The sequence below is a fragment of the Oceanobacillus sp. FSL W7-1304 genome (assembly GCF_037969805.1).
Lineage (GTDB): Bacteria > Bacillota > Bacilli > Bacillales > Amphibacillaceae > Oceanobacillus > Oceanobacillus profundus.
The window spans coordinates 1,208,655-1,266,325 of record NZ_CP150211.1; the positions used below are offsets into that span (position 1 = coordinate 1,208,655).

The window sequence follows — 57,671 nt, forward strand, 5'->3', positions numbered from 1 at the left end:
GTTTCAATTTCCATGGGAACCTTTTGTGTCAGCTCAAGCAATAGCTCTTCAACACCCTCCTGCAGCGTCTTTCCTTTTAGGGCAACAGGACGTAAGTGGAGTAATAATGCCCGCATTTCCAGCTGTGATTGATGAATCATTTTTTCTACCATTTCCAGTTGTTTTTTTAACCCTTGATCCTCTAGTGAACCTGTTTCATTAATCGCAGACATGAGCATGGACGCTGCAAAAAGCTGCTGACTGACGGAATCATGCAGCTCACGTGCAAGTCGGTTTCTTTCTTGGACAACAATTTCTTGGAGGCTTTGCTCACGCTCATTTGCTCGTTCCGTTGCAATTCGCTGTGCATTCTCTGCTTGATTTCGAATTTTTTCCTGCAATTGATACATCCGGTGTTCAATGCTATCCAACTCTTTATATGATTCTTCAATCGCCCCCAGCTTCCCACCCTTTATCATGACATCAAGCTTTCGATCGATTTGGGTTAGTCTTTGCTTCCAATACCAGCCTGTTGTAAAACCAATAATTGTACCAAACATGATCGCTATAATTACAATCGTAAGTATGAAAGATACATCACCGATTTTCTGCTGCCAAAGCAATCCCCAGCCTTCTGCCTTATCAAGTGAAAAGCCCAAAAAAGTAATGAGCACCAACGTAACTGCTAATAATATGCTGCAAGCAACGGCCATCAAAATATGCTTGAAAATTGTATTCATATCCGTTTCACCTCAATATCTCCAGAAAAAAGTGAGGTAATTATTTTCACACGCGGATATGCTGTATCATAATTCGCCGTTTGATAGTGGATCGACTTATTCATTAATTTTAGATGATGCTTTCCTAATATATGAGCTTTACCAAACACTGAGCTGTGATGAATGCTTACTTCAACTTCATAAGGTACATAAATTTCGATATTTCCAATGACGTGCCGGATTGATATAACAGCTGTATCATTTGGCAACACCGTATTACTTAAATCAATAATCCGATCGCCAAATGCGCCGTGGATATTTACATCTTTCCACTGGTACGCAACATCTTCTGTGATTTGGTCGTCAAATAACTTATGGTCGAATAACGGATTTACTTTCAAAATCGATTCATGATTCTTCTCGGCATCCGGAAGAATCGGATCAAACTGAGTTGCTTCGCTTTTAGACTTTGAATAGTTAATAATAAAAATAATAATAGCTGCGATAATCAAAAAGCGTACCGCAAGTAGATTTAGCACTGAAAACACCATGCTAACAAGCGCTATCCAGAATACAATTTTCCCCCATAATTTATGGAAATTTTTCCAGCCAATATACATAAACAATGCAGAAAATAACGCTGGAATGATCGAGCCACCGAAAAAAAAGGCAATCTCAAATATAAGGAGAATCACACCAATGATCAATATCCAGTTGAAATAATCTGTTGTTAGTCTTTTGAACATTTTGTAATCCTCCTTTGTTGTATGTAATATTATATATAAATGAAACAAACCGTTACGTTATTTTAGCAACTCTAAACAATACAGACGCAGGATTTTTTCTGCGCCTGTACTAGTATATCATGTTTTTTATTTTTTCTGCATGTATGTTCTACCGTTGTTAATTTGCTTTTTCGTTTAATTCTTTTTCAAGTGCTGCAATCTTACTATCAAACGTGCTACGATAGTACGAGCTATTCACTTTGTATTCAAGATTCTCGATGTACTGCTCCATCTCATCGAATTTAGAGAATGGCTTCTCCGATGTATCTTCAACAACTCGATTAATTTGATGGTTTGCTTTTGCAATATTTTCACGGCCCATTAACTCCATACGACGCAAGTGCATATCCTTTAAGCGATGTTTCATATCCTCGTATTTTTGCTCAAGTGTGTCAAGCTGTTCAATCGCTTCTTCCCTTGAAGCTTTCATACGTTCAGCGCGTGCTTGATACTCCTCATACTCTTTCAACGCAAATTCATGCATTGCTTGTTCCTCTGCTTTTTCAGCGATTGCCGACTGCTTTAGACGTTTGTCAGCTAATTCTTGAGCCTTCAAATATTCGCGTGAAAATTCTTCTTTTAATTTATACTGACGGTCAATAAGCTTTCGAACTTTTTCTTTCTCTTGCTCACTTTGACGCAAGTATTGATTTAATGCAGCAATCGGATTTTTTTGTTCCTTTTTATCCATCATTGTATGAAGATCAGCTGAAATCGAATCTTTAATGCGTGTAAAAATGTTAGTTGACATAAAAATCTCTCCTTTTTTACTTTTGATTATTAAAATAGTGGTGGTTTCTAATTTGTTATGACATTTGCTTTACTTATTTAATTCGGCCCATTGCCTCTCAAAATTTGTAAATGGATCATCATCCTCTACAACATGAACAACTGGGTCTTCTTCTTTATTCCAGTTTTTATAAATAAGGTAAAGTACGTACGCTGCAGCTACTCCCATTACAGCATACAGATTAGAGAACGTAATACTTAATACAAGCAATCCAACTAATGCCCAGCCGACTTTTGCTAGTGTTGAATCAGTTTTTACGAATTTCTTAAAACAGACGTATAGCAACCAAGCGCTAAGTGCTAAGAGCACCATTGGTCCAATGTTTGCCATTAATATGAACAGGGCAATTAACCCTCCAATAAACAACATAAATTTTTTCATTTCGTTTGCCTCCTTTCTTTATCTTGATTCCATCTTACCGGTTTAGGAGACTTTCGATAATGAGCCTGAGAAATATTTTGGACTAGGTCTCGGGGCTTATTGTGGAGTGCGCCTTTAGGTGTGAACGTTCGTAGTGTTGATAGCTGTTGCCGTTGCTGGGGGCATTGTGATTAGGGATGGTGCTTTTTTAGACGGGGTTGGTGTCTTAGAGACGAGGGATGGTGCTTATTATAGTCTGATTTGGTGTCTTAGCGATGAAAGGTGGTGCTATGGCAGACGGGGTGGTGTCTTAGCGATGAAAGATGGTACTTTTTAGAGGTTTTAAAACAACGTGGTGCGGAAACTGGCCGGAGTGATAATAGGAAGAGAAAAAGGAAATGGAATATTTCTCTACTTCCTTTTTCTCTTCCTATTAATAAGCCAGATAATAAATAAAATCGTCCCAATAATGATTAGAGTGAAAGCGAAATCAGAATAGATATTCATGAATCCAATTATTTTTTGCCAGTTTGCCCCAAGGACTGAGCCTAATGTGATAAGAATAACATTCCAGAGGATTGTGCCGATTGTTGTAAAAAGGAGGAATAGCCAAAAATTCATTCTGGCCATGCCAGCTGGAATCGAGATCAAGCTTCGAACAATTGGTGCCATTCTACAGAATAAGACGGTCCAATAACCATACTTGTCAAACCATGCGTCCGCCTTGCGAATATCTTCCTTTTTTAGTCGCAGAATATGTCCCCAGCGATTTATTATTTTTTCTAATCGTTCTGCATCGAGCAGCATACCAATACTATATAAGATCATTGCACCTATAACCGAACCTGCTGTTGCAGCAACGACGACACCAAATACTGTTAAATCAGTATATGTCGTCAGAAACCCACCGAATGGTAATACAATTTCTGATGGAATCGGAGGAAAAACGTTCTCTAAAACCATCATTAGATAAACTCCCAAATATCCAAGTTTTTCCATGATATCCGTAACCCAATTTTCCATTATAACCACCACCTTCAAGTACATATGCTTGTCCATTAATATGTATTGTTGGAGATCGCTTTTTATGCTTATTTCATTAAGAACAAAAAAAGAACCCTCTCTGAAAAAGGTTCTTTTACTATTTCATATAATTTTTAGCTTTGTGCTGATTTCGTATTACGTCGCATACTTCGCATGACAAAGCTCACAACTAAAATGAGCACAATTGCTCCAATCAAGGCCGGGACAATATAGAACCCTCCCATTACTGGACCCCATTGGCCGAGTATGAGTGTTCCGAGCCATGCACCAATAATACCAGCGATAATATTTCCAAAAACTCCTCCAGGAATGTCACGCCCGGTTATTAGACTGGCTATCCAACCTAAAATTCCTCCAATGATTAATGACCAAATAAATCCCATTTACTACTCCTCCTTCATATTTATTGCAGGAGTAGTTTAACCAACTTTTTCAGTATCATACAAAATCAAAACAGCTCTGCTAATAACTCATATGACCTCTTCCTTGCTTCATAGCTATGGGTAATAGTAACAATCATTAGTTCATCGACATCATAACGCTGTTGCAGATTCTTAAGCTCTTCTTTTACATGCTGTGGATTTCCAATAATTTGATTCTGTTTCAGTTTATCAATCATCTGAATTTCTTCATTCGTATACTGATATTGTTCTATTTCTTCTATGGAAGGTACACCGTTCTTACCCTCACCTTTTGCTTGCAACACTTTCCAATGCAAATTACTTTGAGCAATTTTTTCTGCCTCTTCTGTTGTTTCAGCACAAACGACGGTAACCGTTACAATAGCTTTGGCTTTATTTGTTGTACTATTATCGAAATAGCTTTTAACGATCGCAGGGCCATCCGCATCACTCATAAAGTGGCCAAACACATAAGGCAACCCTTTTTCAGCTGCTAGATATGCGCTTTTTTCACTCGTTCCTAACAACCATGGAATTGGTGCTGATTCCGGAATTGGTGTGGCAGCAATTTTTGCAAACATATTTTCTTCAGGAAAATCACAATTGATAAAATGAAGCAATTCATCCAAAAGCTTAGGCATGTTTTTCACTTTCTCCAAGAAGTTACCAGCTAAAGCAATTGAAACCTCAGCCGATCCGCCTGGCGCTCTGCCAATTCCTAAATCTATCCGACCAGGGAATAAAGTTGCTAACATATGATATCTTTCTGCCACATTATATGGTTTATAATTCGGCAATAAGACAGCACCAGAGCCTAAACGAATTCTTTCAGTTTGCGATCCAATTATTCCAAGCAAAATATCTGGAGCTGGACTCGCTAATCCATCAAGATCATGATGCTCTGCTACCCAATATCGCTTATATCCTAAGCGGTCTGCAAGCTGAGCGAGTTCAATAGAAGCGTCTAATGCTTCCTTCGCAGTATGCCCCTTTGCAATTGGTGCTTGATCCAAAATACTAAGCTTCATTCTTATCACCCTCTTCCTTTTGATTCATTTCATCCACAAGCTTTTCCGCTGCTTTTCTGTAAAAATTACTCATATTTGTAAGTGTAGCCACAAGTAGTACTTGTTCCAAATACGGCTCATCATTATCATTCACTTCAGCAACTTCTGTTTCAACCTCATTCATATGTTCGAGTAGGTCTTTTTCAAACATGGCATGGTTTACATTCATTAATTCCAAATAACTACTGTATAATCGTTGTAAATCAAAGGACTCGTCCGTTATTTTCGTATTCAGCCTTTCAAGTGTCAGCTTTACATCATTGATTGATAATGCACCCTTCATTTGATATATCATGCTTATCAACATTAAATGTTCCTTCGAATACCTCTTGTTTTTAATTGGAAAAAACAATTTCCCTTTTGCATAATTATTTATCATTGTTTTTGTAAGTACTTTTTCATCATCATTCCGCTTTTGACCTACAAACTTCTTCTCAAATAGTTGAATTACCTGATCCATATAAAGATCTAAATCTGGGATATCCTCAATAGATAACTGGTTATCTAAATGGAGTGTTTCCATCCATTCATGTTTATGTTTCATTGTAACAACCTCATTTATATATAGTATGTTCATTATAAAGCGAAATTTTCTCGAAGTAAACATTGACTACATCATATAATACGTTTATTATGTACATATAGTTTTTAAAACTACTTATCATTATAGGGGTGTTAATATGAATAATTACATTCGGGAACCGATCAATGGATTTACACATTTATTCGGGGCAATTTTATCAATCGCGGGACTTGTTGCATTGATAATGAAGGCTCTAGATACAACAGAATCAGCGCTTGCAATAACCGCTGTCATTATTTTTGGAATTAGCATGATCCTGCTATATGCTGCATCTGCTACATATCATATGGTTATAGCAAGGGATCGAATCATCGCATTTTTACGACGGGTCGATCATTCGATGATATTTGTACTCATAGCTGGAACGTATACGCCGTTTTGTTTAATCAGTTTAAATGGTGTAACTGGCTGGATTTTATTCGGTGTCATCAGCGGACTTGCGATTGCAGGGGTTATTTTTAAACTAGTTTGGTTTCATGCACCGAGGTGGTTATCAACTGCACTCTATGTCATCATGGGCTGGATTGTAGTGTTTTTCAGTGGATCACTTGCACCGATTATCGGAACGAACGGGATGTTCTTCCTTATTCTTGGTGGTCTACTATATACAATTGGAGCCGTTATTTATTGGCTGAAGCCCGCATTTTTAAGCTTTAAACATGTCGGTTTCCATGAAATTTTTCATATTTTCATCTTGCTCGGCACCCTATTTCATTTTATATGCATTTATGGGTACGTATTATAAAACATATATTTGAAGGACTATTTCATTTTTTTGAGATAGTCCTTTTTGAAATGTTAATTTATTCTAAAGTTTTCTAGACCCTTGTTTAAGAGGCAATTATAGCATCATTAAAACGTAAGATTAATAAATTGGAAGCAATCAGGCCAGTTAAAGGAATAAAAGTATAACCTTTTAGCAATCGAGAAGAAATTAGTTGCTTTTATTGTGGTAAAATTAAAAAGATTAAGGGAATGACTATAAGGAGGGTTTTATCATGGCGAATAAATCAAGTAATAGGAGAATAGATTCTGCTTCAAAAGTAATTATGGCATCTCCACAAACTATTTATCAGGCGTTTTTGAACCCAGAATCATTGGTTTCGTGGCTTCCACCGAAAGGAATGTCGGGTCATATTGACATGTTTGATCCCCGTGAAGGCGGAACTTATAAACTGATTCTTAAATACGAAATGGATCACTCAAACCCTGGAAAGACTACGGAAAACACTGACGTAGCCCAAGGGAAGTTTTTGGAGTTGGTTCCAGACAAACGAATTGTGCAATCAATAAAATTCGATTCCGAGGATCCATCATTCTCGGGCGAGATGATACAGAAGTGGCTCTTGGAACCTGTTTCAGAAGGCACAAAGGTTACTATTGTATGCGAAAACGTACCTGAAGGAATACGGAAGGAGGATCATGACACAGGTTTAGGATCCACGCTGGAGAATCTTGCTATCTTTACTGAATAACAAATTGTAATAATCATTTCTGATATCAATCTTAAGCAAATGAGCGCTTTAACGAATAACCCAAGCAAAAAATGAACAATATTTTTTATAAAAATTCTATGGATCGAAATATGTTGAGAGCCTTTTTCATTAGAAATAACTGAAAATGATGTAAATAGAGAAATAATCGACAGGCTCTTTGAAAGAGTGAAAAAGGAAGTCAAATTAAGAATAGCACAACTATAGATTCATATTAAAATAATAACAAACCATCATATGGTGGTTTGTGTAGACCTAAAATAAAGTCGCGACGTTTGTAAAAAAGATGCGAATTTTTGCCCCTTTGGATTTTGCATTATCCAAAGGGATTTTTATGGATACAATAAAATTAAGTATTATTCCATTAATGGGCCCAAATTGTGGAAGAAGTTTAAAAAGAAAAACAACACTTTTTATTAGACCTTTTATTCCCTTAGTTAATTTACTTTTTAACTTCATAATGCAATTCAATAAATTGATTAAATTTCTTAGTTCCTTTCAGAGAAAGGTCTAATTGTCGATTTCCTTCTTTAAATAAAGGGATCCCGTTACCTATTATAGTTGGTGCAATGGTTACAATGAATTCATCAACTAAATCTTTCTGCATAAAAGAATTTAGCAGTTCACCTCCACCGACCACCCAAATGTTATTGCCGTCTTTGTTTTTTAGCTTGTTCATGAAATTATTTACATCACCCTTAACAAATTTCACATTCTCGGTATCCTCATAAGAAGATCTCGTAAACACATAGCATTCCTTATTTTTATATGGGAACTCTTTAAAATCTTGCTTCATTACCCAATCGTAAGTTCTTTTTCCCATTAAAATTGTATCAACTGTTTCATAGAACTCTGCAAAGCCGTTATCTCCTTCACCTTCAACCTTGAATAGCCATTCAAGAGATTCATCTTTCGTAGCAATGTATCCATCCAAACTTGACGCTATGAACAATACCGTATTTCGTCTTTGATTCATGAAAACTCTCCTTTCATTACCTGTAAACTATATAATATAAACATGACATCTTTTGTCATGTTTATCAAAATAACTCGCAAATATTTCTTACTCAAGGCTCATATGGAGTAGAGAGAATTGAGAAAAGACAGGGACTGAAAAGTCTGCGTATACGATTTCAAACAACACATTGGAATTAGATGAAACCTCCCTATTCCGAACCGTGCAGACGGTTGTGTGAGATGTCGAAGGTTAGTTACCGCTTCCTGCTCGCTTCGATTATATAGAGACGGTTTTATCTTATTTTAGAAAGGGTAAAAAATAATAGGAGGTTGTTCAACATGAGACATATAGTTTTTTATGATGGAGAATGCCCTTTATGTTCAACTGTGAAGATAGCTGTTCAAAAATTAGACTGGTTTCGACGAATTCATTGGATACCGGTTCAAGTAGCTGAGGGGAGCTATAAATTCCATTTTTTAAAAAATCGGGATATATACGATAAGATTCAAATGCTTTCATCCAAAGGTCGTTTGTATGAAGGGTTTTATACTGTAAGGAAAATATTAACTGCTTTGCCATTAACCTTTCCTTTCAGCTTGTTATTTTATCTGCCATATATCGATAGACTCTTATCTCCGCTGTACATGTGGATTTCCAAAAATCGTTACGATTGGTTCGGACGTAAACCATTATAATCATATGCTAAAAGAATAATTTTAATAAATATCACTGACTAGATACAATTAAAGTTGATTATTAAGACGATGTATCATGAGCAAATTAGGTCCAAATGGTGGTACATCATTTTGTATCATGATTAGGAGGAGTAGTATGCTCAAACGCAAAAAACTTGGCAGGAGTAGCTAAAACGAGCGGAATAATTGTTGCCATGGTACTCACTTTTTTCTTACCATAGCAGTATCACCTAAACAAGCTTCTACTACCTGTAAAAGTGGTGAAATAGTGTATATTAGCTCTTTGGTCAAGAAATTATTAAATTACGAAAATGGAACTCTTTTAGAAGTCACTTGGAAGGATAGAACGAGTTATTTCTATACGTTAGAAACGTTTTATGATTCCGACAACGGCTTGGAGATGGAGGTCCCTGAATATAGGGAGTATCACGCAGCACTACTAAGACTGCATGAATCGAAAGATAATAACGGTTTTCTTAAAACAACTCTCGGAATTTGAAAAGGTGGGTAATAAAAACAATCCTTTTATTATTAAAAGGGGCACTGACAGGAGAAACTATCTGGAAGTCTTCTATGAAGTAAGTGCAAATAAATCCCACCTACTTCATGCAGGTGGGATTTCTCAACTATATTGTAATTAGATTTATTTAGAAAGGCGGTTTATTTAAAGTTAATAACCAATCATTTCTGATTGTACATAATGATATAACAAATTTTCCGTTTGAATAAGTGAACTTTCATGTGTTCGCTCAAAAGCATGGGATGAGTCTATTCCTGGTCCAATTAATCCGTGAATAATATCATGGCCTGCACGAATTGCTGCCGAAGCATCTGAACCATAGAATGGATAAATATCCAATTGATAGCCAATGTTATTAGCTTCAGCCAGTTCAACAAGGTGTTTTCGCAAACCATAATGGTATGGTCCTGTCGTATCTTTGACACAAATGGAAACAGTATACTCATCTGTTGACTGCCCATCTCCCATTGCTCCCATATCCACTGCTAAATATTCCACAGTTTCAGGAGTAATGTTGGAATTTCCACCATAACCAATCTCTTCATTATTGGAAATAAGAAAATGCGTTGTATACGGAAGTCTAATCTCTTCCGCTTTGATTCGTTTGATTAGCTGTAATAAAATACCTACACTCGCTTTATCATCTAAATGACGTGATTTAATAAACCCATTGTCAGTCAGCTGTACACGTGGATCAAAGGAAACAAAATCCCCAACCTCAATTCCAAGTGCCCGTACCTCTTCTGCATTTTCAACCTTTGCATCAATCCGCACTTCCATATTCGTCTGGTCACGTTTGGCGTCACCGGCATCTTTATATACATGAACAGAGGTCTGATGCATTAAAATTGTTCCGGTAATAACTTCCCCATTCGCTGTATGAATCTCACAATACTCTCCTTCAATCGAGTTATAGCGAAAACCACCAATCAAATCAAGACGAAGTCGGCCATCACTCTTTACTTCTTTTACCATTGCTCCTAATGTATCTACATGAGCAGTCAGCATGCGATGCTCATCCTTATTTGCACCAGGCAAGGTTGCGATTAAAGCTCCTTTTCGATTATGTTTCGTTTCTACATTTAAATCCTGTAAAAATTGTTCTACAAATTGAATCACTTGAAACGTATACCCAGACGGACTTGGAATTGATACTAATTGTCTAATTAGCTCCTTTGTTTCGCTAACATTCGGATATGGCGTCATCTGATCACCCTTTCTTATCGATATCCTAATTTTACAGTTAACATCACTGCCTGAACAGTAAATATGCTTCATTATTGATGGAATTAGTTCTTATCCTAGCCTCCTTTAGAATATGTGTATAAAAGGGATTTAATCAAGGAGGAGAAACAATGGGATATTATGTACAGGTCGAACCATCTGTTAACATTTATGTGGAGGATATCAATCCAACAAGTGAAAAAGTTATTCTGTTTGTGCATGGATGGCCAGCAAATCGCCGGTTATTTGAATATCAATTTAATGTTTTTCCTGGTATGGGCTATCGCTGTATCGGAATTGATATAAGAGGTTTTGGTCAATCCGATAAACCATGGGAAGGTTATTCTTATGATCGTCTTGCAGATGATATTCGCGTTATTGTTGACACACTCGGTTTAAAACATTTTACACTTGCCGGTCATTCAGTTGGTGGTGCAATCGTTATTCGATATATGGGCAGACATCGTGGATATGGTGTAGATAAGCTTGCTCTATTCGCTGCAGCAGCACCTAGCTTCATCCAGCGACCAGGATTTCCATATGGCTTACAAGCTAATGAAGTAAATCAGCTTATCCAACAAACGTACGATAATCGTCCACAAATGCTAGCAGATTTAACGAACATGTTTTTCTACAGAGCGCTGACACCAGCTTTTAAGGAATGGTTTTTCCAATTAGGAATTGTGGCAAGTGGTTATTCCACAGCTAATATTTTAGTCACATTGAGAGATGAAGTACTCTTTGCTGATGTGGAAAGCATTCAAGCACCTACTCTTATTTTCCAGGGAATACATGATCAAATTTGCCTTCCCCAGCTTGCGTCCGTCCTGCATCAACAAATACAGTACTCCAAGCTTATCTGGTTTGAACATAGTGGACACGGATTATTTTGGGAGGAACAAGAAAAATTTAATCGAGAACTATTAACATTTTTAACGGCGTAAAAATAACCTAGCATGTGACCGTATCCTGAATCACATGCTAGGTATTTGTTTAACTTTTACGCAGAAGTTTAAAATTCTTACTTCAGATTCCTTAAAATAAACTCTCCAGCAACAGAAAGACACCTGTAAATAACAATAGAATGTATGTAAATAGCCTAAAAACCTTTTGATTTATCCATTTAAAAAGTAGCTGCCCTAGGAATAATCCTAAAATCACAAACGGAACCGCATATAAACTCGATTCCCAAATAACTTTATTTGTACCCGTAAAGATGATTTGCGTAATAAGACTGACAAGATAAATAAAAAGATAAAATCCTAAAGTCGTTGCCCGCAGCTTTGCTTTTTCCGTATCTGTTCCAGTAAAATATAACAACAATGGCGGTCCAGGCATTCCAACACTTGTTGTTAACCCTCCAGATATCCCGCCAACAATGAAATCTCTGGTTGGAGTTGGTTTTACTTTGAAGTTTAGCATTAACAATACAGTTAATAGCAGAATAAGGATACTGATTCCCAGCTTGAAAACGTTCATATCTTCAATCGTTATAATTAGGATAACACCAACGGGGATACCAGCTAAGCTTCCTAGCGTAAATCGCTTTACAATCTTAAAATCAATATCTTTTCTTATTTTATAGACTAATGCAATTGAAATAATTAAAGATAAAATAATATTTATCTGAATTGCTTCTTGAGGCAAAAATAACATGAGCAAGAATGGTGTAGCCATTATTGAAAAGCCGAACCCAGTGCTCGTTTGAAGAATAGAAGCAACTAAAATAATTGTGATAAATAAAAATATCGTTCCCAAAATAGACACCCTCTGCCTGTGTGATGTTGTGTATTATTCATCATAGCATTGTTCACCTATTTTTTGTTCTTCATCTGACAACTTTTAGCGGAAGAGCACAAAGGATATACGCTGATTAACATTCTACTTAGAGCAGACTTTTACGATGGATTTTAAAAAGGACCTAACCTTTGAAAAGCCACCTGACATGTATCAGATGGCCTAAAACAAATTATTATTCAACTAAAAGCGGATAATACCCTTCCTCATTATGTGTTTCTGTTCCGACTAATGGCGGGTTGAACACACAAACCAATCGCATTTGTGTACGTGCACGAAGACGATGCTTATCATTATCATTCAACAAATACATTGTTCCAGGCTTAATTTGGAAAACATCTCCAGTTACCACTTTTTCAATTTCCCCTTCACCTTCAATGCAATAAACTGCTTCAATATGATTTTTATACCAGAAAAAGTTATCCGTACCAGCTTTAATAATGGTATCGTTCATGCTAAAGCCAACGCCATCCTTTTTCAAAATAAATCGACGGCTCGACCAGTTTTCACTGAAAGTTTCATCCTCTGTTCCAATAATTTCCTCTAATGATTTAACGATCATAGCGCATTCCCCTTTCTTATCCCTCATTATTTGTTCAAGACATAGTTAATACTGTCATCTAATAGCTGAAATCCCTTTTCTAATCCCACTTTGTCAATAATAAGCGGTGGCAGGAATTTAACGACTTCATCTTCAGGACCGGAAGTTTCTACAATTAAGCCACGCTGAAATGCTTCTGCACAAATTTCAGTTGCTAGACCCTCTTCCTCTACTGCAATTCCCTGCATCAATCCTCTGCCCCTTGCTTCTCCATTCAGTTCAGGATATTTTTCAATTATAGTACTTACAGCAGTCTTTAGAATTTCTGCTTTTTCCTGAACTTCTTTTTCGAAGTCATTATTTTTCCAATAGCTTAATGCTTCCGTCGCTGCAATAAACGCTAAATTATTTCCACGGAAAGTACCATTGTGCTCACCCGGACCCCATTTGTCATGTTCCGGTTTGATTAATGTAATTGCCATTGGCAGACCAAAACCACCGATCGATTTGGAAAGACAAACAACATCCGGTTCAATACCAGCTGGTTCAAAGCTAAAGAAAGTACCCGTACGTCCATTTCCTGCCTGCACATCATCTACAATTAATAAAATGTCCCAGCGTTTACACAGTTCCTCTATCTTTTGTAACCATTCGATTCGCGCAGCATTAATGCCACCTTCTCCCTGTACCGTTTCCAATATAATAGCAGCTGGCAATGCCACACCACTTCCACTATCCTCTAAAAACCGTTCCAAATAGGCGGTGGAATCATGATTTTCCACATAATTATCAAACGGCATAGATACCGAATGATGGAGTGGCACACCTGCACCATGGCGTTTAAAGGAATTACCTGTCACAGAAAGAGAACCAATCGTCATTCCGTGAAAAGCATTTGTGAAGCTTATAACTGTCTCACGTCCTGTTACCTTTCTAGCAATTTTCAAAGCACTTTCTACTGTATTTGTTCCAGTTGGACCCGGAAACATAATTTTATAGTCAAGCTTACGTGGTGTAAGAATAATTTCTTTAAAGTTTTCAAGGAATTCTTTTCTTGGAGTTGTACCCATGTCGAGGCTATGTATAATGCCATCATTTTGGATATATTCAATCACTTTTTGCTGCATCGTATCATCATTATGGCCATAATTCATTGTTCCTGCACCGGCAAAAAAATCAATATACTCCTTGCCATCTGTATCCCAAAGTTTATAGCCCTTTGCTTTATTAAAAACTGTCGGCCAGCCTCTGCTATAGCTTCTTACAGCAGACTCTAATTCCTCAAATGTTTTCATTTTCGCATCATTTAATACAGCTGTAGTCACCAAATCATCCTTTATCTTTTATTTTTTATTTTTTATTGGACCTATCTTGAATAGCAATTCATCTTCATGTCCTTCAGCTGGAAAATCCTCTGAGAGAAAGTAATCACTGATGTTGCAATCTGTCTCAAGCTTTTTTGCAAGACCTTTAAATAATGATTGTGACGGTTTATTTGAAGGTGAAACTGTTGCTTCAATGTATTGAACGGTTCCACATGCTGTACGGTTCAGTAATTGGTACAACATCTTTGTTGCTAAACCTTTACCGCGCTCAGATTCATTAACAGCAACCTGCCAAATGAATAATTTATCCGTTGTATTCGGATGAAAAAACCCGGAAATAAACCCAACAATCTCCCCGTTTCTTTCTGCCACAATGGATGTATCAGAAAATATCTCACACCACATTAAATAACTATATGACGAATTTAAATCAAGTACCTTTGTATTTTTTATGAGTTGCCAAACCACTGATCCATCGTGTTTGGTTGGCTTACGAAAATGAAAATCTGTTTCAATTTCAGCTACTGCATTCATTCCTGCAATTCCATTTGTATTGATGCTCTCACCTCCTGCGCTATTTAATTGGTACTCTATAAGATTAATAATAAGCTTCCATTTCGTCAAAATTGATAAAGGCGGGAATTTACAGATTATTCATGATGAGGTATGCTGTGGGTAGTTTGATTGAAGATGCCTATTAAAAGCTAGCAAATGCTGAGGTATAATCCGGTTTATGCAAAATTCGAGTTTTTTAGAGTTTTAAATCAGAAGGTTGGTTGCTTATTGGTCGTATTTTTAGCAAGCCTCTAATAAAGCAAATTAATATTGACAGGACGGCATTTTACACGTATAGTAATAAGTACAAATCGTACATACGATTCCGTAGCTCAGCTGGGAGAGCGCTACCTTGACAGGGTAGAGGTCGTTGGTTCGAGCCCAATCGGAATCATCATAAAACAGAGGTCTGTATCCCTTGTATATCAAGGAGTACAGACTTTTTTATTTTTATAGTAAAGATTTGTTTTTCACCCCAATTTGGTTAGCAGTCACAAATCAGTCACAGAATTTTTTAGAGCCATTTCAAACACATCGGCAACATCATAATCGTTGTTAGGAACAAGGTGAGCGTATATTTCCAAGGTTGTTTTGGGGCTGGTATGTCCCATACGTGCAGCAACTTTGACTAAATCTACACCTCCTGATAACAGGATGGATGCGTGCGAATGTCTTAAATCGTGAAAGCGAATGATACGTACACCACCTGCTTAATGATTCTATTTGTAACCCGCAGCAAATTTCCCGGATCCTGGACCGCCCCATTTTCTGTACAAACAACTAAATCTTGATCTTGGTACATTTCTCCAGCCGCTTTCTTCTGACCCTCCTGATTTCTTCGGTGTTCTTTAAGTTCAGTGATGACTCGGCTAGTAGAAAACCGGATTTCTTTTTCTGTTTACGCACCCCATCTTGATTGAGATCAACGGTATATCGATATCTAATCCCTTGTTTTTTCTTATATTTTTGAATAGATCCTATCATTTTGCTTACCTCCTTATTAGTAAAGGTAAGCAAGTGGTCTACTTTTAATTTTGACCAAGGAATAGTAAATTATAATTAGTTACATTAATTTAGATTTATTATTTGAAATATTGCAATTAAATGGTAAGGTTAATATGCACTTAAACTAACAGGACATTATTGTTGTAGAATAATAGAAATGCATATATTCTCTAAGAAAATTAAAAAGAAACTCTTGACTCTCCCCTATAGGGTAGACATTAAACTCTATTTGTAAGTTAATCATTTAAAGGAGGAATTCAAAATGAACTTAGAAATTAGAGACATTAAAAAAGAGGACATAGAACCTATTAAAGTAATTACTGCTGAGGCCTTTGCTAAAGGGTTTATAGAAGAGGTAGAAAACGAAGATATACTAGATGCAGCAATTACGCTAATGTTTATAAATCCGATATTAAACAAAAGTACCTTCGGGAGAGTAGCTACACTAGACGGCGAGGTCATTGGTGTAATTTTTGGATCAAGAGTTGATGAGATAAGATCTTATAGATTATTACAAGAGGATTATACAAAGGAACTGTTAGAAATCTTAAATCTAAACGACATCGAAAGAAACTTATTTGTCGAATTTACTTCAAAGACTGATGATGCATATAGCAAGTTAATTAGAGGAAAAGAAAATGAGTTTCAAGGCTGTTTAGAATTCTTTGCCGTTTCTGAAAAGTCGAGAGGTAAAAAGGTAGGAAAAAAATAATTGAATGAGCTATTTTCTTACTTTAGAAACACAAAAGTTAATAAAATCTATGTATATACAGATACAATAAGTAACTATGGATTCTACGACTATAATGGTTTTAAACGCCTAGAGGAAGAATTAACTGTATTTAATTTACCTGAAGGAAGATTCGAGAATACAAACTTTATTTATGAATACAAATTTTAAGTTTAAAGCCCACCTTAGCTAGGGGGTGGGCTTTAAACTAATTTGAAATTGCGAAAAGTGATTATTTTGATTAAAGACATCTGTAACTAAATAAAATAAATAAATCTTATCACACGACAAACTCTTTTTCACCAAATATTCTTTTATTAATTGAAATGTTTCGATTTCAGTGTCTCTTGTACAATTTACAGTTAAGTAATCTCCCTTTGGTAACTTAGATACACTTGGATTATCTTTAAGCATAATAGAATCATCTGCTGTTATTATACGAAATGCATCACTAATAGCCCAAATATCATTATGACGTGAATAAATTAGTCCGTACTGGAATGTATTCATTATAAATCTTTCTAATTCTTCATCTAATTTATCGAATGAATGCATTTCATCAAGTACTCCACCCTGTGTGGGTGAACTAAAAAGGTATCTTTCTTCGAAGGTCTGCATATTAAAGCCTTTATTCATAAGATCATCCTCAGATGTATGAATAGCTTTCTTTAATATTTCTATTTGTTTACTAACCTGTATTAGTTTTTTTATTTCCATCTGAATTTCTTCATTTTTCTGTTCCAAGTAAAACTTAAGATAATTGGTATCGGAATTAGTAAATAAATCTTTAATTTCACTAATACTTACATTACCCTGTCTACATATTTTTATAATATCAAGGTAAAAAAATTGGTTAATTGTATAATACCGATAACCATTTTCGGGGTTTATGTAGGCAGGCGTAAGCAAGCCAATATCGTGGTAATAACGCAAGGCTTTTATTGTAACATCCTTTAATTTAGAAACTTCTCCAATTGAAAAGTATCTTTTATTAACCATAAATTCCTCCAAGAAGTTTAATGCGTGAAGTCCTTTTTTCACCCCTATATTTTAGAATAGCACACGTTATTGATTAATTTTTGTTATTATTATTGGCATTAATAGAGTATCCTTAGTGTCTTCCTATTATTTAGGTAGATTTATATATCTCGAAACGCCAAAATGATTTTTAACCTTTATAGCTAATTTTTCCTGTCTCCAATAATTCTTTAAGACCCATAAACATATAATACCAGCCTTGTTCAGTGCTATCACGCCATTCATCATGAGCTTTTTCGATATCGGACTCTGTCCAATTTTCTTCATGAATAACATGGATCAATTGTGTGAAAGTCATCTCACAGCCTTGCTGGAGTTCTTTTAGCTCAACTGTAATCGTATCTGCTAATTCGCTGAATCCTTCTGGTGTCAATTCAGGCATCTTAAAAGTGAACACGATTTTTTTCGGAGGATCAATTTCGAGGTACTCCCCAATCGCACGGTAATCTTTTCCTTGTCGATGGTCAACAATTTCCCAAGTACCGCCTACTACAGGATTATTTTGTGCAACCTTATTCGTCCCTTCCAATGTAAAAAACCATTTTCTCATCATTTCTGGGTTTAACCATGCATCAAAAACTCTTTCCGATTTTACATCAAAATTTCTGACCATTGTTAAAGTGGTTGTTGAATAGTTGTTCATATTAAAAACTCCTTTATGTAATTTAATGTTCTTTCTTTTGTGCCTTTATTAACTCTTTCTCAAGAGGGTCAAAACGATTACTCCAAAACCTCTCATAAAAACGAAGCCATTCAGAAACTTGAGACAATGACACTGCGTTTAATCTACATATATGCGTTCTTCCTCTTACATTCCTCTCCACTAAATTTGCTCGTTCAAGAACCTTTATATGTTTAGAAATAGCTGCTAAAGACATGTCAAAAGGCTCTGCTAACTCTGAAACTGTCCTCTCCTTTTGAGCCATCATATAAACGATTTCTCTCCTTGTTGGATCGGATAAAGCATGAAAAATTTCATTTAAGTTATCTTGATATTGATTAACCATATGGTTAAATATAACAAACTTCTCAATTTATACTCAACTGTTTAGTTAAATTAAAAACATATCCGATCTTTCGTTTTGTGCTTTTGTGGGTAAATCAAGAATTATCAATCATTGAATTTCAACTTATCAATATATTCTTTACCCTCTATCAGTGAAAGACCCAAAGTTTCTCTTGCTTTTTTAATTGCTTTTACATCTTCGCCCTCTTTTATTAGTTTACGTAGTTCATCATTGATTGGATTTTCAGGCAGACCCGATTGTTTGGTTACTTGGTCTAAGGTATATTGCATTCTTTTTATGCGACCTTCTAATTTATTCACCTTAGCCGTTACATTTATTATTATAAGAAAAGCTATGATTATAAGAATGTATTCCATATATTTTTAAACCTCCATATATTATTTGTTCCCTAAACTTATGTACGGATTAAAAAACAAATAGTTTCACTATTAAACAATCTTTCCAAGTTAGTCGAATAAGAAAAAGGATTGCCGCAGCAACCCCATTGTTCAACATAGACACCCGTTACTTTAAGTTCATATTTTTATAATTCAGAAATTGTTGCTTAATTGAATACGCATTGTTTTATGTAAAATGTTGCACCTAGTCTAAAGTGCAACTCCCTATTTTATGTTTTTTCATAACAAAATGCCTTTTAAACTAATCCATCTAACTCAACATAGCGAAAGCTACTAAAGATCCCTTGTCGCAAGATTGGAAACCACTCTTTTCATAAAAATGTCTTACATCTACGTAAAATAACGTTAATCCTTCTTGAATTAACGTTGAAGATGGGCCGGGGTTTATTATCCTTGAAATGTATAAGGAGATGAGGCTTTAAATATCCTGTCAACTCCATTAAGATGATAAGGCATTAATTCATTAGCCCTTTGTATGGATACCCATTCTATTTCTGAAATTTCGTCTTTGTCTATAATGGAAATTTCTCCTTCGATTACTTTTGCATTAAATGTTATAAATATAGCGTGATGTCCCTTGTCTTTAAATATAGCTTCATTGAGAGCTATAATTTCTCCAGCTTCAATTGTTAAACTTGTTTCTTTCTTGACCTCTCGAATAACTGCTTGTTCTAGATTTTCTCCTTTTTCCATTGCACCACCAGGGAGAGACCAACCTCCACCCTTGTTATTAACCATAAGGATTTTTTTCTTATCCTCATTGTTAAATAAATGCATAAGTTACATCGACTCTTATCATTTCTTACTCTCTCCTATGTTTTTCAGGATTAAATTATTACGGAATGCTTTTCGGCTACCCTACCCCACCAGTAAAATATCTTCTATGTACTAGTTACTTGAATAAGTTGTTATTTTATTTTTTCTATACTTTTAACCAACCTAATTATCCAATACAACGTTATCCAAGGAAGAATGAACTTTGTAGCCCATTCTATTAAATTAGGTATTACATAGGATGTGTTTATTTTAAAAAACCAGAGTATTAAGCAAAGTGCAATTAAAATTATAATACCAATTATAATTTTAATCATCCTCTCAAAGCTATTTTTATTCTGTTGCGTTACTTGAATAAGGAGGAGCATTATCCTTCTATCAGTAATGCACCGGTTAGTAAAGTAGAATGATAAAAACAATATTTATTACTTCTATTATTCTATATGGTCGCGGGCTTATCTAATAAAAGTGTCGTATAAGAATGGTATGCCCACATCCAAGATAAACAAAGCGATGGCGACGAAAAGGACGGTTCCGGCTATTGGTAGAATCCATTTTCTTTTCTTGAATTGGAACCAGTAATTGATTGCCCACATTACAGTCAGGAAAATAATTGTACCGAATCCAAACATGTCAGAGACGGGGTCTCGGTGTGGGCTAATATTTACCACAGAGAAAAACGCAAGAAAACCGATAGCTCCCAATAGAATTAAATTGACAGTATGCACGACAATATCATAAATAGTATCTTTGTTTTTCATTAAATTTCCACCCCGATCATTTATAGTCCACAATCACATTTTATTATTCTCATTTCCGTCCCACTAATCTTCGACTGCCATCCCTTTAACAAGATAGTCACTTTTGAGTAATGCACCCGTTTGTTTAAGTACATTCTTTCACAAACATAACCCATAATCTTCATTTGTTACAGGAATGCTGCCCAGTTTGTTTTCACTATAACTAGCACTAAATCTAATCCACCAGAAACCAGTTTTCTCTGTTTTTAAGTTGTAGACAATTTAGAATTGGAAATCCCCATCCTTCATTAGCAGGACTTCAGTTCCACCTTCTTTAATGCCTACTACTTTCATATCTTCGGTACCAAAAGTTACATTAACTAACAAAAGTGAATTATTCAGACCCGCTTCCTTCAACTCTTCCTCAGATTGGTCAATGCCATTTTGAATATTGGAGGGAGATGCATTTCCGATTCCAATATGACAGGTCGTATTTTCATCAAATAAGGTATTGTAAAAAAGAGTATCTGCCTGAGCAAGAGGAGATTTATTAGAGACTAAGGCAATTTCACCTAGATAATGTGAACCTTCGTCTGTTTCAATGATATTTTGTAACACTTCCTGTCCCTTTGCGGCATAATAGTCGGTAATCCGTCCATCTTTAAAAATTAGATAAAATTCATCGATGACACTTCCACCATAGATAAGAGGTTTAGTACCTACCAATTTGCCATTTACCTTATTTTTATGGGGAGCAGTAAATATTTCTTCCGTAGGAATGTTCGGAAAGAAAGGTATTCCATTTTCATCTATGACACCCCCACCGATATAGTGATGATTTTTAGGTAGACCAACTAATAAATCAGTTCCACCGCTATTTGTAAAATGCAAGGCTTCAAATTGGCTCTCGTTTAGGATTTTTTTTCGAGACTCGAAGGCTCTATTGTGACTCTCCCAATCTTTTATAGGATTTTCCCCATCTGCCCGTGATCCTTTTAAAATTAATTTCCATAATGATTGTAAAGCTTCTTCTTTACTTAGGTTAGGAAATACTTTAGTTGCCCATACAACATACGGGACAGCTAGAAGACACCAGCGTACCTCGTGGGATCTAATTTTCGCATAATAATCCCTCAATTTCGTACGAGAAGCTTTTTGGAAACGACTTATCCTTTCTGTAGAAACCTCCTTATAGACATCTAAGTTTTCAGAAATAATATGGATGTAAGCAGCACCTGCATCGTCCCACTCCTTAAAACGGGCAGCCTGCCAATCAGGAAAGTGATCGATGATACTATCTGCTGCATTTAAGTAAAATTCTTTGGTTGACTGTTCATCTGTCCAATCTATAAATACATTTGAAGCTCCTGCCTCGTATGCTACCGTTTGGATTAGACGTGCAAACGTAGCATTTTGTATATCACTATGAATAATCAGTAATTGATTTTTTTGCAGATTTACACCTGTTCGTACAGCAAGTTCTGCATACATTTTTAACTGTTGTTCACTTATAAATTCATATATTCCTTTATTCATTTAATATCTCCCCTGTGATGCTCTTGTATAATTTTGCTACAGACCCCAGACGTACTTAAACTATCCTACCCCTCTACTTCGACAAAAAATGCGATAATCCTTCTTGAATTATCGCACCCTATAGTGCAGTAACCAACGAGCTTCTATTAGCTGGTTTACTTAATAAGCAATTACGTATTATACGCTTTTCGATTCCCTCTGTTACCAATAAAAATAAATAGTAGAAATCACTCCAACAACAAATGAAAGAATGATCATCGCTACTGAAGAATTTATATTCAACCAATAGAATTCGTTTAGAAGAGCAGGGTTACTTGCTCTTCTTTATATTTGGTTCCAAAAGTAAGAAATAGGTGCTATTCATTACATCTTCAACTTTTGTACCAGTTAGCTTAACAAGCAATAACTAATTTCCAACTATTTTGTTCTCTGTTCCATTTACAATTCTCTTTATATTTTGTCGATGTAGAACAATTATTGATACGCTTATTAGGAGAGAAAGTGCTATGATAACTTTATCTTCAAATATAAGACTGTAAATGAATAATGCTATACTAGCCAACATTGAACTTAGTGATACATACTTAGTAAATAGCAAAGTTAACACGAACACAACAAAACCAACACAAACACCTAAAGGAGTCAAAAACAAGAAGACTCCAGTTGCTGTCGCAACAGCCTTTCCACCTTTAAAACTAGCAAAAACAGAAAATATGTGCCCTAATATGGCTAATAAACCACATACAATAGGGTTAACTGTAGAACCAAGTATTTGGGGAAGTAAACAAGCAAATGTACCTTTTAATATATCAGCAATTGCAACAATAAATCCTGCTTTTATGCCTAAAACTCTATAAGCATTAGTTGCGCCAAGATTACCACTACCGTAATCACGAATATCTTTCTTATAAAATATTTTGCCGATTACTAAAGCAAATGAGATTGAGCCAATTAAATAACTTAGACTCAAAGTTAAAATGTTCAAATTATTATCTCCTTACATAGTTTGTTAAGTAAGTATGCCTATTTATTGCATATGATTTTCCTGCAATCCTTCTTACATAACCTGCCCCTTTAATGGCACTAGTTGCAATTTTTTTTCAAGAAAAGCAACAGTTTGCTTAATAAGACTTAATAACTTGTTAAAAATACTTTTCCCTTGGTTGTTTTAGAAGACTCTACAACCTCAACAGCCTTTTTTACGTTTGAAAAGTTTCTTGCCATTTATTTGCTGAAACATTTTTATTCCAATTCCGTAAATGAAATATATTAGCATTTACTTTTGCCTTGTTTACAATCTCTACCCAATTTACTTGTACCCCAGATAAAAGACCAATTGTTAAAAAATTGCCATTACAGAGGACACTAAAAGCTAATTCATTCCCATCAGCGCCTCCAACAGAATCGATAGCAGCATCTTCCCCCACTCCATTTGTTAATTACATAACTGTTTCATTAAGCGAAACTTTAACTATCCTGCCAGCTTATACTTCGATGATAGCATAATATTTTAAACATTTTATTGAATTTTTCCAGCAGAAAAAAGCGATCAAATATAATAATCACCTTGTTTAACTATCACACCCGTTAGCTCAATAAGAACTTGCTAATTAATTGTTTCTTTGCTTCTTGTACAATAATAGTTATTATGAAGTCTTCGGTAAATTTATTTATATTATCGCCATAACGAAAGTCATCTATCATTTCACTTATTTCAAACCATATCTCTAATTCCTCATTAGTAAAGTGTTCACGAACCACTTCATATATTTCATATGCCAAGTTTATTGCTTTATTATGATCATCTATTATTTGCATTAATAAATAACGTATATAACATTTTGCACATTCTTCATAAGAAGGCTCCTTTATACCTAATTCACCTAAAGCTCTATTAAAATAGTCTTCTACTTCAAAAATATTTAGTGGCTCTCTCAATGAAGCGAGGATATTTACGGATGGTGTTCGAGTTTCATTTTCCCACAGACTATAAGCCCAATTAACATAGTCAACAGGCTTTTCTTTCCCTTTAAATTTCTTAAAACACAATATTTTTATATTCAGATTATTCATTCCCTTTTTTACTACTCGACTTATTCAATAATCCTACCGTTAGCTTTAACTTCTACCTAAATACTAACATAATATTCCAATAATAAAATCAAGATTTTAACCATAAGAAAAAGGCGATCTCACTTTGATCTCCTTCTGTCACTATCGCACCAGTTAGTAAAAAATCCTTTGGAAATTTTTTTATTTGTCATTATTGTCCTTTTTCCATTTATAAGGGACTTTCGACCAATTATAAAATAAAATAAACAAGAACATCATAAAACATATCCCTATATTATCAACCCATTTAACCTCTCTATCAAAAATTAACTGCCAAATAATTGATACCACAAAAAATATTGATGGAAATCTGATGCTTTTCCTAAACATATTGGTACCACCTCCAGCATTTATAAAATATCTCCTACAAAATTTCTTGTTACATTAAAGCACCAGTTAACGCAATAAGAAGCGTGCTACTATTAGCTGGTTTTGTTGAATAGTGAAAAGCTAAATTATAATTCACCAGAAGGGTTCTTCTTCATTGGAAACTTTAATCATATACGGATAGACAATCAAAATAACTGCTATCATAGGTATCATAATAACGATAACCATCCACCAAGGAAAACTAAAAAAGACGTTAATAGGCAATGCGATTAGTGGTATTAGACCAATCATATTCGTTCTTTTCTTGGAAGAAGCTGACTCATATTGTTTATTTCCACAATGTGGACATTTCAATCTGAATAGTGTTTTCACAGTTTGTTTCCAAGTCCATTCTTCACCGCAATTTTGGCAAATAGGCATTTAAACAACACCCCCTTCTTATTACATACGAACTGCACAATAAAGAGCTTCAATGTTATTAGTCCTTTTTGATTTTTATTGATAAAAAGCGAATATCCTTATTGAACAATCCTGCCCCGTTAGCTGAATATCTCTAAATAATAACACAGTATTCGAAATATATTATTTGATTTTCTCAAAAGAAAAGGCGATCAAAAATAATCACCTTGTATAACTATCGTACCCGTTAGCAACAAAAGGTTTAACGTTTAAATCCCATAACTAAGAATAAGAAAACTACCTACCCATAATACAATATTTGAAGAGATTATAGCACTTTATTTCCTCATGATTAATTATCAAAAAGCATTAGATATGTAAAAAAATCAGGTGTTTCCTGATTAACATGATAAGTGTCGATTCCACGTTCGATAATCAGGTCAACCTTTAGTTCTTGGCAATTGGAGGTTATTTCATTTAACTGCGATTCGATAATGACAATTATTCTTTCATCATCTGATGTAGCCTCTCTCATAAGATTATAGTAATGATCACTCTTTTCATTTCTTACTATCTCATACGGAACGAAATTTAAGTTATCCAGGTTAGGCTTTATGAGGCCGTTATTGTGTGCATTAATATAGTTAAGAGCTGTCATTTTCAAAAAAATTGCTTCGGATTCTGCCAACCCTGTTTCAACAATATCTATTTTTTTTGAAACGCAGAGATAACGTCATTAACCGATTGTAATGATCGAATTTCATGGAAATATTGATGCTTCAAATATGTTTTGTACTCATTATGATCCACGTAATCACCTCAACAAAAAGATATGTCATAAGACATTGTAAAAATAATTGCTATTAAATTAAACTACCCCGTTAGTACAATAACTTCTACGTAAAATAGCGTTAATCCTTCTTGAATTAACGCACCAGTTAGTTGAACAATGGCAAATGTTTATTATCCTTGAAATGTATATGGAGATGAGGCTTTAAGCAAGCTATTAACTCCACTAGGATGATAAGGCATTAATTCATTAGCCCTTTGTATGTCTACCCATTCTATTTTCGAAATTTCGTCTTTGTCTATAATCAAGATTTCTCCTTCGATGACTTTAGCTTTAAATGTTATAAATAAAGCGTGATGTCCCTTTTCTTCAAATATTGCTTCATTGACAGCTATAATTTCTCCAGCTTCAATTGTTAAACTTGTTTCCTCCTTAACCTCTCGAATAACTGCTTGTTCTAGGGTTTCCCCTTGTTCCACTGCACCACCAGGCAGGGTCCAACCTCCACCCCTGTTATTAACCATAAGGATTTTTTTCTTATCCTCATCATAAATAAGTGCATACGCTACATCCACTCTTATCATTTTTACTCACTCCTAAGTTTTTAAGGGTTAACGGAATGTTCTTCGACTTTCCTGCTCATTAATAAAATATCTTCTACGTAAAGTAGATTGATACTTGTTGGATCAACTCACCCGTAGTTGAAGAAGCGATAGGAAATAATTACTTTTGTAGTTGATTTAAAATCAGTTTCAACACATCATTGTGTGTCATATTATTAGTAAATAAAGTTTCTCCATCTACTCCAAGATAATCACTTGGATTCCACCAGCGACATAAAGATTCTTCTCCAAACTCCATCTTTTTTGAACGAGAGTTGTGACGTTTGACTGTTTCCTCAAAGGATAAATCAAAATAATATGTATATACCTTTTGATTGTAAAACTGGATAAGATTATTCAACATTTCACCATAACGATTTTTATACAAGATTCCTTCTACAATAACGAATTCACACTTATCTTTACCATATTCCGCAATTTGGCGAATAAAATCAATTGAAGGATTTCCATCTCTATCCCGAACCTTCAACATATCTCGACGAACGACATCCTGAGAAACAAGGAGAGTTCCGTGACCTAAATGATTTTGAAGACTTTTCGCAGTCGTCGTTTTTCCACTTCCTGAATTGCCCCGTATGATAATTAGCTTGGATTCCATATACTTCCCTGCCTGTTGTCTAATTTTGTTTCTTACCTTTAATACTTCAATACAATAATCAATTTTTCGTTATTGAACATAACTTCCCCTTTAGTAAATTCTACAAAAAAGTATGTTTCTCCTTCTTTTACCTTATTCAACTCTTCTGCCCCTATACTTCAACAAAAAGAGTGCGAATTCCTTCTTTCAGAAACCCACCATTTACTTGATCAAGTTTATAATACAATAGCAACAAATACCATAAAGCAAAAGACATTAATTGCGGCAAGGAGCCATTTCTTACAGCCTTTACCAAGCCCTGCAACTAAGAAGCCAAATATAGGAAACAGAAAAACTCCTAACAGAAATATCAATCCAGTAATGTTGCTTATATACTGATTCAGGAATATACCACTCGCCCACCAAAGAAGAAATAAGACAATAAATATCAGGGATGCACGATGAAATTTTTTCTCGTAGCCTTTCACCCATTCTTTGGCTACCTGAATATAAAAATCATCTTCGTCTTTTTTATCTCGATTGACTACGAATGCTGATATCAACCTTTTACCGTTTTTTATTTTTGCGGTATTTGATCCTTCTGTTAAATCTTCACGTAAATATTTGTTCTTAATAAGATTTTCCAAGCCATCTCTCATTATAGAGTTGATGTCTTCATAGGACTTTGTTTTCTTCAACTTTGATTCTTTGCTTTTAAACAAGGAGTACAAAGTAAATCGAGTCAATAAATAAAATAATCGTGAATATAATTTTTGAAACATCTTTTACTACCTTTCTTTTTTTGTTGCATTTTTCTATTCACAAGTGCGAAGTAAGTTACTATTCCTTTTTAACAATGCACCATATAGTTCAATAAGAGGGGGAGCTTCTATTAGCTGGTTTAGTTGAACAATTTACTTTTTTAACTTAAAAACAATAAAGTCAGCACATCTGAAATCTTCTTCAAAGGAAGGATATTTTTTTAGCATCTCTCTTGACGGCTTGGGCTCTACAATACTTTCTAATACAAAACCTGTTTTGATTAAAGTGTTTATATAGCTTGTTAATGTTCTATGGAAGAATAGCATCTTCTCTTTATCACCTAACCCTTGTTCATAAGCACCTTCATAAAAATATTTATCGACGTTCCAATGCAATTTTTCACCACTCTCTGTTCCCTCCCATCCGCATTCGGGAGTAACAAAACAAGGATGCAATATTGAAAAAATAAAACTGCCTCCATCTACTAATAACCGGTACATTTCTGAAAATGCCTTTTCATAATTCTCAAGGTCTTGAATAACCATATTGGATACTACTAAATCGAAACTTTTACCTTCTAATATATTCAAATCCTCACAATTACCTTGTCTATAATCAATTAACAGATCTTTTGAAGTTCTTTCTTTAGCAATTTCTATCATTCTTGGAGAATAATCCACTGCTGTCACAGTAGCACCCGATTTGGATAAAATCCTGCTTAAATATCCTTCACCACACCCTGCATCTAAAACTTTTTTATTATTTACATTCTCCATTAGTGAAAATAATGTGGGATTTAGGAAGATTTCTTTATGAAGGTCTCCTTGATCAGAATGATTTTCTGAATATGTATCTGCAAAGGCATCCCATCTCTTAATTGCTTCTTCAGTACCTACATTTTGTTTCAAATTCTATCCCTCCATTGTCATTTGTTATAAGACCACTAATTTACTTATATAACCCTCTTAAAGTATCCTGCCCCCTTAATAAAATAACTTCAGATTTAATAATAGCATGATATTGAAGCAATATTTTAAAAAGAAACAAGACGATCGTTTCGATGATCGCCTTGTTTAACTCCCTCAGATAGATTCAAATTACTCGTAAATGCTCTTGCACCAGATAGTTAAATAAGATTTTGTTTAATGTGTATGTTTCCTATTAAAATTTTTATATAACCCATACGTGCTTTCAAGTGCAAACAAGATACCCAATATTAAATAAAGCAATGCTCTATCCATCTCATTAAAACCTAATATAGATGATATGATTAAACCGATTGCAAAAATTAAAATAATTAAATGGAAACTTATTTTAAATTTTCTATAATCTTTAGATTCACTCACCGTATCTCCTCCTAGACTTTTTATTATATTATATATTTAAGAAAATGGGTCATCAGCCCAACAAGAAGTACATAAGAGAGAGGATCAACTTAATAATCTCCTGTGTAACTCTTGCACCCGATAGTTAAGTTTGTTTTTTCACAAATAGCATAATCTAACAGGTTGTCAGATCACCTATTTCACCAACCCTTTTACTTATCTATATGCCGCTATGTATACTCCCACATTCTACTAACTTCCACCAACTCTTCTCCATTAAATTCCATTCTGTATACATCTGGTTTTGATGTGTGGAGTAAAAATTCTATATCAAATTTACTATCATAATAACCCATCATTAAAGTCATTACAGCTCCATGAGTACCTACAACTACTTTCTGTCCTTGATAAGTATGTAATATTTCTTTTAAGGTTTTTATAGCTCTTGTCTGGCAGTCCTGATTAGACTCCCCTCCAGGTAAAGCATAGGTTGATTCATAGAATGACTTGTTTAATAACGGGATTAATTCCTTATCAGATATTCGTCTATCCTCTAAGGTAAATATTCTTTCTTTAAGGTCCTCGAATATTAGAACTTTTTGCCCTAATTGATCTGCTAATTCCTGAAGTGTTAGGATTGAACGCTTGTATGGACTGGAGATAACAGTGTTAATACCTTCTTCTTTTAATAAATTAGTTATTCGATGAGCATCTATTTTTCCTTTAATAGTTAACCCTCTTGTTCTTTCACTTCCGACTTTTGGTGAATCACCATGTCTCACCATATATATATAAGTTTTCATTATTATCCTCCAGTATTTAAAGCCATTTTCTCTAATAATATACTATTACCTATGCTACCAAATATAACTCATTTGTGATCTATGTATCTAACTACGATTCTTAATGTGGCCTTGCTAGATAAACAGCAAAAAGAATGAGAATGATTCCTAGAACTATGAAAGACTTGTATAAAAAATTCCTTTTCCTACGAGCAACACCAACAATAGTGAAGAATATGCCAAGTATGAATGACACGATCATTATATAGAATCCCATTTTATTCATTCCTTTCGAGAGTAATTATTCGTTCATGACGATTGGCTACATCTAAATCATGAGTCACTGTAATAATAGTAGTATTAAGTTCTTTATTCATATCAAAAAGTAGATTGATAATTTTTTCTTTATTTTTCGAATCTAAAGACGCAGTTGGTTCATCTGCTAAAATTATTTGGGGTTTCATAATTACAGCCCTAGCAAAAACAGCTCTAGATCGTTGGCCACCAGAACACTCAAGTGGTTTTTTTTTCAAAATGGGCTCAATCCCAATTTTAGTAACAATTCGTTTAAAGCGATCTTGCACAGTTAGGTCTTTTTCAATGTTAGCATACATAAGCGGCAATTTAATATTATCCTCTATGGTCAAAGAATTAATTAGTGCGGATTCCTGAAGAACAAAACCAATTTTTTGATTACGCCACTCAGCTAGTTTATTTCGTGATAAATCCTTAACAGATGAATCAAAAAGTTTATAGCTCCCTTGATATTGAGTATCAAGTAGACCAATAATATTAAGCAAAGAAGTTTTTCCAACTCCAGACTCCCCTATAATAGAAAGTCTTTCCCCAGATTTAACTTCCAATTCAAAGTCATTTAAGATAGAAAAACCTTTCTTTTTGAATGTTTTTTTCCGGATTTTTAGTTTAATTATACTATTCATTGTAATACCCCCACGGAGATCGGAATCCTTTTAATTTTTCTTATCGTAAGTTCAACAATCGCAAACCCAATAATCAAATCTATAAACAGGACAATTAGTAAAGCAATCCAATCCATGCTTATTAAACCAAATATTCCGTAAGTAGCAAAAGTTGATTCTTTCCTTAACCAAAAGCCGTATCTATTGAAAGCGGTTATCACAAATAGTATGGCTAGAGTAATAGAAAACAATATTCCAAAATAACTATAAAAAATTGCTCTTAGTTTTGAATGACTCAATCCGACTAATAAATTGATTGTAAAATCTTTTATCATTAAACGAATGCTTATCAAAGTATTCCAGGTAGCTAGACAAACAATGATTAGTAGCAAAATAAAGGTGATAATACAGATGATTTTTAATGAATTAACATAATAATCTTCAAAGTAATTGAAGTTTTCTTGTTGATTAAAAAAGTTAAATTCTAAACCTAGATTTTCCTGGATAAGTTCATTTAAATCCGCTGCTTTCTCTTTTGTCGAATCAAGAAGCGCAATGTCCATCAGACCATTAACGTGCAGGTCAAGACCCGAACTTTGAATAAATTCTTCATTAACAGGTAGAAAGATTGAAAAATTGAAATAATTTTTTGAATTAGGAGCATAAAAATTAGAACGATGAGTATTCTTCTCCAAGACCCCTTGAACTTTTAAATTGACTAATTGTTTGGTGACAGGATCTGTAATCTCAATAGTTGACCCTACAGGATATGTTGTGGCCAGACCTGCACCTACTAAAACAGGTATTTCTTCTTTATTAAATTTATAGTTGAAGTCTAAGTGGTTTCCTTGAGATAATCTAAATTGATTTATCTTATAAGCCTCTTCATTGATATAATTGAAAGAAACTTCCATCTTATATTTATTATATAATGAAGTGACAAAACCATCGGCTTGTAGAGCATAAGTATAATTGTTGTCTAAATATTCATACACTTTTTGTGTATCATCTATTTCAATTCTATCAAAATCAGCTTCACTATTTGGGTCTAGATTAGCAATAAAAGTTCCTTCTTGATTCAAAGTTTCTATTTCTTGATAACCTTGATAAGTTGAAATAATTGAACGAGCAGTAGTAAAAGAAAGATAATTAGCTAAAAAAAGTAATATTATCATACCCAAAACAAGTATCCATCTTTTCAAAAATATTCTAGTTATAAAAAAATGTAAAATTCTCATTCTTTTTTCACCTGACCTGCACTAATTAATATATATATAATAAAAATAAAAACTAAGTATAGATTGCTGGTTATATTCAGCCCTAAATAGAAGTTCAATGAAAGTGAGAGTAAAAAACTAAACACTAAAATAGCTAGACTATTCAAGATATACCGGATGATAATATTCACCATTGTATCTCCTACAAGTATTCGGCAGGATATTTCTGTTTTCCTGCGATTTAAAAATTGATAGTGAAATACTATGATAATAAATGTAAGAAAAATATTTATTATAAGTTGATAATCTACAATACTTTCTAAAAAAGACTTTAAAATAGAAGAACCTTCTAAATTCAAAGTTTGTACATAAATAAATAGTAAGTTTGAAGCAAAACAGAATAGGTAGATAGCAACCGCCTCAAAAACGTCGAAAAATCTAAATAAAGAATATTTCATAAACTACTCCTTAAAGTTGACATGAAGTAAGCTAAATTACCTATTAGTAAGATACGTTTTAAAATATCCATATCTCTCCCCCCTAAAAAATTAAATCTGTTCTTTGGTGTTGGAAGTCGATTCACTCTGGTATTCAAGAATATCACCAGGCTGGCATTCCAAAGCCTCGCAAATAGCTTCTAATGTTGAGAACCTAATAGCCTTCGCTTTTCCATTTTTTAGAATGGAGATATTAGCCATCGTTATCCCAACCCTATTTGAGAGCTCAGTTACACTCATTTTCCTTTTTGCTAACATCACATCAATATTGATTATAATTGCCATTGTTTTCACCTCAAACTGTTAGATCATTCTCTGACTTTATATCTAGTGCATTTCTTAATAATTTTTGAAGAACTGCAGCAAATACTGCTATAACAACCGAGGCAAAAATTATTATAAAGCCGATAATTGCTATTCCTGGATGCAAAGCACTTTGTGACATAAGTAAGATGGACCCTATTACATACAAGATACTTATAGTAATTGCACAATACTTAATTAGGTTTAAAGAGTTTACAGATGACTCCGAAAAGGCATCTTCATTATCAATTAATTTCAGAAGTCTTATAGCCTGATACAGAGCAACAAAAAATGGGATAGTAGTTACATACAAACCTAATAAAACAGGATACTGTAAAAAAGCAAACTCTGGAAACATTTCTGCCGTATCATTTGCCAACCACGGCAGGAAAAAAATACACAAAGAAAGTACGATAACTCCAATAAGAAAAACAGCTATCTTTAAGAAAATTGTTGAACCTCGTTTCATTAAAAAGCACCTCACTTATTAACTGATAATTACACCTTAATACATTTTTTATCGAATGGCAATAAACATTTATCATATTTTGTTATTTATTTATTGTTATATTTAATACCTTCAATTTCTAGCAAAATTAAAAGCATTCCTTCTTCACAAAGGAATGCCTTTATACTTCGAGTTACTCATAATTAATAATCCTTTTTCAACTAAACTGCCCCGTTAGCTCAAGAACTTTTTTATTTAATATTAACATAATATTCCAAACGATTTCAGAAAAGAAAAGGCGATCAATTTGATGATCGCCTATAAAACTCTTGCACCCGTTAGTTGATTTTATCTTTTACTGTTTCAACTTCCTTTATCGCACTTGTTAAAACTAAGTCGTTTTCACTTATCGTATGTCCTTCTACAAGGGAGATGTCGTATTCGCCATTAGAGAACTTTATGTAATACGCATCTTCTTTATTCTTTTCAAAAAATATTGTGTACTTATTTTTATTTACTGTATTTAATTCCCAACTCGCACCTATCCCTACTCCAACACTGTCTGATATTCTCTTTGCGTAATATCCTTCCTTGTCTTCGATTAATTCTCCAACAAAAATAACATCCTCTCTCGACTGTACTACTAATAACTTTTCCCCTCTTGTCGTTATAATTAAATCAATATTCCCTTCAATATCTTCTTTCTCACTAAAATGTTCCAAAGTTTCTTCTTTAGAAGAGAAGTGGTCTATCTTATCCTTTTCACTACAAGCAGATATGAAAAAAATAGCTATAACCATTAAAATGACCATAAATCGTCTAATAATAACCTCCACCTTCACCAGTTTATTTTTCAAAACTATTTACCATTATTTAAACAACCCTGCACCTTTGCTTCGACGTAACCATCTAAAAGAAACAACAGATTCCCCTATTACCAACCCAATTGTTGCAACAATAAATCCAGTTAGGTAATCTGGCGTTTCAAATAACAATTGGGCAATTAAAAAGCCTATTAACAAACCCACAATTATAGCCACATAATACTTCATCCTATATTTTAAGTATTGCATTTTTCTCCCCATCTTTCTTTATGAAACTCTCCTGACGCTTTATCACAATAACTGCCGTTCAATTTCATTCTTTAACTATGGCACCCGCTAGCACAATAAGAGATTATTTTATGTAATAATATGATTTAACCAATGGAGCTTAAACTCTTTCCCATCCCATTAAAAACTCTTCCTCAACAGTCTGTTCATCTAATAATTCTTTTTTTATTACAAAACCATTCATCACGTAAAAATTAACGGCGTTCCTATTTTTCTTGTACACTTTCAGTTGTATATTTTCCCTTCGTTCTTTTATAAAGTTTAATAATCTTTTTCCGTATCCTTGGCCTTGATGCTTAACATCAATAAACAGTGCAGCCAAATAATCATCTACCAATGATACAAAACCCACAATTTCTATTTCATTACTTATAACATAGGTTTCAGACATTGGAAGATATTTTCCTTCCATATCCTTTTGCTGTGATTTCCAATAATCCTTATCAATAAAGTCATGTGCTATTAAGGAACCTTCATACCATATTTTTATTAATTTATTAACTTCTATTTTTTTGTTTCTTCTAATGTTCACGTTATCACCCTTTCAAATTACAGCACTTATGAATCATTATTAAGATAAGGTTAGTTCAATACCGTTTATTCTACTAACCTGCCCCTTTAGCTTAATAACATATTTTTATTTTAACATTAAATTCCACTTTTTTATTTAGAACACCCTAAATTATTCAGAAAATTATTTTATTCCGATGATTGGATATGCTTTGTTATAAATCTAATTAGGGAGTGATTTGATTTGCTGTTGTTAGAAGCTACGAAATCTTATGAAGCAGATAAGAGAATTGAGGGCTTTTCTCCACAAACTTTAAATGCTTATAGACTTCAAGCGAAGCTATTAGTTAACTTTTTAGGTAATACCAAAATGAATGACATTACAACCCAGCATCTAAAGCAATATTTAGCTGAATCAAGCAATGAATTGAAGCCATCAAGTTTGTCTCATCGAATAAGATTTATCCGATCCTTATTTCGTTGGTCACACGAGGAAGGGATCATTGATAGTAACCCTGCTAGTAAAATAAAAGAACCAAAAATCGGGAAACGTATCCCAAAATTCTTAACAGAAAGAGAGATTGAGCACTTACGAGATGCTTGTTTTACTCCAATGGAGAAAGCCTTATTCGAATTTATGTTTTCAACTGGGTGTCGTATTGGAGAAATCGTGACACTTGACAGAAACAGCATTAATTGGGGAAGTCAATCGGCAATTGTTCGAGGTAAAGGTGATAAAGAAAGAGAGGTATATTTCAATATACGTTTTGATATATGGCTGAATAAATACTTAAATAGTAGGAACGACAATGATTCTGCTATATTTGTTACAGAACGATCTCCACATAGGATGAGTATTGCTCAAATGAGATACATAATTAAACGTATTTCTAATCGTGCTGGAATTAATAAAACCATTCATCCTCATCAATTAAGGCACAGTTACGCTACTCATCTCTTGAATAATGGTGCTCCACTTGAAGTTATCCAAAGTCTTCTAGGGCACGAGAAAAGCGAAACAACACGAATTTATGCTCAATTAAGTGGGAGACTTAGGCAAGAGTTTTATAGAAAGCATTTTTAGATTGTTGAAGAGCAACGCAATAAATATCTCGTTGCTCTTTTCAATTTTTGCACCAGTTAGCTAAAGAACTTAAAACTTTTCTAGGAGAAGAATATTTCGATTATATATTTCTGAATGATTAAAAAGAACCCCCAGCCAATAACTCCAAATAAAATCGCTACTGATAAATGAATAGAATGTTTAAATGCCATATAAATTATCAAGAGCATTACAATAGTTGCTGGAAGACCTGCTATCACACCACCTGTAAACTCATTAATAGTCTTTGTGGATTCTCCTTGTACAGTAAGCCAAATTATACTTAGAATACTGATTAAAGGTAAAGCTGCTATAATTCCTCCGTACACTGGAAATCTTCTTGCTAATTCGGTAACTATGCCAATAATGGCTGCGGAGCTTACAATTTTTATGAATAAATACATTTATTTTGATACCTCACTGAGTAATTGAAAGGCTTTAACAATTTGTATCCTTTCTTTATCTGATAACTTATCAAGTGCTGCTTGTAATTTTTCTTCATCTAATTCTGTGTTTTTCCTTACTATCTTTACACCAAGTTCCGTAAGATGTAAGTAAACCTTACGTTGATCTTTTTCATATCTTTCTTTATATAGCCATCCATTACTTACTAGCTTTTTCACGTGTTCCGAAGCAGTATTATGTGATATAGATAAATGTTCTGCAATATCTCGAACCATTACAAACTGCTTTTTATGTACCATTTGTAATATACGGACACTTTGGTGAGAAATGGATTCTTGTTGTACTGGGTGAAGTTCAAAGTAAATGTTAGAAAAATATCTGTTTATTTCATCAATCATATAAAATACCTCCAATACATCGTTTCAATAGATTATATCGTGTTATACGATATAAATGCAATAAAAATTTACCGACTGCTTTCAATAGTTCTTAAACTAACCTGCCACGTTAGTTTAAGTACAATATTTCACAAAGTTATAATATGATTTATTAATAATCTTAAAAAAGGAAAACAATATGATAAAAGCCGTCTGTTTTGAACGCACCTCGATTGTTAGCCACAACTAATAAATTTGAGTATAGGTCAATTTAGATGACTTTAAATTGCAATTTTATTACTCAATTTTAATATCATTTGAGATGTATTTTTTAAAATACATCTCAAAATAGAACACTTCAATGATACACACCAAATAAAAAAGTAACATGATTAAGTATCATTCATTATGCTAATAACATAGGGAAAAGATATTTGCTGTTATATACAGTAACTGTTCTTTATATTAGTACAGACCACTTGCTTACCTATCAGTCACAAAAAAGTCACAGAATTAGTTTTCTGGCTTAAATTTATTTAACTTATTTGATTTTCAAGCCTCCCAAACCCCTATTAAACTGCACTTCTTTGAATTCATTTTTTCTAATTTACTTCAGAAACTAATTTGACAGGGTAGAGGTCGTTGGTTCAAGCCCAATACGAATCACCTCTCCCTAATCATTACATTTACTGCATAATCTCGAAGGATATAAGGATTTAGATTGGTACAGGGTACAATTGTGTCCCTTGCAAACGATTCTCTTATTACAATAATAAAAAGCACCTCATTATGAGATGCTTATAATCCTAGTATTTGTTTTTTCTTAGCATCAAACTCGTCCTGAGTTAAAATACCATCATCCAACAACTGCTTATATTTAATTAGTTCTTCAGCGTCACTTGATTTAGTGATAACCGAATTGTCTTCATTTTGCAAGGTTTCTAGTAGATTCTTCAACTCAATAGCCTGATCTAATTCTTTTTTTAAGAAAGTAATGGTGTTTTCATCTTTGACCGCGTCTAAAACACCGCCTTTACTTTCAGATGCTCCACTGTATGCGAATTGAATATATCCAGTTGTTAAGCGCGGTTCTTTTATTTGTATTGCCGTTATGCTCTTGATCGGTATACTCTTCTCTCCTTTAGAACCTTGGTTTAAGTAATTTTGAAACCCTTTCCTTTTCCATCTCAGATAACCATTTTCCACGGTGACAATGAACTTACCATTTGATTTAAAATAAAATTCAGCCATAGTGCCAACTCCCTCCTTTTTTATTATCGGTAAGGTGGAAAGTTTTTTCAATTTAAAAAATTCCAGGAATCCTCTTAGCTATATTAAAGTGGATAAATAGGCCTTACCTCGAAGGTGTTGTATTGAAAATATAATTATTTTTATTTTCTTATACCACACTTAGTAGAGCAAAAGAGCTTATAATTTCTCTTTGGTTCCATGCCAGAGCTCTTTATTTAATTAATCTCAAGCAATAAATCTCAACCTTCAACCTTACAAGCTTCAGCCAATAATTCTATTAAATGAACAACCTGAATCTGATCCGTCAATCCTTCTCGCTCCACCCCAACCTTCATCTGCAGGTGACAGCCCGGATTTGTTGTAACAATTACTTCTGGTGTTATAGTGGTCAAGTGCTTCATCTTTTCATCAATAAGTTCCATCGATTCATTATAATTTACAATATTGTAAATGCCCGCTGATCCACAACACATATCCTTTTTTGGAAACTCTAAGTATGTGATTCCTGGTACAGATTTTAATAATTGCAACGGTTCATTCACCCGCTTCTGGACATTGCTCATATGACAGGATGGTTGATATGTCACGGCTCTATTGATTTCCTTTTCAAATGGTAGGTTCAACTGACTTAAAATAACGCTAATGTCTACATTCTTTTCTGCAAACTGCTTTGCTCGGGTCGCCCATTCTGGATCATCGGCAAATAATTTATCATACTCGACGAGCATAGCACCGCAGCCACCAATGCTGTTTACAATATAATCGAAGCTGTGTTTTTCAAATGCCTCAATATTTTCTTTCGCTAATCTTTTTGTAATTTCCGTTTCTCCGCTATGACTTTGTAAGGCACCACAACAGGTTTGCTCTTTAATAACCGTTACCTCACATCCAGCTAATTGGAGTAACTTAATGCTTTGTGTATTAATCGATGAAAACATCGTATCCATCACACATCCTGTAAAAAATCCGATGCGAAATGCAGGACGGTGGATTGGCGGATAGTATTCTTCCCGTTTTCTGCGTTTGATACTGCCTTCTGCATTCGGAAGGATTTTCTCAAACGTACGTAGGTTTTCTGGTAAAATATTGGTTGCTTTTGCTTTATGTGCTACCTTTTGCAAGCCGGATTTTTGGTATAATGCAATTCCTCCGCCTACAGTATTCAAGATTTTCTTATTAGGGATTGTTTTATTAAATAGAAATTCTCGAAATAACTTCACACGTTTTGGCGTTTCTTTTTTCTTGTTTTCTTCGATAAATTCTTTTGCTGATTCTAAAATCGTCCCGTATTGTACATTTGTCGGACAAACCACTTCACATGCTCGACATCCAAGGCATAGATTAATTGGTCCTTCTAGTTCAGAATACGTAATTTTCCCTTCGGCTGCCATTTTCACTAAGTTGATTCGCCCTCTTGGTGAGTGCGTTTCTTTCTCCATTGTTATATATGTTGGACAAGCTGGTAAGCAGTAGCCGCATTGTACACAATCAAACGTTTCTTCATATGCTAGCTCAGCCATTGGTTAACACCAGCCTTTGACCTGGCTCCGGAAAAATCTTGCCAGGATTTAGCACGTTTTTCGGATCCCAGCTTTCTTTGATTCGCTTCATCATATCCAGTCCAATTTCACCGAGTTCCATTTCCATAAACGGAGCTTTTAATGTACCAATACCATGCTCTCCAGATAATGTGCCGCCAAGTTCAATAGCCGCTTCGAATATTTCCTCTACTGCTTTTTCAACCCGGCGCATCTCTTCTTGATCACGTTGATCAGCAATAATGTTCGGATGTAGATTTCCATCACCTGCATGACCAAATACGACTAAATGAATGTGATACTTTTCTCGAATTTCTTTTAACCGCTTAAACATTTCTGGAATCTTACTTCTTGGAATCGTTGCATCCTCCGAAATTTTTGTAGGCTTTTCACGAACAATTGCAGGGGATACAAGTTTCCTTGCCTTCCAAAGCTCATTAGCCTCTTCCACTGTGTTAGCTACTCTCACTTCACTTGCTTGACTAGATTCACATACCTGCTGAACACGAATAATTTCATCCTCAATTGCTGCTGGGTGACCATCTAATTCAATTAATAATAATGCCTCCGCTTCGATAGGCAGACCAAGTGGTTCATAGGCTTCAACGGCATTAATCGTTGCGTTATCCATTATTTCTAGTTTGGAAGGCAAAATTCCTGAGCTCAATATATTTGTAATTGCTCGACCGGAATCTACTATATCGTCAAAAACTGCCATCAATGTTTTTGTCGCTTGTGGTTTTGGAAAAAGACGTAATATCGCTTCCGTAATAATCCCTAATGTGCCTTCTGAACCAACGATTAATTTCGTTAAGTCATAGCCCGTTACATTTTTAACAGTTCTTCCACCTGTACGAATTACCTCTCCCTCTGGTGTTACAACCTCCAATCCAATGACATAATCTTTCGTAACGCCATATTTCAACCCACGCGGGCCACCTGAATTTTCGGCTAAGTTACCACCAATCGTTGAAACGTTTGAACTGCTCGGATCAGGCGGATAAATCATCCCTGCTTCCATTGCGGCATTATTAATATCCGCCGTTATAACCCCTGGTGAAACAACCGCTACCATATCTTCAGCATTAATGATTAATTTGTTATCCCATTTGGATAAATCAAAAACAATCCCTCCTTTCACTGGTAAAGGACCGCCGCTTAAACTTGTGCCCTGCCCACGAGGGTAGACAGGTATTTCGTATTTATTTGCCAGCTTCATCATTTCAGCTACTTCTTTTGTCTCCTTTGGCTGAACAACTACATCTGGGAGATATACCCCAAACGAGGAGTCATAGGAATAACTATATAAGTCTACTTTGTCTGTTAATATTCGCTTTTCATCCTTTATAATCTCTTTTAACAACTGGATGATTGTGTCATGAATCATTCCGTATCCCTCCTGAATTTATACGAAACTGCTGATGGCGCAATTTAATGCCTTGATGATGCTTCCACATCGCCTCTTTTGCTGCATCTGGTCTTCCTTCTATAATTGCACGAAAAATCTGCTTATGCTCTTCTATAACCTGGGCATTTAATGAATCATCTGTTATGGAGTACGCTCGGCTCTCACGTAAATGGATTAAAATCTTATCAGCTACTAATTTAATAATCTCTAACATGACAGGATTATTTGCAGTTTCAACAATTGTATAATGGAATTGGTAATCTTCTTTCATCGCAATCTTGCCTTCGAGACTTAGTACTACTAAATTTTCATAGTCCGATTCCAACCGTTCTTTTTGGGGCTTCGTAATCCGTTTCGCTGCATAAAAAGCAGCGTCTCCTTCGATCGTCTGTCGCAATTCAATCAGATTCATAAAATCATATAGGTTGTCACCTATCACGTTGGAAAATTCAAGAAGTGTGCCGTAATTAGCTTCCGTGTTCACATACATCCCTACTCCTGGCCGGACAGTTATAATCCCAGAGGATTCCAGAACAGTCATTGCCTCTTTTACAGAGGTTCTTGACACTTTAAACATCGTTGCAAGTGCGCGTTCTGACGGTAATTTATCGCCAGGCTGAATAGTTCCTTCAGCAATGGAATGTTTAATTTGATCAATAATAGTTTGATAGATTTTTTTCTTCTTTTGTATTGCTTGAAACTCCAAATAATTACCTCCATCTCAGCTGTTGGTCTAGTGGACAGTCCACTAGGCACATGCAAATACCCATTTAAGACATTTGCACGTATTTCATCAGATATAATCGATTATGATGGATATTTCCCATATAATTACTGAATTTCACTTGTATTATCCTCTACAGTAACACGCTTATCTCCAAGTTTAATCCGAGCATTCGTTAAATGTTCAGCAACGGCTTCCATAGCAGTTTGCGCATCTCGATTTTTGATCGCAAGGTAAATTTTTTCATGTTCAGCATAAACGGTTTTACGTCGAACCTCCCAGCCTTGGTTTTTGGATAAAGAAAACTGGACAGCTTTTAAGTGGAGGTCCGATATATTATCCATTGTTTGTGTCAAAAAAGGATTATAAGCTGAGCGAACGATAATTCGATGGAATGCATAATCAGCTTCAAACCCATTTATATAGGGGTCTTTAACCGTTTGACTAAACGCTTCAAGGCTTGCTTTTAAATCAACTATATCCTCTTGCTTATGCCGCTTAGCAGCAAGATAAGCGGCATTTGATTCAACAATGGTACGTAATTCCAGTAAATTTTGTACTTCTTCTACTTTAATCATTTCAAAATGTACTTGTTTTAACATTTCAGCTACATTCACTTCTTTTACCCAGCTTCTCCCACCCTGCCTGGACTCAATTAAACCACCTGCTGCTAATACGCTTAATGCTTCTCGTATAGGTGAGCGACTAACTCCAAACATCTTAACGAGTTCATTCTCAGAGGGCAATTGACTGTTCGGAGGAAATTTGCCAGTCTTTATCATCTCTTTTAATTCCTCGAGCACCAATTCGGATACTTTCTTTCTTTCAATTTTCAACCATACCCCTCCTTCTTTTAGTTAAACACCAATCACTTTATCACCACTAGCCGTATTTTGTTTTTGTTTTATTTTATTCGTTCGTAAAATATGCCACGTTAAAATAATTGCTCCAATTCCTAATCCTAATAAATCAGTTATGACCCCTGGTTTAATAAGTAAAAATGCAATCGCAAAAAAGCCAATTCGTTCAACTATATTTAGCTTCATACTAAAGTAATTGAATGTCGCGATGGATAGAGCAAATACGCCAAGTAATGCGGTTACAAAAACGATTAAGCCTTCCATAAAGGTTGCTAACTCACCTGTAGCCGTTTGCATAACAAGGATTGGATTGTATGCAATCATAAACGGAATAATAAAACCTGGCAGGCAGAGCTTTAAAGCAGTCCAGGATGTCTTCATCGGATCGCCTCCAGATATTCCGGATGCCGTGTAAGCAGCTAATGCTACGGGTGGTGTAATATTGGAAAGTGCACCAAACCAAAACACAAAAAAGTGTGCTGCAATTGGATTTACACCAGCCTCAATTAACGCAGGTGCTGCTGTAACTGCTACTACAATATAAAGTGCAGTTGAAGGTAATCCCATACTTAGTACAATACAAGTAACCATAACCAGCAATAGAATAATTGCTAAATTTCCACCAGAAATATTGATTATATTATATGCAAGTGTAGATCCAAGACCTGTCATCGTTATAACAGCAATTAAAATACCAACTGAGGCACAGGCAACCGTAACCTGAATGGTTCCTTTTGCACCATCTATTAATGTTTGGATAGCTTTTTTAAACGTAATTCGATTTGTCTTGTCCTTCGTTAACCAGCTGACAATAATGGCAGAAATAATACCGGAAAATCCCGCTACAATTGGAGTCTTCCCACTCAATAGAGTCCCGATTACAACAATCAGCGGAAGCAGCAGTACGCCTCCTTCTTTTAAAACAGACCAGACCTGTGGAATGGAATCTTTACTAATCCCCTTAAGTCCTCGCTTTTTAGCTTCAATATCAATCGCAATTACTAATCCACCATAGTAAAGCAATGCAGGAATGATAGCAGCAATAATGATGATGTTATAGCTAACACCGAGAAATCCAGCCATAATAAATGCAGCTGCTCCCATAATTGGCGGCATAATCATCCCGCCTGTTGACGCAGCAGCTTCAACCGCACCAGCAAATCGTGAATTTAACCCAATACTCTTCATCAATGGAATTGTAAATGGACCAGTAGTAGCTACGTTTGCAACTGCACTACCACTTAATGATCCAGTTAGCGCACTTGATATTACTGCGACTTGGGCTGGTCCACCACGTCGCTGTCCCGCTAGGGCAATAGCCAAATCATTGAATAGCTTGCTTGCACCACTCGCATTTAAAAAAGCACCAAATAAGATAAACAGGATAATATAGGTTGTTGCAATCGATAAAGTCATACCGAAAATACCTTCTGTTGTCATATAAAAACGGAACAATAAACGCTCTAACGTAAATCCAGCATGTCCTAACACCCCAGGGAAATATGGACCAAATAAAGCGTATACAATTGCAAATAGCGAAAGCAGTGGGATAAATATTCCAATACTTCTTCTTGCCACTTCCAAAAGTGCAATTATTGTAATTGCCGCAAACACATAATCGATTGTAATCGCCTGAGAGATTCTAACACTATGAATGACGATATAGTTAAATAGAATATAAATGGTTCCAGACAAACCTGCAATAATCCAAATGAGGTCAATCGTTGATATTTTTGATTTATCTCCCTTTTTCATTGCCGGGTATAAGGAAAATCCTAATATAAGGACAAACCCTAGAAAAACAATATTGCGGTAAATTTCCTGGATGTTCATAAAGCTGTTTACATAGATAGCAAACAAGGATAAACCTAATGCAACTACAGCAATTATGGAAGCTTGCATTCCTTTCAGTTTTCTAGCGCCACCGCCACCCTCTTTGTCCGCATCTACATTTTGTGTATCTGTAGCCATTTTTTTATTTTCCATAAAGTCCACCATCCTTCTTTTTAAAGTAGTTCTTATTCACTTTGAGATTCCTTCACTTCGACAGGAATAATCTCTTCTGGTATCTCTACTCCTTGCTCTTCAAAGTATCTGTAAGCACCAATATGTAGTGGGGCAGGCAAGCCAGCTAATGCTGTTTCTAAAGAAACATCTTTAGCTGAATTATGAATTTCATGTACTTTCTCAAGGTTTTCAAACATTGTTTTCGTAAGCTCATAAACCAAATCTTCATCCATTTCTTTTGATAAAGCGATAAAATTTGGTTGTGCAATTGTATGAATCTCTTCGCTCTCTCCTGGATAAGTGTCAGCTGGAATGACGTAACGAACCCACGCATTCGATAGACTATTAATCTGGTCCAGCTGGGCATCTGTTACTTCTAATACACTGGCATTCACTTTGCTCGCATACATATCCATAATTGCGGAAACTGGCGTACCAGCTGGAAGTGACCCACCAGAAAGACGGCCATCACGCATAGCTGAAATTGTATCATCATAACCTAAATATTCTGGAGTTATATCCTCTTTTGTTAATTCGATACCTTGCATAATGACTAATGTTGATTGCTCTGTACCGCTTGCTTGTGGTCCTACAGAAAAGGAATCACCTGCAATATCTTCAATCGTTCCAGTTTTAACTCTGTTATTCATTAATACAAAGTGTTCCACATTCGGCCAAAGCACTGCCATTGACCGAAGATCCTTATAGGAATTATCCTCAAAAATACCAGTACCTTCATACGCCTGGGCTCCAATTAAACCTTGCAAGATTGCTAAATCCGCCTCATTTTTCCTTAACAAATCTACATTTTCTACTGAACCAGCTGAGGATTGTCCAGTTGCTTTAAGTCCATCAATGGTTTCAGACCACAGGTTTCCGATTCCTACACCAATCGGGTAATATGTACCTCCTGATGAAGCTGTTGCAATTGAGATGTACTGCGTTCCACTGTTTGCTGTCCCACAAGCAGAAATAGTAAGCGCTAACATTAATAGAATTGGGATAACTAACTTTTTCAATTTTTCCAACCCCTCCGATATAAATTCGATATATTTTGCAAACTTGTATTACAAGTATATAATATTATAACTTTCAAAATCAATATTTTTCTGAAAATAATTTATTATTGTTTAAATCTGAAATTAATTTGTTTGCTAAACAAATCATAATAGATATTCTCTCACCTAAACAAAAAAGCTACTAAGTTATCATCCTTAGCAGCATCGTTAAGCTTTAGTTACAGATTCAGATATCTACCCTCTATACTTACCGATATGTTAGGTTATATAAACATTTGAAAGTCGGTACTTCAATTCTTCATTTATAAAATCCAACCGTACCTTGCGTTCGATTGTATAATCTATAACATTGCTATCTAGCTTACGTAAGACACTCTCTGAGACTAACATCTTATTTAGATGAAGCGTATTTGGGATTTGGATGTAATCGGTCTCCTCCCACTTTGCTTTTGGTCCTAAGCTTTTAAACGCATATTCTAATACTTGTCGCTCGGAAGCATAATAAAGCGGAAACATTACTCTTCGTAAAAATGTACTTGTTAGAGCATTCATATAGGTAGCATCTCGGTCTATTTTGTTAATTAGTTTTTCGGTCGTGAAATCTGCTAACCCTATTCCTTGTGCATTTCCAAATGATTGTTCGGATAAATCCAGTACTGCCAGACGCTTAATACTTGGCTCTTTTGGTTCATCTACTCCATCAATACGCCATCTTCCTATTATATTCGGGTCCATCCCAGTACCACTGTAATTCTTACCCATTTCCTCCACGACTAATAAATCAACTTCTTTTAATGGAAGGCTCGGCATTAGATCCTTTGATTTTCTTAAAAGGTCTGATTCTTGTTCAAACCATTTATCCACGTCTATCCCTTGAATAATAGCTGTTTGATCATAGCTATTTTCAATGATTGCTAACCCCATACTTATTGGAGCATGGTGTAAAGCATACTTAGACACAGCCAAAATATTTTGTTCCATATTTGCTGCCCCTTCGCTATGTACAAAACTTGCTCCTTTCTGTTTACCTAAACCAATTGCAGCCATTTTGCTTAATCCGCTTTCGACGCTGCCTCGGAATGCTGTATGTGCTTTAATTCGATTAACAACAATAATTCCATCAGCATGATATGCCTGTTTATCCATATAAACAGGCAACCCTTCAGGAGTTGTACCAAGATCGATCACTTCCATCGAAGAACGAATTTGCACACCCATGACATCCTCCGTAATACCCAAATAGCGAAGCACATCCATTTGTCCTTCTGCCGTTGCTCCACCATGACTTCCCATAGCCGGCACAATAAATGGACGATAACCATATTGATGTAGATACTTGATAATCTCCTTTAAAATAACTACAATATTGTCGATTCCGCGACTCCCTGCTGTTATTGCAATTTCTGCTTTTTTTGGAAGCGAATTCAATTGTTTGTTCAATTTTAATTCAGACCTTACCTGTCCTTTCAGATCAATTAGTTTTTCCCTCTTAAACTTCTGTTCAATCTCGTATAAAATCATATTGAGTCCCCTTCCTTTTCCCCCACTATTTCTCTAATTTTATCTTCTATCCTTGATTAATCAAGTCAAATATATGAATTGTCGATTAATTTAGCAAACAAACTTATTATCTAGGAACAGGCTTCATTATTTTTAGCATAAAACAACCTTTTCAACATTTCGATACTCGAAATAGAATAGTGGATAAAATCCCCTCCTCACTTTATAATAGTAAGAAAATTGTTTTTATCCGTGATTGTAGGTGGCTCACAATTGAGAAATGTCTTTTCCTTTTTAAAACCATATAAATTCCCTGCTGTCATAGCTTTCATTCTAATGCTGATGGAGCTTGCAGTAGAATTACTTCTGCCGTTATTTTTAGGTTTAATGATTAACCAAGGAGTTGTCAATCAAGATTTAAGCAAAATTGTGATGTGGGGCTCTATTATGATTGGTCTTTCATTTCTATCGTTGGCAGCTGGGATAACGAACTCCTTTCTCTCTTCACACGTTAGTATTGCGTTTGGTTATGATATCCGCCAAAAGCTATTTGAAAAAATTCAGGAGTTCTCATTTGCAAATCTGAACCAGTATCCAACGTCAAGCCTTGTAACGAGGTTTACAAATGATATTAGACAAATTCAAAATACAATATTTATGGCACTGCGAATTATGGCAAAAGCACCGTTAATTGTAATTGGTGGTGTGTTAATGGCTTTCATCGTAAATGCCAGGCTTGCACTGATTTTCTTAATTACTGTGCCATTACTTGTTATCTTCTTATTATACGTGCTTAAACTGGCTAGCAACATGTTCGCTAATGTGCAAGGCTATGTGGATCAGGTAAATCGGGTGATGCAAGAAAACCTTGCAGGAATGCGTCTAATAAAGGCATTTACTCGAAGAGACTTTGAGGAAAATCGCTTTAGGGAAGCAAATGCTGGGCTTGCAGATTCTACGCGCAGAACCTTTCGTTTTGTTGAATCGTCGATGCCTGTACTTTTATTTGTTATGAACGTAAGCATCCTTGTTATTCTTTGGTTTGGAAATCAACAAATGATTACTGGAAATGCGAATGTCGGCGAAGTAGTTACAATGGTTAACTACGCCTTACGTGTAGCCATGGCAATTTCCATGTTTTCCTTTATTATCATGGCAATTTCGCGAACTAAAGCTTCCGCAATACGAGTTGATGAAGTTCTATCTCTTCAAGTCGACCTTACTGATCATACAGAAGGAAATAAGCAAATGACTGTGATACGAGGAAAAGTAACGTATCATCAGGTTTCATTCACCTACCCCGGTGCAGCCAAGCCTGCATTAGAAGATATCTCCTTTACGATTAATCCCGGAGAGAAACTCGCTGTCATTGGTTCAACCGGCTCTGGTAAAACATCATTATTCCAGCTTTTGCCACGATTATATGACGTCAACAAAGGAAAAATCCTTGTCGATGATAATGCGATTACTGCATATAGTTTTGACCAAATTCGCGGGAGCGTTGGATATGTTCCGCAAAGTCCCCTGTTATTTTCAGGATCTATTAAAGATAATATAGTATGGGGAAAAAATGCTGCGACGATAGAGGAGATTATTCAAGCTGCTAAAGATGCACAAATTCACGAAACTATTATGGGTCTCCCAAATCAATATGATACAAGAGTCGGGCAAAAAGGTGTTAACCTTTCGGGAGGACAGAAACAACGTATTTCAATTGCACGTGCCTTGATTCGCAAGCCCAAAATATTAATGCTCGATGATAGTACGAGTGCGCTCGATTTAGCAACCGAATCTCAACTGCTTACTGCAATTGAAGCATATAACTGTACTGTATTTATCATCACACAAAAGATTTCTACAGCAAGCACTGCAGATCGCATTATGCTTCTTGATGAAGGAAAAATTCTTGCTATAGGAACACATCAGGAGTTGATACAAGCTTCACACATCTATCGAAATATTGTGACATCCCAATTTGGAAAGGAGTATGAACATGTCCAGTAATCAATTAAAAGCTCCTTTTCAATATGAAAAAATACCGCTAGAAAATATAGCTGTAGATAATAAGAAAAAAGCAAAAAATATGGGGAACACATTAAAACGATTATGGGATTATTTAACTGTAGAAAAAGGAAAGCTGTTTCTTGTCATTCTTATGGTTACACTTAGTTCTGGTCTAAGTCTTCTCGGTCCATTTATGGTTGGGAGGGCAATCGATGATTATATCGTAACCGGTCAAGCTGGTGGTCTTGGGATGCTGCTAGTAGGCTTAATGATTGTTTATTTGTTCCACTCGTTATCTATCTTCCTGCAAAATTACTGGATGATTGGCATCGCGCAGAGAACCGTGTATACATTACGGAAGGACCTTTTCAAACAGTTCCACCGGCTACCGATTTCATACTTTGATAAACGACAGCACGGAGAACTGATGAGTCGCTTAACCAACGATATTGACAACGTGAATAACACGCTCAATCAATCCGTTATTCAGGTTTTTGCTAGTGTCTTAACATTGGTTGGAACAATCGCAGTAATGCTCTATTTAAGTCCAATCTTAACAGTTGTAACCATGTCTGTTATTCCAGCGATGTTTTTCTCTATGCGCTGGATTACAAAACGCACGGGTCCATTATATAAATTACAGCAAAATGACCTCGGTGAAGTAAACGGGTACGTGGAAGAAATTGTCTCCGGTCAGCATATTGTCAAAACATACTCACAGGAAGAGAAAGTAATTCGGGAATTCCAAGAACGAAATCATAACCTCCAACGAACTGGATTTTGGGCACTTACGATTGCCGGTTTTATCCCAAAAATCATGAATATGCTCAATTTCCTTAGCTTTGCTTTAATCGCATTAGTTGGCGGAATTCTTGTTGTTGTTTACGACCAACAGCTTGTAACCGTTGGGGTAATTGTAATTTTTACTGAATATGCACGTCAGTTTACACGTCCGCTTAATGAACTATCGAACCAATTTAATGTCCTGTTATCGGCTATCGCTGGTGCTGAACGGGTGTTTCAAGTTATGGACGAAACAAAAGAAGAATCTGATGAAACAAATTCAATTGAAGTGAAAAGAACGAAAGGGAATATTAAATTTGATAACGTTACATTCGGTTATGAGGATACAACTATATTAAAAGGTATTCGTTTTGAAGCAAGGCCTGGTGAGACTGTAGCGTTTGTCGGTCACACTGGAGCAGGTAAAACTACAATTATTAACTTGATTTCACGTTTTTATGATTATCATACCGGGAAAATTACATTAGATGGAATTGATTTAAAATCCATTAAACGAAGCAGTCTACGCAAGCATATGGCATTTGTACTGCAGGATCCCTTTCTCTTCCACGGCAGCGTCCGGGAAAATATTCGATATGGTCGACTTCATGCCACAGATAAAGAAGTTGAAAATGCAGCTGTGGATGCGAATGCCCATGATTTCATTATGAAGCTGTCAAATGGTTATGATACCATCCTCGATCAAGATGGTAGTGGAATTAGCCAAGGTCAAAAGCAATTATTAACGATTGCACGCGCTTTGCTTGCAGCTCCCTCCATCCTGATATTAGACGAAGCTACCAGTAATATTGACACCATTACAGAATTGAAAATTCAAGCTGCATTAAAGCGGCTGATGGTTGGAAGAACAAGCTTTGTAATTGCACATCGATTAAATACAATCCAAGGGGCAGATACAATCATCATGCTTGAGGACGGAAAAATAATAGAGCAAGGCAGCCATGAAGAACTCATCAAACTAAAAGGCAGCTATTACAAGCTTTACAAAGGACAAGTGCAATGAGCGCTTGCTATGATATTTCTCAACCGAAACCGAATAACTCTAGGCTTCTTTTCATTAGGTGACAGGTGCTACACGTTAGTGATAGACTATGGTTAAATATGTACAGATTGATAAACTGAAAGCATGAGGTGTATATTTTGGGTAGAAAAGGTACAATGCTCGTTAAAGACATTGATAGTCGCTTTCTAAATGAAAAAATGTCTATTCAAATTTATCAGCCAGAATCATTCTCACCCCTCTACAAATATAATATTTGCTTGATGCAGGATGGGAATGATTATTTTCAAATGGGAAGGGTTGCAACACTTAGCGACAAGCTGCATGACAGCTACGAAATTACCAATACTGTATTCGCCGGCATCCATTATCAGGATAAACATGATCGCAGGAAAAAGTATCATCCAAGTGGTGAACAAAATGAAGCCTATACAAAATTTCTGGTTAATGAAGTTGTCCCCTTATTAGATGAACTTATTCCGAGCTATCACATGGGACAGTCAAGAGCGTTGATGGGTGATTCCTTAGCAGGAACACTTGCATTAATGACCGCGATTAAATATCCAAATACATTTGGTAAAGTCGTCATGCAATCTCCGTATGTCGATAATTATGTATTAGATGCTGTAACAAATTCTGGCTCTCTTGACTCCATGGACATTTATCATACAATCGGAGAGTTGGAAACAGAAGTTCATATGACTGATGGCAATAAAGCCGATTTTTTAGAACCAAATCGCAAGCTTAATCAGCTGCTACAAGAAAAAGGATCCACCTATTATTATGATGAGATAGAAAATGGAAAACATACGTGGAAGTATTGGCAACAAGATATGACACGAGTTCTCACGACAATGTTTAATTAATTCTTTTCTTATAGAATTTTTGGTATACTAAAAGATAAACATATTGACAGCACTCATTCATCATAAAATAAACTACAATGCAGGAGGTTTTATTAATGAACTATGGTATTGCAATTTTCCCATCAAAACCAATTCAAGACCAAGCAAATGCATACAGAAAACGTTATGATCCTCATTATGCTTTGATTCCACCGCACATCACGCTTAAAAGGTCTTTTGAAGCGAATGATGATAAATTGGATGAATTGATTACGGAAATGAAACATATTGCTAATGAGACAGATCGATTTACCATTCATATTAATAAAGTCAGTACGTTTTCACCCGTCACGAATACGATTTATTTTAAGGTTGAACCCGTTCAAGCTTTAATGGATTTACAAGCAAAAATGCATGTAGATAAATTCGAGGATAATAATGAGCATCCATTTGTCCCGCACATTACAATCGCTCAGGACCTCGTACATGATGAATATTCCGATGTTTTCGGCAGATTGAAAATGGAATCTTTTCAGTTTGAAGATACGATTGACCGCTTCCAATTACTGTATCAATTAGATAACGGATCATGGACTGTCTATGAAACATTTGTGTTTGGAAAGGAACAAGTATGAATTTAAAAACAGTAGAAACAAAAGAAGAACTTCAAGATGCATATCATGTTCGGATGGAGGTCTTCGTTGATGAACAAAACGTTCCTCCAGAAGAAGAAATCGATGAATTTGAAAAAATTGCAACACATTTCGTGATGTATGACCAGGATAAGCCTATTGCTGCAAGTCGCCTTCGATTTGTTGATGAATATGGTAAATTAGAACGTATTTGTGTAGTAAAAAATTATCGTGGAAAATCTTGCGGCAAACAACTTATTGATGCAATGGAGAAAGCAATTGCTCAAAAAGGTTATCAAAAGGCAAAATTAAATGCCCAAACGCATGCCGAGGATTTTTACAAGAAATTAGAATATAAAACTGTATCCGGAGAATTTCTGGATGCTGGAATTCCACATATTACCATGGTAAAGGAACTCTAAAACATCTTCGCGCTACAATTGTGTAGCGCGTTTTTTATTGTTTTCTCATTTAGATTTGCACACCTTAAATCTTTATCACCGAAAGCGGCATCTACCTCAAATTCCTTTTCCATAGCGACCAATTCCATTTTTACATGATATCTCTTTACTTGGATACACTAAACGATAAATGCTTTTAACAGGGGGCAATAATTATGCAAGAATATTTTACGATGTTTTACGAACTTGTTTTCGGCTTTTTTGCTCTATTTATTGCAACGAAGGTATTAGGGAAAACACAAATTTCGCAAATCACAGCATTTGATTTTATATCTGCCTTATTGTTGGGAGAACTTGTCGGTAATGCATTATTCGATCCACATGCTGGTGTTCTGGAAATTGCTTTTGTCGTTACTGTTTATGGTGTATTGATGTATACTACAGAAATTATAACTCAAAAATTCAAACGAACTCGAAGCTTTATTGAAGGTAACCCGTCCATTATTATTTATAATGGAAAATTGATTCGCGATACAATGAAAAAAAACAAACTCGATATTGATCAATTGCAGCATTTACTGCGTGAGAAGGATACATTTTCTGTACGGGAAGTCGAGTTTGCTATTTTAGAAGCAAATGGTTCACTTTCCGTTCTAAAAAAGTCCGACTATCAACCCCCCACAAGAAAGGACATGAAGCTTTCTGCACAGGATGTCGATTTATCAACTACCTTAATTAACGATGGAGAAATTATATACGATAATTTAGAAGAAAAGAACCTAAGTGAAGAATGGTTAATGGAACAATTAATCGAACAAGGTTATAATCAGCTGGAAGATGTATTTTACGCTGAATATATGAAAGATCAAAAACTGCTTGTGCTCCCTTTTCTTAATCGAAATCATCAAAAGTGGGAACCATAAACCTCCTTACAGTAAGAAAACGCTACAATAAGGTAGCGTTTTCTTATACATAGTCATTAATGTGCATGCCCTTTCCAGTTATTAACTCTCCAGCTATATCCTCGTCTGCTCCTCGAGTATCATATAGACGCTTGCTTCCCCTATTAATTGCATCATATTTGGTTGAAATTTCCTGATGCTCCTTTTCGAGAATTACCTTAAAAGGACTTTCAATAAAATGCTTATTCCCCTTTTCCTGAATGGTTCGTCTCTGATAATCATTATACTGAAAGTGCGTTACTGGTAAAATATAACTCATTCCCCCACCCCTTATCAGACTATTTTAAATATATATACGTTAAAAATATGTTATTATTGTCGGTCCTTTAAATTCTTTTTATATGTATTACCCTTTTTTTATAAACGTAAACCTCTTTATTTATTTTTTCACTTTATCGTTCATCAGTAAAAACCCGGTTAAATGCCCACACAATCCAATTAAAGACACATATCCTATAAAGGAAAGTAATTACATTTGAGAGGAGCTATTTTCATGGGATGTGGGAAAAATTTTGAATCAGGTAATTGTGTTGTAGATATCCTTAAAGACATTGTGGACGCACAAAATGATATCGTAGAAAATTGCTGTGACACTAGCTGTGATGAATCGATTAGCGATCTACTGGGTGAGAACGAACCTAGTAATGGTTTAGATACAGTACCGATTATTTTATACTGCAAGGATGGCTGTAAACCATTTAAAGGATTTGGTGCTCTAAAAGAGAGAAGAAATAAAATCGGACCAATTCTTGCTAGCTTTATTTTCAGAGTGAAAAAAATAGACAATGATCATTGTGCTGTTCTTGAACTGCTGCTAAGAGAAGGTGAAAACACCGGATGTGAGCATTTAAAATGTCCTACGGATCAAAGTACAGATAAATTGCGTGCCACAGGTATTTGTATCACCGTTGACTTAGATTGCTTCTGCCATGTAACTTGTCTACCAGCAATTGATGCATTCAGCAGGGACTTTGATTAATACTAAAAAAACACCATTTAGAGGGATTTCCCACTAAATGGTGTTTTTCTCTAAAATCCAAGTAGTTGTACTTCAGTAATTTCATCGATAGCAATTTGTATTGGCGCAGAACGATTTCCGGTTTTGAAAACGACTTCTTCTTCATTCTTTCCAAGTACAATACCGCGATATGTTTTTTCCTTTGTTTTAATTTCGCACCTAACCTGTGGGGCAAATTTGGGTCGTGTAAGAAAATAATCAATTCGCTCTTGAGTATTCATTTCCTTAAATTGTTTACGCCGCTCTCTAGGTGATGAAAATTCAATTTCTTGTTGCTCCTCACTATCTTGAACATTTGCTCCTGTTGTCTCTTCTAATTCTTCCGTAGTTTCCTCTTGTAAGAATGCATGATGTCTTCGATTAACTCTTTTTGGAGAATGGATTACTTCCGGACTGCTTTGATTTTGTTTTGTTTTCCTTTCACTCATATAACTGTGCTGCATTGGTGCCTTTGTCGTTCCAATAGTGGGTTGATGGATGTATAGTAATGGCTCATTCGCAAACTTTTTTTTACTCATGTATTATCTCCCCTTCTTTTTTCCTCACCCCATTATATGAACCCAATAAATGAAATGTGTTGCCCAGCCAAACAGGGTAGTAAATAACAAAAGCGCAAGCGCCCGTTTAGCGACGTACGGACTGCGCCCCGTACTTTGGGGTGGTTCGACTTGTCGAACATTCCTACGCAGGAGATAAAGGAAACACGGCGACCGTAGGAAGTCGATGTTGACTTATCGTACGGAGGTGAGGGAAGTCTCGCTAGTCGTTGGGCGCTGGAGCTGGACGTGGCTGTTCCGGTAACTAAGTTATCCACAGCATTCAAATTTTATAGTTTCCCATGCAATAAAAAAACAACCTCTCCCAACCGGAAGAAGTTATTTTAGTAACTATATTAAGTAGCTCATAAACGTCGTGGCCATTCCAAAGTAAATTAGAATAGAAATAATATCATTAATTGTTGTAATAAATGGACCCGAAGCTACTGCTGGGTCAATATTAAATTTATGCATAATCATTGGTATCAAGGAACCCGCAAGTGTTGCAACAAGTAATGAAGCTAAAATTGAAACACCAACTAACAAACCTAAGTAAAGATTACCTTGCCATAGATAAATAACGATTGTTATAAGAATACCACATACAGTCCCTGTAATTAATCCAGTAACGGCCTCACGTAAAATTAATTTCATCTTACCTTCTTTATCGTAATCACCAGTAGCGATACCACGCACCGCTACGGCTAGTGCTTGTGTTCCTGTGTTACCAGCCATCCCAGCAATTAACGGTATAAAGATCGCTAGCACTGCCACCTCATTTAATGTTTCCTCGAACCTGCCAATTAAGCTAGCTGTAAAAAGTCCTAAAAACAATAGAATGACAAGCCACGGCAAGCGTCGTTTAGCTGAGGTCAATGCTGTGTCATCCCGTTTATCCGTATCGGACATCGCAGCAAGTCGAGAATAGTCCTCACTTGCTTCTTCTTCCATAACGTCCAAAATATCATCGACCGTAATAATACCTAATAAATGATACTGAAAGTCAACAACTGGCAGCGCAAGAAAATCATAGTCTCGAAACATTAGTGCTACCTCTTCCTGATCTTTCGCAACAGAAACTGCCACAACACTCCCACTCATTATTTCCTCTATTCGTGTATCCTCATCTGCGACAATCAAATCTCGAATTGAAAGAACACCTACTAAGCGTTTGGAATCATCAAGGACGAATAAATAGTAAATCGTTTCTGCATCTGGAGCTTCCTTTTTCAAAAGCTGCATCGTTTCTTTTACCGTCTCATTTTGGTAGATGGCGACATATTCTGTCGTCATAATACTACCGGCAGTTTTTTCCTCATAATGCAGCAATTGTTTTATTTCTTCCGCTGCTTCCTTTTCCATAATCGTTAAAAAACTAGCAACTTCTTCTTTGTCTAATTCATTCAACACATCCACTGCATCATCTGCAGGCATTTTCGAAAATACCATTGCAGCATAGCGAGGATCCATCTCAATAAAAAGGGCTGTTACATCTTCAAGCTCTATATTAATCATTACTTCTGCAATTTCTTCAGGAGATAAATAGGAATAAATGTTCATTCGGTTCGTTTTATCTTGCTCCTGGAAAAACATTGCTTGATCATATGGATGCATATCAAGAAATTTCGTACGAAAACCTTCTATCTGTTCATCTAGCAGGAGGCTTTGCACTTCTTGAAATCGTTCTCTCACTTTTTCCTCATATCGTTCCTCGTGTCTATCCGGTTTCGTGCTCATCTTACCACTTCCTTTCCCAAACGAAGCAACAATCATTCTTATATTAATTCCCTAGATGGAGATAAATAAAACAATGCCGCTTCTTTTGTATTCAAAATAAAACCAATATAATGTACACTGGATACCATTACACTTTTAAAGGTTGTTCAAAAAGTCCGGTAAAAATGGCACATTGAATTTCTTCGTTTACTTGCTTTTAGAACACGCACTTTTATAAAAATCTTTGAACGTACTTCGTTAGTATATGAAGCCAGCCTGAAATAATCTTACCTTTTTTGAATGGAGTGTTTTCCTTGAAAATTGATATTATCGGCGATATACATGGCTGTATCGATGAACTGCATAAGCTTTTTAATACATTAGACTATGAATATAAAGGAGATATTTATGTTCATCCGCATAAACGAACCCCAGTATTTCTAGGAGATATTACCGATCGCGGGCCTAACTCTATAGCCGTTATCCAACTTGTTTATCAAATGGTTGTAAAACATAAAAAAGCACTTTATGTTCCAGGTAATCATTGCAATAAATTGTATCGTTATTTCCTAGGCAATAATGTTCAACGAAAACACGGTTTAGAAACGACAGTGGCTGAATATGAATCCATGCCAACAAGAGAACAGAAATTGGTCCAAAAGCAATTTCTTACGTTGTATGAGCAAGCTCCTCTTTATTTACAGCTACCGGAACTAAACGTTATCATCGCCCATGCAGGGATTAAAGAAAGTCTGATTGGTCGTACAGAT

The 57,671-nt window shown here is 35.4% G+C and carries 66 protein-coding genes, 1 tRNA gene and 2 pseudogenes (2 of these 69 cut by a window edge); 16 read left to right on the forward strand and 53 right to left on the reverse strand.

Annotated features, from left to right (window positions below; translation table 11 throughout):
- From NYE61_RS05995 to NYE61_RS06010, 4 genes are all read right to left on the reverse strand, one after another.
- A protein-coding gene (locus tag NYE61_RS05995; protein ID WP_339317079.1) for a sensor histidine kinase crosses the window boundary here: on the reverse strand, positions 1-719 show its 5' portion. 334 nt of this gene lie to the left of the window's left edge; 719 of the gene's 1,053 nt are visible here — the first part of the coding sequence; the start codon lies at positions 717-719; the stop codon falls past the left edge of the window.
- Positions 716-1,444, reverse strand: coding sequence for a cell wall-active antibiotics response protein LiaF (gene liaF, locus NYE61_RS06000; RefSeq protein ID WP_118888774.1), 729 nt, complete (start codon positions 1,442-1,444; stop codon positions 716-718). Before liaF ends, NYE61_RS05995 begins: the two co-directional genes overlap by 4 nt.
- Positions 1,445-1,601: 157 nt before the next feature.
- Positions 1,602-2,234 carry a PspA/IM30 family protein gene (locus tag NYE61_RS06005; RefSeq protein WP_095309377.1) on the reverse strand — a complete coding sequence of 211 codons (633 nt, stop codon included), beginning with the start codon at positions 2,232-2,234 and terminating at the stop codon, positions 1,602-1,604.
- A gap of 69 nt (positions 2,235-2,303) precedes the next feature.
- Positions 2,304-2,654, reverse strand: a complete 351-nt coding sequence (locus NYE61_RS06010) for a flagellar basal body rod protein (protein ID WP_339317084.1) — start codon at positions 2,652-2,654, stop codon at positions 2,304-2,306.
- Between the two features lie 133 nt (positions 2,655-2,787).
- Between NYE61_RS06010 and NYE61_RS06015 the strand changes: the two genes are divergently transcribed.
- Entirely contained in the window at positions 2,788-2,970 is a 183-nt protein-coding gene (locus NYE61_RS06015) for a hypothetical protein (protein ID WP_118888772.1), read from the forward strand.
- Between the two features lie 74 nt (positions 2,971-3,044).
- Here the strand turns inward: NYE61_RS06015 and NYE61_RS06020 are convergent, their stop codons facing one another.
- The 4 genes from NYE61_RS06020 to NYE61_RS06035 form a co-directional block, all read right to left on the reverse strand.
- A complete protein-coding gene (locus tag NYE61_RS06020) occupies positions 3,045-3,656 on the reverse strand; it encodes a DedA family protein (RefSeq protein ID WP_339317086.1) in 612 nt (203 codons plus the stop codon).
- Positions 3,657-3,790: 134 nt separating this feature from the next.
- Positions 3,791-4,060: a GlsB/YeaQ/YmgE family stress response membrane protein gene (locus NYE61_RS06025; RefSeq protein ID WP_095309385.1), complete on the reverse strand. Its 270-nt coding sequence runs from the start codon at positions 4,058-4,060 to the stop codon at positions 3,791-3,793.
- Between the two features lie 65 nt (positions 4,061-4,125).
- The gene (locus NYE61_RS06030; RefSeq protein WP_118888771.1) at positions 4,126-5,106 is read right to left on the reverse strand and encodes an LLM class flavin-dependent oxidoreductase; all 981 of its coding nucleotides are present in this window, start codon (positions 5,104-5,106) and stop codon (positions 4,126-4,128) included.
- Complete coding sequence (locus NYE61_RS06035; RefSeq protein ID WP_095309389.1) at positions 5,096-5,689, reverse strand: DUF1836 domain-containing protein; 594 nt, start codon at positions 5,687-5,689, stop codon at positions 5,096-5,098. Before NYE61_RS06035 ends, NYE61_RS06030 begins: the two co-directional genes overlap by 11 nt.
- Before the next feature lie 136 nt (positions 5,690-5,825).
- Between NYE61_RS06035 and NYE61_RS06040 the strand changes: the two genes are divergently transcribed.
- A complete protein-coding gene (locus tag NYE61_RS06040) occupies positions 5,826-6,473 on the forward strand; it encodes a hemolysin III family protein (RefSeq protein WP_095309391.1) in 648 nt (215 codons plus the stop codon).
- Between the two features lie 253 nt (positions 6,474-6,726).
- Positions 6,727-7,203 (forward strand): SRPBCC domain-containing protein, encoded by a 477-nt coding sequence (locus NYE61_RS06045; RefSeq protein WP_095309392.1) that lies wholly within the window; start codon positions 6,727-6,729, stop codon positions 7,201-7,203.
- 460 nt (positions 7,204-7,663) lie between these two features.
- Here the strand turns inward: NYE61_RS06045 and NYE61_RS06050 are convergent, their stop codons facing one another.
- Positions 7,664-8,197: a dihydrofolate reductase family protein gene (locus NYE61_RS06050; RefSeq protein WP_339317089.1), complete on the reverse strand. Its 534-nt coding sequence runs from the start codon at positions 8,195-8,197 to the stop codon at positions 7,664-7,666.
- A 320-nt stretch (positions 8,198-8,517) separates the two neighbouring features.
- Here NYE61_RS06050 and NYE61_RS06055 point away from each other — a divergent pair, with 320 nt between their 5' ends.
- The gene (locus NYE61_RS06055; protein WP_095309399.1) at positions 8,518-8,874 is read left to right on the forward strand and encodes a DUF393 domain-containing protein; all 357 of its coding nucleotides are present in this window, start codon (positions 8,518-8,520) and stop codon (positions 8,872-8,874) included.
- 670 nt (positions 8,875-9,544) lie between these two features.
- Here the strand turns inward: NYE61_RS06055 and NYE61_RS06060 are convergent.
- Positions 9,545-10,600, reverse strand: coding sequence for a M42 family metallopeptidase (locus tag NYE61_RS06060; RefSeq protein WP_339317469.1), 1,056 nt, complete (start codon positions 10,598-10,600; stop codon positions 9,545-9,547).
- Positions 10,601-10,749: 149 nt separating this feature from the next.
- Here NYE61_RS06060 and NYE61_RS06065 point away from each other — a divergent pair, with 149 nt between their 5' ends.
- Positions 10,750-11,562, forward strand: a complete 813-nt coding sequence (locus tag NYE61_RS06065) for an alpha/beta hydrolase (protein ID WP_339317091.1) — start codon at positions 10,750-10,752, stop codon at positions 11,560-11,562.
- A 91-nt stretch (positions 11,563-11,653) separates the two neighbouring features.
- On the opposite strand, the gene NYE61_RS06070 is transcribed toward NYE61_RS06065, so the two are convergent.
- From NYE61_RS06070 to ectA, 4 genes are all read right to left on the reverse strand, one after another.
- Positions 11,654-12,376 carry a sulfite exporter TauE/SafE family protein gene (locus NYE61_RS06070; RefSeq protein ID WP_339317093.1) on the reverse strand — a complete coding sequence of 241 codons (723 nt, stop codon included), beginning with the start codon at positions 12,374-12,376 and terminating at the stop codon, positions 11,654-11,656.
- Between the two features lie 214 nt (positions 12,377-12,590).
- Positions 12,591-12,977, reverse strand: coding sequence for an ectoine synthase (locus tag NYE61_RS06075; protein WP_339317095.1), 387 nt, complete (start codon positions 12,975-12,977; stop codon positions 12,591-12,593).
- 26 nt (positions 12,978-13,003) lie between these two features.
- Complete coding sequence (gene ectB / locus NYE61_RS06080) at positions 13,004-14,251, reverse strand: diaminobutyrate--2-oxoglutarate transaminase (RefSeq protein ID WP_303448033.1); 1,248 nt, start codon at positions 14,249-14,251, stop codon at positions 13,004-13,006.
- Between the two features lie 48 nt (positions 14,252-14,299).
- Positions 14,300-14,905 (reverse strand): diaminobutyrate acetyltransferase, encoded by a 606-nt coding sequence (gene ectA, locus NYE61_RS06085; RefSeq protein ID WP_339317097.1) that lies wholly within the window; start codon positions 14,903-14,905, stop codon positions 14,300-14,302.
- 252 nt (positions 14,906-15,157) lie between these two features.
- Between ectA and NYE61_RS06090 the strand changes: the two genes are divergently transcribed.
- Positions 15,158-15,230: transfer RNA gene (locus NYE61_RS06090), tRNA-Val, on the forward strand.
- A 386-nt stretch (positions 15,231-15,616) separates the two neighbouring features.
- Here NYE61_RS06090 and NYE61_RS06095 read toward each other — a convergent pair.
- Positions 15,617-15,820, reverse strand: a complete 204-nt coding sequence (locus NYE61_RS06095) for a hypothetical protein (protein ID WP_339317099.1) — start codon at positions 15,818-15,820, stop codon at positions 15,617-15,619.
- Positions 15,821-16,103: 283 nt separating this feature from the next.
- Between NYE61_RS06095 and NYE61_RS06100 the strand changes: the two genes are divergently transcribed.
- Positions 16,104-16,553, forward strand: a complete 450-nt coding sequence (locus NYE61_RS06100; RefSeq protein ID WP_339317101.1) for an N-acetyltransferase — start codon at positions 16,104-16,106, stop codon at positions 16,551-16,553.
- Between the two features lie 207 nt (positions 16,554-16,760).
- On the opposite strand, the gene NYE61_RS06105 is transcribed toward NYE61_RS06100, so the two are convergent.
- The 25 genes and pseudogenes from NYE61_RS06105 to NYE61_RS06225 form a co-directional block, all read right to left on the reverse strand.
- Complete coding sequence (locus NYE61_RS06105; RefSeq protein WP_339317103.1) at positions 16,761-17,570, reverse strand: helix-turn-helix domain-containing protein; 810 nt, start codon at positions 17,568-17,570, stop codon at positions 16,761-16,763.
- A gap of 169 nt (positions 17,571-17,739) precedes the next feature.
- Positions 17,740-18,252 (reverse strand): SRPBCC domain-containing protein, encoded by a 513-nt coding sequence (locus NYE61_RS06110; RefSeq protein ID WP_118888765.1) that lies wholly within the window; start codon positions 18,250-18,252, stop codon positions 17,740-17,742.
- 22 nt (positions 18,253-18,274) lie between these two features.
- Positions 18,275-18,616, reverse strand: coding sequence for a metalloregulator ArsR/SmtB family transcription factor (locus NYE61_RS06115; protein ID WP_339317105.1), 342 nt, complete (start codon positions 18,614-18,616; stop codon positions 18,275-18,277).
- Positions 18,617-18,720: 104 nt separating this feature from the next.
- On the reverse strand, positions 18,721-18,993 hold the full coding sequence (locus NYE61_RS06120; RefSeq protein ID WP_118888763.1) for a hypothetical protein: 273 nt from the start codon (positions 18,991-18,993) through the stop codon (positions 18,721-18,723).
- Positions 18,994-19,422: 429 nt separating this feature from the next.
- Positions 19,423-19,834 (reverse strand): annotated as a pseudogene (locus tag NYE61_RS06125) (NUDIX hydrolase).
- Between the two features lie 430 nt (positions 19,835-20,264).
- Positions 20,265-20,570 (reverse strand): hypothetical protein, encoded by a 306-nt coding sequence (locus NYE61_RS06130; RefSeq protein ID WP_118888761.1) that lies wholly within the window; start codon positions 20,568-20,570, stop codon positions 20,265-20,267.
- A gap of 261 nt (positions 20,571-20,831) precedes the next feature.
- Positions 20,832-22,085, reverse strand: coding sequence for an aminopeptidase (locus NYE61_RS06135; RefSeq protein ID WP_303447962.1), 1,254 nt, complete (start codon positions 22,083-22,085; stop codon positions 20,832-20,834).
- Positions 22,086-22,491: 406 nt separating this feature from the next.
- Positions 22,492-23,070 (reverse strand): glycerol-3-phosphate 1-O-acyltransferase PlsY, encoded by a 579-nt coding sequence (plsY, locus tag NYE61_RS06140; RefSeq protein ID WP_095309430.1) that lies wholly within the window; start codon positions 23,068-23,070, stop codon positions 22,492-22,494.
- Between the two features lie 146 nt (positions 23,071-23,216).
- Positions 23,217-23,548 (reverse strand): annotated as a pseudogene (locus NYE61_RS06145) (alcohol dehydrogenase); the annotation flags it as partial.
- Between the two features lie 124 nt (positions 23,549-23,672).
- Positions 23,673-24,158, reverse strand: a complete 486-nt coding sequence (locus NYE61_RS06150) for a hypothetical protein (protein ID WP_251660463.1) — start codon at positions 24,156-24,158, stop codon at positions 23,673-23,675.
- A gap of 501 nt (positions 24,159-24,659) precedes the next feature.
- The gene (locus NYE61_RS06155) at positions 24,660-24,947 is read right to left on the reverse strand and encodes a TIGR04104 family putative zinc finger protein (RefSeq protein WP_303447963.1); all 288 of its coding nucleotides are present in this window, start codon (positions 24,945-24,947) and stop codon (positions 24,660-24,662) included.
- Between the two features lie 331 nt (positions 24,948-25,278).
- Positions 25,279-25,461, reverse strand: coding sequence for a hypothetical protein (locus NYE61_RS06160; protein ID WP_303447964.1), 183 nt, complete (start codon positions 25,459-25,461; stop codon positions 25,279-25,281).
- Positions 25,462-25,889: 428 nt separating this feature from the next.
- Positions 25,890-26,300 carry an NUDIX hydrolase gene (locus NYE61_RS06165; protein ID WP_303447965.1) on the reverse strand — a complete coding sequence of 137 codons (411 nt, stop codon included), beginning with the start codon at positions 26,298-26,300 and terminating at the stop codon, positions 25,890-25,892.
- Positions 26,301-26,439: 139 nt separating this feature from the next.
- Positions 26,440-26,937, reverse strand: coding sequence for a kinase (locus NYE61_RS06170; protein ID WP_303447966.1), 498 nt, complete (start codon positions 26,935-26,937; stop codon positions 26,440-26,442).
- A 215-nt stretch (positions 26,938-27,152) separates the two neighbouring features.
- Complete coding sequence (locus NYE61_RS06175) at positions 27,153-27,698, reverse strand: hypothetical protein (protein WP_339317112.1); 546 nt, start codon at positions 27,696-27,698, stop codon at positions 27,153-27,155.
- Between the two features lie 132 nt (positions 27,699-27,830).
- Positions 27,831-28,586, reverse strand: a complete 756-nt coding sequence (locus NYE61_RS06180) for a class I SAM-dependent methyltransferase (RefSeq protein WP_303447968.1) — start codon at positions 28,584-28,586, stop codon at positions 27,831-27,833.
- A gap of 234 nt (positions 28,587-28,820) precedes the next feature.
- Positions 28,821-29,024 carry a hypothetical protein gene (locus tag NYE61_RS06185; protein ID WP_303447969.1) on the reverse strand — a complete coding sequence of 68 codons (204 nt, stop codon included), beginning with the start codon at positions 29,022-29,024 and terminating at the stop codon, positions 28,821-28,823.
- A gap of 209 nt (positions 29,025-29,233) precedes the next feature.
- Complete coding sequence (locus NYE61_RS06190) at positions 29,234-29,806, reverse strand: histidine phosphatase family protein (RefSeq protein WP_303447970.1); 573 nt, start codon at positions 29,804-29,806, stop codon at positions 29,234-29,236.
- 257 nt (positions 29,807-30,063) lie between these two features.
- Positions 30,064-30,726, reverse strand: coding sequence for an ATP-binding cassette domain-containing protein (locus NYE61_RS06195; RefSeq protein ID WP_303447971.1), 663 nt, complete (start codon positions 30,724-30,726; stop codon positions 30,064-30,066).
- Positions 30,723-31,943 (reverse strand): ABC transporter permease, encoded by a 1,221-nt coding sequence (locus NYE61_RS06200; RefSeq protein ID WP_303447972.1) that lies wholly within the window; start codon positions 31,941-31,943, stop codon positions 30,723-30,725. Before NYE61_RS06200 ends, NYE61_RS06195 begins: the two co-directional genes overlap by 4 nt.
- A gap of 527 nt (positions 31,944-32,470) precedes the next feature.
- Positions 32,471-32,704 carry a helix-turn-helix transcriptional regulator gene (locus NYE61_RS06205; protein WP_303447973.1) on the reverse strand — a complete coding sequence of 78 codons (234 nt, stop codon included), beginning with the start codon at positions 32,702-32,704 and terminating at the stop codon, positions 32,471-32,473.
- 10 nt (positions 32,705-32,714) lie between these two features.
- Positions 32,715-33,191 carry a DUF2975 domain-containing protein gene (locus NYE61_RS06210; protein WP_303447974.1) on the reverse strand — a complete coding sequence of 159 codons (477 nt, stop codon included), beginning with the start codon at positions 33,189-33,191 and terminating at the stop codon, positions 32,715-32,717.
- A 317-nt stretch (positions 33,192-33,508) separates the two neighbouring features.
- Positions 33,509-33,982: a hypothetical protein gene (locus NYE61_RS06215; protein WP_303447975.1), complete on the reverse strand. Its 474-nt coding sequence runs from the start codon at positions 33,980-33,982 to the stop codon at positions 33,509-33,511.
- 57 nt (positions 33,983-34,039) lie between these two features.
- Positions 34,040-34,210, reverse strand: coding sequence for a hypothetical protein (locus tag NYE61_RS06220; protein WP_303447977.1), 171 nt, complete (start codon positions 34,208-34,210; stop codon positions 34,040-34,042).
- A gap of 172 nt (positions 34,211-34,382) precedes the next feature.
- On the reverse strand, positions 34,383-34,814 hold the full coding sequence (locus tag NYE61_RS06225) for a GNAT family N-acetyltransferase (protein WP_303447978.1): 432 nt from the start codon (positions 34,812-34,814) through the stop codon (positions 34,383-34,385).
- Positions 34,815-35,036: 222 nt separating this feature from the next.
- On the opposite strand from NYE61_RS06225, the gene NYE61_RS06230 reads away from it, so the two are divergent.
- The gene (locus NYE61_RS06230; RefSeq protein ID WP_303447979.1) at positions 35,037-35,876 is read left to right on the forward strand and encodes a tyrosine-type recombinase/integrase; all 840 of its coding nucleotides are present in this window, start codon (positions 35,037-35,039) and stop codon (positions 35,874-35,876) included.
- Positions 35,877-35,956: 80 nt separating this feature from the next.
- Here the strand turns inward: NYE61_RS06230 and NYE61_RS06235 are convergent, their stop codons facing one another.
- From NYE61_RS06235 to NYE61_RS06280, 10 genes are all read right to left on the reverse strand, one after another.
- A complete protein-coding gene (locus NYE61_RS06235; protein WP_303447980.1) occupies positions 35,957-36,298 on the reverse strand; it encodes a DUF3147 family protein in 342 nt (113 codons plus the stop codon).
- A complete protein-coding gene (locus tag NYE61_RS06240; RefSeq protein WP_303447981.1) occupies positions 36,299-36,697 on the reverse strand; it encodes a MarR family transcriptional regulator in 399 nt (132 codons plus the stop codon). It lies immediately after the preceding gene.
- A 777-nt stretch (positions 36,698-37,474) separates the two neighbouring features.
- On the reverse strand, positions 37,475-37,927 hold the full coding sequence (locus tag NYE61_RS06245) for a DUF4429 domain-containing protein (RefSeq protein WP_251660474.1): 453 nt from the start codon (positions 37,925-37,927) through the stop codon (positions 37,475-37,477).
- A 239-nt stretch (positions 37,928-38,166) separates the two neighbouring features.
- A complete protein-coding gene (locus NYE61_RS06250; protein WP_118888756.1) occupies positions 38,167-39,447 on the reverse strand; it encodes a (Fe-S)-binding protein in 1,281 nt (426 codons plus the stop codon).
- Positions 39,440-40,852 carry an FAD-linked oxidase C-terminal domain-containing protein gene (locus tag NYE61_RS06255; protein ID WP_303447983.1) on the reverse strand — a complete coding sequence of 471 codons (1,413 nt, stop codon included), beginning with the start codon at positions 40,850-40,852 and terminating at the stop codon, positions 39,440-39,442. Before NYE61_RS06255 ends, NYE61_RS06250 begins: the two co-directional genes overlap by 8 nt.
- Positions 40,842-41,579: a FadR/GntR family transcriptional regulator gene (locus tag NYE61_RS06260; protein ID WP_303447984.1), complete on the reverse strand. Its 738-nt coding sequence runs from the start codon at positions 41,577-41,579 to the stop codon at positions 40,842-40,844. The genes NYE61_RS06255 and NYE61_RS06260 overlap by 11 nt, the downstream gene beginning before the upstream one ends.
- 125 nt (positions 41,580-41,704) lie before the next feature.
- Positions 41,705-42,433, reverse strand: coding sequence for a FadR/GntR family transcriptional regulator (locus NYE61_RS06265; RefSeq protein WP_095309449.1), 729 nt, complete (start codon positions 42,431-42,433; stop codon positions 41,705-41,707).
- Between the two features lie 21 nt (positions 42,434-42,454).
- Entirely contained in the window at positions 42,455-44,443 is a 1,989-nt protein-coding gene (locus NYE61_RS06270) for a TRAP transporter permease (protein WP_303447985.1), read from the reverse strand.
- Between the two features lie 32 nt (positions 44,444-44,475).
- Positions 44,476-45,483 carry a TAXI family TRAP transporter solute-binding subunit gene (locus NYE61_RS06275; protein WP_118888753.1) on the reverse strand — a complete coding sequence of 336 codons (1,008 nt, stop codon included), beginning with the start codon at positions 45,481-45,483 and terminating at the stop codon, positions 44,476-44,478.
- Between the two features lie 258 nt (positions 45,484-45,741).
- Positions 45,742-47,004: a lactate racemase domain-containing protein gene (locus NYE61_RS06280; RefSeq protein ID WP_118888752.1), complete on the reverse strand. Its 1,263-nt coding sequence runs from the start codon at positions 47,002-47,004 to the stop codon at positions 45,742-45,744.
- Between the two features lie 252 nt (positions 47,005-47,256).
- On the opposite strand from NYE61_RS06280, the gene NYE61_RS06285 reads away from it, so the two are divergent.
- The 6 genes from NYE61_RS06285 (at position 47,257) to NYE61_RS06310 (ending at position 53,592) form a co-directional block, all read left to right on the forward strand.
- Positions 47,257-48,987: an ABC transporter ATP-binding protein gene (locus NYE61_RS06285; protein ID WP_303447988.1), complete on the forward strand. Its 1,731-nt coding sequence runs from the start codon at positions 47,257-47,259 to the stop codon at positions 48,985-48,987.
- Positions 48,977-50,794: an ABC transporter ATP-binding protein gene (locus tag NYE61_RS06290; RefSeq protein ID WP_303447989.1), complete on the forward strand. Its 1,818-nt coding sequence runs from the start codon at positions 48,977-48,979 to the stop codon at positions 50,792-50,794. Before NYE61_RS06285 ends, NYE61_RS06290 begins: the two co-directional genes overlap by 11 nt.
- Before the next feature lie 137 nt (positions 50,795-50,931).
- Positions 50,932-51,657: an alpha/beta hydrolase-fold protein gene (locus NYE61_RS06295; RefSeq protein ID WP_095309457.1), complete on the forward strand. Its 726-nt coding sequence runs from the start codon at positions 50,932-50,934 to the stop codon at positions 51,655-51,657.
- Between the two features lie 95 nt (positions 51,658-51,752).
- Positions 51,753-52,271: a YjcG family protein gene (locus NYE61_RS06300; protein WP_095309459.1), complete on the forward strand. Its 519-nt coding sequence runs from the start codon at positions 51,753-51,755 to the stop codon at positions 52,269-52,271.
- Positions 52,268-52,690 carry a GNAT family N-acetyltransferase gene (locus tag NYE61_RS06305; RefSeq protein WP_095309461.1) on the forward strand — a complete coding sequence of 141 codons (423 nt, stop codon included), beginning with the start codon at positions 52,268-52,270 and terminating at the stop codon, positions 52,688-52,690. The genes NYE61_RS06300 and NYE61_RS06305 overlap by 4 nt, the downstream gene beginning before the upstream one ends.
- A gap of 194 nt (positions 52,691-52,884) precedes the next feature.
- The gene (locus NYE61_RS06310; protein ID WP_095309463.1) at positions 52,885-53,592 is read left to right on the forward strand and encodes a DUF421 domain-containing protein; all 708 of its coding nucleotides are present in this window, start codon (positions 52,885-52,887) and stop codon (positions 53,590-53,592) included.
- Between the two features lie 43 nt (positions 53,593-53,635).
- On the opposite strand, the gene NYE61_RS06315 is transcribed toward NYE61_RS06310, so the two are convergent.
- Positions 53,636-53,890 (reverse strand): hypothetical protein, encoded by a 255-nt coding sequence (locus NYE61_RS06315; RefSeq protein WP_095309465.1) that lies wholly within the window; start codon positions 53,888-53,890, stop codon positions 53,636-53,638.
- Positions 53,891-54,124: 234 nt separating this feature from the next.
- Here NYE61_RS06315 and NYE61_RS06320 point away from each other — a divergent pair, with 234 nt between their 5' ends.
- Positions 54,125-54,610 carry a CotY/CotZ family spore coat protein gene (locus NYE61_RS06320; protein ID WP_095309468.1) on the forward strand — a complete coding sequence of 162 codons (486 nt, stop codon included), beginning with the start codon at positions 54,125-54,127 and terminating at the stop codon, positions 54,608-54,610.
- A gap of 50 nt (positions 54,611-54,660) precedes the next feature.
- Here the strand turns inward: NYE61_RS06320 and NYE61_RS06325 are convergent, their stop codons facing one another.
- Both NYE61_RS06325 and mgtE read right to left on the reverse strand, forming a co-directional pair.
- Complete coding sequence (locus tag NYE61_RS06325; RefSeq protein ID WP_303447991.1) at positions 54,661-55,167, reverse strand: CotO family spore coat protein; 507 nt, start codon at positions 55,165-55,167, stop codon at positions 54,661-54,663.
- Positions 55,168-55,536: 369 nt separating this feature from the next.
- Positions 55,537-56,922 carry a magnesium transporter gene (gene mgtE / locus NYE61_RS06330; RefSeq protein ID WP_095309527.1) on the reverse strand — a complete coding sequence of 462 codons (1,386 nt, stop codon included), beginning with the start codon at positions 56,920-56,922 and terminating at the stop codon, positions 55,537-55,539.
- Positions 56,923-57,215: 293 nt separating this feature from the next.
- Here mgtE and prpE point away from each other — a divergent pair, with 293 nt between their 5' ends.
- Positions 57,216-57,671: the 5' portion of a bis(5'-nucleosyl)-tetraphosphatase PrpE gene (gene prpE / locus NYE61_RS06335; RefSeq protein WP_095309472.1), read on the forward strand. 285 nt of this gene lie beyond the right edge of the window; only the first 456 of its 741 coding nucleotides appear in the window; its start codon is at positions 57,216-57,218; its stop codon lies beyond the right edge, outside the window.

Coding starts and splice junctions, on each gene's coding strand:
- NYE61_RS06250 (WP_118888756.1), bottom strand. CDS start 39,447: ATGGCTGAGCTAGCATATGAAGAAACGTTTGATTGTGTACAATGCGGC.
- NYE61_RS06200 (WP_303447972.1), bottom strand. CDS start 31,943: ATGAGAATTTTACATTTTTTTATAACTAGAATATTTTTGAAAAGATGG.
- NYE61_RS06255 (WP_303447983.1), bottom strand. CDS start 40,852: ATGATTCATGACACAATCATCCAGTTGTTAAAAGAGATTATAAAGGAT.
- NYE61_RS06130 (WP_118888761.1), bottom strand. CDS start 20,570: ATGAAAAACAAAGATACTATTTATGATATTGTCGTGCATACTGTCAAT.
- NYE61_RS06165 (WP_303447965.1), bottom strand. CDS start 26,300: ATGATAAGAGTGGATGTAGCGTATGCACTTATTTATGATGAGGATAAG.
- NYE61_RS06030 (WP_118888771.1), bottom strand. CDS start 5,106: ATGAAGCTTAGTATTTTGGATCAAGCACCAATTGCAAAGGGGCATACT.
- NYE61_RS06010 (WP_339317084.1), bottom strand. CDS start 2,654: ATGAAAAAATTTATGTTGTTTATTGGAGGGTTAATTGCCCTGTTCATA.
- NYE61_RS06245 (WP_251660474.1), bottom strand. CDS start 37,927: ATGGCTGAATTTTATTTTAAATCAAATGGTAAGTTCATTGTCACCGTG.
- NYE61_RS06060 (WP_339317469.1), bottom strand. CDS start 10,600: ATGACGCCATATCCGAATGTTAGCGAAACAAAGGAGCTAATTAGACAA.
- NYE61_RS06160 (WP_303447964.1), bottom strand. CDS start 25,461: ATGAGAGAGGCTACATCAGATGATGAAAGAATAATTGTCATTATCGAA.
- NYE61_RS06020 (WP_339317086.1), bottom strand. CDS start 3,656: ATGGAAAATTGGGTTACGGATATCATGGAAAAACTTGGATATTTGGGA.
- NYE61_RS06300 (WP_095309459.1), top strand. CDS start 51,753: ATGAACTATGGTATTGCAATTTTCCCATCAAAACCAATTCAAGACCAA.
- NYE61_RS06205 (WP_303447973.1), bottom strand. CDS start 32,704: ATGGCAATTATAATCAATATTGATGTGATGTTAGCAAAAAGGAAAATG.
- NYE61_RS06095 (WP_339317099.1), bottom strand. CDS start 15,820: ATGATAGGATCTATTCAAAAATATAAGAAAAAACAAGGGATTAGATAT.
- liaF (WP_118888774.1), bottom strand. CDS start 1,444: ATGTTCAAAAGACTAACAACAGATTATTTCAACTGGATATTGATCATT.
- NYE61_RS06175 (WP_339317112.1), bottom strand. CDS start 27,698: ATGTTTCAAAAATTATATTCACGATTATTTTATTTATTGACTCGATTT.
- NYE61_RS06075 (WP_339317095.1), bottom strand. CDS start 12,977: ATGATCGTTAAATCATTAGAGGAAATTATTGGAACAGAGGATGAAACT.
- NYE61_RS06215 (WP_303447975.1), bottom strand. CDS start 33,982: ATGGTCATTTTAATGGTTATAGCTATTTTTTTCATATCTGCTTGTAGT.
- NYE61_RS06270 (WP_303447985.1), bottom strand. CDS start 44,443: ATGGAAAATAAAAAAATGGCTACAGATACACAAAATGTAGATGCGGAC.
- NYE61_RS06035 (WP_095309389.1), bottom strand. CDS start 5,689: ATGAAACATAAACATGAATGGATGGAAACACTCCATTTAGATAACCAG.
- NYE61_RS06115 (WP_339317105.1), bottom strand. CDS start 18,616: ATGGTTAATCAATATCAAGATAACTTAAATGAAATTTTTCATGCTTTA.
- NYE61_RS06210 (WP_303447974.1), bottom strand. CDS start 33,191: ATGAAACGAGGTTCAACAATTTTCTTAAAGATAGCTGTTTTTCTTATT.
- NYE61_RS06005 (WP_095309377.1), bottom strand. CDS start 2,234: ATGTCAACTAACATTTTTACACGCATTAAAGATTCGATTTCAGCTGAT.
- NYE61_RS06240 (WP_303447981.1), bottom strand. CDS start 36,697: ATGATTGATGAAATAAACAGATATTTTTCTAACATTTACTTTGAACTT.
- NYE61_RS06315 (WP_095309465.1), bottom strand. CDS start 53,890: ATGAGTTATATTTTACCAGTAACGCACTTTCAGTATAATGATTATCAG.
- NYE61_RS06105 (WP_339317103.1), bottom strand. CDS start 17,570: ATGGTTAATAAAAGATACTTTTCAATTGGAGAAGTTTCTAAATTAAAG.
- NYE61_RS06280 (WP_118888752.1), bottom strand. CDS start 47,004: ATGATTTTATACGAGATTGAACAGAAGTTTAAGAGGGAAAAACTAATT.
- NYE61_RS06120 (WP_118888763.1), bottom strand. CDS start 18,993: ATGGAATACATTCTTATAATCATAGCTTTTCTTATAATAATAAATGTA.
- NYE61_RS06325 (WP_303447991.1), bottom strand. CDS start 55,167: ATGAGTAAAAAAAAGTTTGCGAATGAGCCATTACTATACATCCATCAA.
- NYE61_RS06310 (WP_095309463.1), top strand. CDS start 52,885: ATGCAAGAATATTTTACGATGTTTTACGAACTTGTTTTCGGCTTTTTT.
- NYE61_RS06320 (WP_095309468.1), top strand. CDS start 54,125: ATGGGATGTGGGAAAAATTTTGAATCAGGTAATTGTGTTGTAGATATC.
- ectB (WP_303448033.1), bottom strand. CDS start 14,251: ATGAAAACATTTGAGGAATTAGAGTCTGCTGTAAGAAGCTATAGCAGA.
- NYE61_RS06195 (WP_303447971.1), bottom strand. CDS start 30,726: ATGAATAGTATAATTAAACTAAAAATCCGGAAAAAAACATTCAAAAAG.
- NYE61_RS06190 (WP_303447970.1), bottom strand. CDS start 29,806: ATGAAAACTTATATATATATGGTGAGACATGGTGATTCACCAAAAGTC.
- NYE61_RS06290 (WP_303447989.1), top strand. CDS start 48,977: ATGTCCAGTAATCAATTAAAAGCTCCTTTTCAATATGAAAAAATACCG.
- NYE61_RS06050 (WP_339317089.1), bottom strand. CDS start 8,197: ATGAATCAAAGACGAAATACGGTATTGTTCATAGCGTCAAGTTTGGAT.
- NYE61_RS06040 (WP_095309391.1), top strand. CDS start 5,826: ATGAATAATTACATTCGGGAACCGATCAATGGATTTACACATTTATTC.
- NYE61_RS06025 (WP_095309385.1), bottom strand. CDS start 4,060: ATGGGATTTATTTGGTCATTAATCATTGGAGGAATTTTAGGTTGGATA.
- NYE61_RS06135 (WP_303447962.1), bottom strand. CDS start 22,085: ATGAATAAAGGAATATATGAATTTATAAGTGAACAACAGTTAAAAATG.
- NYE61_RS06065 (WP_339317091.1), top strand. CDS start 10,750: ATGGGATATTATGTACAGGTCGAACCATCTGTTAACATTTATGTGGAG.
- NYE61_RS06150 (WP_251660463.1), bottom strand. CDS start 24,158: ATGAATAATCTGAATATAAAAATATTGTGTTTTAAGAAATTTAAAGGG.
- NYE61_RS06100 (WP_339317101.1), top strand. CDS start 16,104: ATGAACTTAGAAATTAGAGACATTAAAAAAGAGGACATAGAACCTATT.
- mgtE (WP_095309527.1), bottom strand. CDS start 56,922: ATGAGCACGAAACCGGATAGACACGAGGAACGATATGAGGAAAAAGTG.
- NYE61_RS06055 (WP_095309399.1), top strand. CDS start 8,518: ATGAGACATATAGTTTTTTATGATGGAGAATGCCCTTTATGTTCAACT.
- NYE61_RS06170 (WP_303447966.1), bottom strand. CDS start 26,937: ATGGAATCCAAGCTAATTATCATACGGGGCAATTCAGGAAGTGGAAAA.
- NYE61_RS06305 (WP_095309461.1), top strand. CDS start 52,268: ATGAATTTAAAAACAGTAGAAACAAAAGAAGAACTTCAAGATGCATAT.
- NYE61_RS06045 (WP_095309392.1), top strand. CDS start 6,727: ATGGCGAATAAATCAAGTAATAGGAGAATAGATTCTGCTTCAAAAGTA.
- NYE61_RS06235 (WP_303447980.1), bottom strand. CDS start 36,298: ATGTATTTATTCATAAAAATTGTAAGCTCCGCAGCCATTATTGGCATA.
- NYE61_RS06155 (WP_303447963.1), bottom strand. CDS start 24,947: ATGCCTATTTGCCAAAATTGCGGTGAAGAATGGACTTGGAAACAAACT.
- NYE61_RS06110 (WP_118888765.1), bottom strand. CDS start 18,252: ATGAACAACTATTCAACAACCACTTTAACAATGGTCAGAAATTTTGAT.